The sequence below is a fragment of the Mucilaginibacter kameinonensis genome (assembly GCF_003675385.1).
GTDB lineage: Bacteria > Bacteroidota > Bacteroidia > Sphingobacteriales > Sphingobacteriaceae > Mucilaginibacter > Mucilaginibacter kameinonensis.
Genome location: NZ_RCWZ01000008.1, coordinates 1 through 57,671 on the forward strand (window position 1 = coordinate 1; position 57,671 = coordinate 57,671).

Sequence of the window (57,671 nt, forward strand, 5' to 3'; positions counted from 1 at the left end):
TTCCTCATTCACTTTCAACCTTTAAAGAACAAACCCCGCTTCCTCGTTTGCGGGCTGCAAAGGTAGTCACTTTTTACTCCCCTCCAAATTATTTCTGACTATTCGCCCTGCACTTTCTTTAACTCGCTATTCCTCAAGGAGAAAAAGTTCCATACTGACCATAAAACCCGCGTTAGGGATAGCAGCGGATACCGGCCCGTGGATAAGGCCCGTGCAGTATGAGCGGATAGCCCGGCCGTAGGGAACGCCCTTAATTCAGTTGACAGTTATGAGCAGGCAGTTGGCACTCAGAAAAAAACCGGAAATCATCAACACCGGGTTTAGCATTCGCAACATCTATTATACAATATATAGACAGATAATCGCAGATAACTCACCTAACGCTAAGTTGTGTACCTCTGGCACACTAAAAATCTAATCCCTCTGATTTTCTACAAACTTTTGCACCGCTGGTGCAGCCTGTCAATCTCTTAATTTAATAACATTGACCTCCGGCGCGCCACATTTGAGCCGTTTGATTTTTTACAAACCTTTTGCAACTCTGGCGCATTCTTCCAATCGGTTAACATTAAAGATGCTTTGTATGGCAGCGTTATTTAAAAGAGTTTCTAACTTTTCATTTACAATAACCTAAAACGATTTATAGAAATCTATATTTGTTAAATAACCAGTTTAAACACAATACATCTTTATGGAGGATAAACCGCTACGGAGCCGGCAATGGTTTGGTAAAAAGGGCAAGGATGGCTTTATATATCGTGCGTGGATGAAAAATCAGGGCATTCCGGCACATCAGCTGCAAGGGAAGCCGGTGATAGGGATCTGCAATACATGGTCGGAACTTACACCCTGCAATGCTCATTTCCGGGAATTGGCACAATCTGTAAAAAACGGCATTTACGAAGCAGGTGGTTACCCTGTCGAGTTTCCGGTAATGTCGTTAGGCGAAACGTTGGTTAAACCTACTGCTATGCTATACCGAAACCTGGTAAGTATGGATGTGGAGGAAAGCATTCGCGCCAACCCGCTGGATGGTGTTGTGTTACTTTGCGGCTGTGATAAAACCACTCCTGCATTAGTGATGGGTGCCTGCAGTGTTAATATTCCCACTATTGTTGTTTCGGGCGGGGCCATGCTAACCGGCAAATACCGGGGCAGGGATATTGGCACTTCAGATATCTGGCGCTTTTTTGCCGATCATCAAACCGGGCAAATGAACGACGAGGACCTTTATACCGCCGAAGCCTGCATGGCCCGGAGCCAGGGGCATTGCGCGGTAATGGGTACTGCATCAACCATGGCCTGCATGGTGGAATCGCTGGGGCTTTCACTGGCAGAGAACGCGGCCATCCCCGCTGCCGATTCCAGGCGAAAAGTTTTGGCGCATTTATCCGGCAACCGAATTGTTGACATGGTGCGCGAAGACCTGAAACCTTCAGACATCCTTACAAGGCAGGCTTTTGAAAATGCCATTACCGTTAATGCGGCCATTGGTGGTTCTACCAATTTTATTATTCACCTGCTGGCCATAGCGGGCCGTATTGGTATTGATTTAAATATGGATGATTTCAACACCTCTGCCCGTAAAATACCTTTGCTGGCTAACCTGCAACCATCGGGCAAGTATTTTATGGAGGATTTTTATTATGCCGGAGGTTTACCGGCCCTGATGAAAGAACTTCATGAACGGCTTAACAGCGATGCGATAACCGTAAGCGGACATCCGATATCGCGAAACTATGAAAACAGCGAATGTTTTAATCGTGACCTCATAGCTCCGGTTGATAATCCTTTTAACCCAACAGCAGGTATAACTGTACTTAAAGGCAACCTTTGCCAAAACGGGGCGGTGATTAAACCATCGGCAGCAAGTACCGCTTTAATGCGGCATACCGGCAAGGCGGTTGTATTTGAAAATATTGAGGATTTTAACCATCGGATCAACGATCCGGCACTGGATGTGGATAAAGACAGTATACTGGTATTAAAAAATGCCGGACCAAAAGGCTATCCAGGCATGCCGGAAGTTGGCAATATGCTGATCCCTAAAAAACTGGCTGATCAGGGCGTTACCGATATGGTACGCATTTCGGACGGACGGATGAGCGGCACCGGCTTTGGTACGGTGGTATTACACGTATCGCCCGAGGCTGCCATCGGCGGAACGCTGGCCATAGTACAGGACGGTGACATGATTAAACTTGACGTACCGGCTGGAACTTTGCACCTTGAAGTAAGCGACGAGGAAATTGTCGAAAGAAAATCGAAACTGTTATTAAATAACAATATCAGCAAACGCGGATACACTTATTTATACCAAACCCACGTTGAGCAGGCGCACCTTGGTGCCGATCTGGATTTTTTAAAGGGAAGTTCAGGTAGTGAGGTTTTGAGGGATTCGCATTAATATCAATCTAAAAAATGATAACGAATAAATTTAGCGGGCAGGTAGCCATAGTAACCGGGGCAGGACAAGGGATAGGTTTTGAAATAGCGAAACAATTAAGCACCGCCGGTGCTGCTGTATTACTGAACGATTTGAGCGAAGAACTGGCTACCATCGCCGCAGATACTATAAACAGCCTTGGCGGTAATTGCTATCCGATGCCCGGAGATGCTTCAGATATTGATTTTATACAACAAATGGTTGATGAAGCCGTGCAACGCTATGGCAAACTCACTGTTGCTGTTGCCAACGCAGGCATCACTTTGTTTGGCGATTTTTTGAATTATCCGGCCCAATCGCTGCAAAGTGTCATGAACCTTAACCTACAGGGCAGTTTCTTTTTGGCGCAAAGGGCAGCCAGACAAATTGTAAAACAAAAAAGCGGGGGAAGTATCCTGTTCATGTCGTCGGTTACGGGGCACCAGGCCCACCAGGACCTTGCGGCTTATGGCATGACCAAAGCAGCTTTGGAAATGCTGGCCAAAAGTTTGGTTGTTGAACTTTCGCAGCATCAAATTACCGTAAACACCGTTGCCCCCGGCGCTACGTTAACCGAGCGTACCCTGGAAGATGCCGGGTATCAAAAAACATGGGCCCGCATTACACCAATGGGTCGCGCGGCTACGGTTGAAGATGTGGCAAATGCCGTGTTGTTTTTAGTATCTCCCGATGCAAGGCACATTACCGGGCAAAACCTGGTGGTTGATGGCGGATGGACGGCGGTTAGTACTTCGCCTTATTAGGTGGTGAGCGGTTGATTGGGTTGATCAGGTGAGTGGTTGGGAAACTCCCCAAACCAGATTTACGAAGTTTTAAAAACTTCGTAAATCTCAGTCTACGTTCAGATCATTCAACAGATAATCAAACGTAAACTTCGGCTCATAACCCAAATACCGTTTGGCCTTTTCGCTTACATAAACCCTATCGATACTTTTCGGAAACTCCCAGCCTTTTGCTTTATAAATAGCTTCGGCATGCGGATAGTGTTTTTTTATTACTTCGGCAGGATTTTGCTTGAGCTGAACCAGTTCATCTTTTTTAAAAGGCGAACTGCTGGTGATATTAAAGATCTCAAATTCCGGAAAAGTTTTCTCCAGGGCTAATCGTAATCCTTCGGCACCGTCACGTTCATCGAGCCCGCGGTAAAGGCGATGATTTAGTTTAAGATTATCAGCCTCTGGCAGGAAACGACCAACCCGGTAAACCGATGTTTGCAATCCTTCGCTATAAAAAAAATCTTTACAAAGCTGTTCGGCAGTTTGTTTGGTGATATCATAGATATCGCGGGGTTTAATCATTAACTCTTCATCAACCCAAACAGCCCGACTGTCATCAACCATCGCATCACCATAAATAGATGTTGTACTGGTATACAATAACTTTGACACCCCATTGGCTATACATGCATTGAGCAAATTAAGCGTGCCCTAAATATTTACATCGATAAATGCCTCGCGGGGATAGTTCAATTCATAGTGTTTACCATGGATGGCGGCAGTATGAACAATTGCATCGATGTTTTTGGTGATGGCTAAAACGGCCTCTTTGTTCAGGATATCGATCTGCTCATCAGTAGTTTCGGCCGAGATCTCATCAATACCGGTAACATCATGCCCATGCGAGCATAAATGTTTAACCGTAACAGCCCCCAACCTGCCCGATGAACCAGTAACTAAAACACGCATATTAATGACCCGGAGCTATAGCCAGTATTCGTGACCACTCCGGGTGACGCTTAAGATATGATGCAACGTAAACACAAAGAGGAACAAGCTTCAGGTTATGTTCTTCGATATAGTTGAATGCTTTTTCGACTATAGCCGACGCCACACCTTTACCTTCCAGTTCAACCGGTACTTCGGTATGGATCAGGTAAATTTTATCATCCTTTTGTTTGTAATCGATAAAAGCGCGGTGGCCTTCGACATGCAGTTCAAAATTATGGATGGCCTCATTATTTACCAAGGGAATTTCTTCGTATTTCATAGCTGTATTTATTACGGGGTTAACAAATGTATAAAATGTTAACCCCGTTTAATGTAAATTACTTTTTAATTCCCCACACCGAGACCGTTCCCGCTTTAACTTTAAACTCGGCCCAGCCATCAGCAGTAATAATTACTTCTTCACCATCGTGCTTGTTCAAATAGTCAACAAACACCTTACCCGCATGCCCGGCCCCAATTTCCATTTCTTTGTAGCCATCCTCGCTGTTTGATAGTACAACTGCACATCCCGAGTCTTCATGGTCTGTATCGCCCTCGCGTGTCCAGCCTATACAATTAGGGTGGTCAAAATAATCGCGCTGGGTACCGTAGCCCAGGTTTTTCCTTACATAAAGTAAGGTTTCCAGTTCAGCAACTATTGGCAGCTCAATGCTATATTCCTTTCCATCCCCGCCTTTATCGGTATATTTTGAGCCGTACATATCGGCGTAAAAAACACAGGGATAACCGGCTTCACGCAGCAAAATCAACGCATAGGCAAGCGGCTTAAACCAGGCATCAACCGGCTGCTCTAACGATTGCAGCGGCTGGGTGTCATGATTTTCAACCAGTGTAACGGCACGCTCGGGATTGGCACTTACCAGGGTATTATCAAAAATTGTGGTGAGATCATAATCTTTACCTGCTTTTGAAGCCTGGTGAATATTATCATGCAATGGCGCATCAAAAAGCGACATACGCCCTTCTGTTGCCTCAATATATTTTAATAGTTTGGGCAGATCAAAAGCCCAGTACTCGCCAACGGTAAAAAACTCATGCTTAAACTCATTGCGCATATAGTCAAGCCATTCGTTGTAAAAGCCATGATCCATATGTTTAATAGCATCGAGCCGGAAGCCATTGAACTTAGCGGTTTCAAAATACCACTTGCCCCAGTTTTTGAGCTCCTGCCTCACACTTGGGTTGCGGGTGTCAATATCTGAAAGCATGAGGTAATCGTAGTTACCATTTTCATCGTCAAGCACATCCTCCCAGCCTTCGCCATATTGGTTTTGGATGCTGAAGATGGCGGTTTCCTTTTTATAGGCATCATAGTCGATACCCGAAAAGCATTGCCAGTCCCATATAAATTTGGAGTATTTGCCTTTACGGCCAGGAAATGTGAATTTGGTGTACGCCCCTATCTCGTAAACATCGCTTATAAATTCGTTACGGTTAGCCGGGTCAACCTTTCGGGCGTTCACTTTCTCAATTTCATCGGCACCGCCCATGTGATTTAGCACCACATCAACATAAACCTTTAATTGGGCTTTTTGCGCGGCAGCAATAGCGTCAAGGTATTCCTGTTTAGTGCCGTATTTTGTGGGGATGGTACCTTTTTGATCAAACTCACCAAGGTCATAAATATCATAAACATCGTACCCTGCCGAATAGCCACCGCTTGCTGCTTTGTAAGCCGGTGGCAACCAAACCGAGTCGATCCCTTTTTTCTTCAGATTTTGCGCGTCATTTTTTAACTGATTCCACAATCTGCCTCCGGCGGGGTAATACCATTCAAAAAACTGCAGCATTGTAAAATTTTCCATGCGTTTAAATTAAGTATGCCATTTTATAGTTGATACTTAACTAAATATACGCAGAAAGGTTTTATCGGGCCTTAACCTCAATATTAAATCACTGTAAATCAAAAAGCTCAGGAAGCGTGCATTTGATGGATCTTTTCTTTGGCACTATCCAGCAATGATTCATTGCAACCGCTTTCGTCAACAAGCTCGGCAATCCTGTAGCTGTAATATTCACGCTTTAATACCGTAGGCGCAATACTAAACGCGTTGGCAAGCAGCATCAGTTTTTCGGGATTAAAAGCAAGCTCTCCCAGTTTCATCTGGTTTAAGATCTCTACCTCTGAATCCAGTTTTTCGGCCAATGCCATTTGTGTTATGTTAAGTAAATTTCGTTGTTGGCTAATAAAAAGTCCAAAGTGGTTTAAAATGGGCATAGTGTTGCTGATATTAACCGCCGGGGTAACTTCCGCAACCTCATAATCGGTATTGATATGTTGTACAAACAGATGTCTTGCACTTTTAAACAACATAGAAAAACGGTAAGCCATCTGATCGAACAAGCTTTCGTCGATACTGTAATTGACATTGCCCTTTATCCCGTAAACTTTCAGGATGCCCAGGTTTTTAAGTTCGGCCACATGTTTGTTTATGGTTTCGATGTTGAAGGGGATCTCGTAAAGCATTTCGCGCTTTACCACATTATTATGTTCAATAATGATCCTGATAATGGCTACCCTTACCGGCAGCGCCAGGGCCTTGGCAAAATTTGATAACTCTTTATCGTTATCGTCAAAATTGGTATATGAATAGGAAAGTGGCATTTTAATAAATATGAAAGTTTATCGCACTTAAAACCGCGGATAAACAATGGTGACACGGCCCGGAAGCCGGATAAAATAAACCGATGATCAACTAAAATAGAGTTGCCGCAGATAGGTTATCAATTACTAATAATACACGGCTTTGCCATCCGTTAAACAATAATTTGCCGGTTGACCAGATAAAGCGGGGAGGATAAAGTTTTATTGAGGTTTAAGAACCTGATATGCCGGTAGGTAACCCGCTTCCTGAACCCGAAAAGAAAAGGGTATAACAGCAGTAAAAAGAAGGAGAGCCTTAAACGTAAACTGACAACGGGGTGTGCCAATTTTTTTTGAATGGCCGTCATTATGGACAGGCTACCATAGCGGTATTGAATGATCCGCTTGCTAAATGATTTATCGAGTAGGAAGATGTTGATTTTTACCGGAGGATGTTGCCTGTTAAAAATCATGAAACCAACAAAAGGCTTGGCCACAAACATTAGTGTAGCAAACAATAAGACAAGCTTAAGTTTATATTGCGGTTTCATTAACGTAAAATTATATCTCTAATTTAACCTCAATGTTAAATTTCAGATTACATCAAAGTTATCTGAAGATTATTTTTGAGCACTAATTACAAGTGCACCATAATTGAGCTGCGCTGTTCCACCTGTATTTTGCGATTGGAACAATGCCGCAACCTCTTCCTTTATTTTATTCCTGGTCGGCTCATCGGCCTGCGACATGGCAGCTACTATTGGGGCGCCAACTTCCATCATCATTTGCCAGTAACGGTCAAAGCTTCCGTAGTCTACCTGTCCGGTTAGCTCAATTGGTGTTATATCATTAAAACCCGCCTGCTTTAACAAATTGGCAATAACATCCGGCTTTGCACAGCGAAACATTCCCGGAGAACCCGGAGGCGGGGCTGGTAATATCACGTGCTTTTGGATAACACTCATAATGGTGGTAACCCAGTTATTTTGTTCGGGGCCTGCCCATACAGCAGTGGCAAAGCGGCCACCGGGCTTTAACACCCTGTAAATTTCATTGGCAGCCAATTGCATATCCGGAAAAAACATGAACCCCATGCGGCAACTGACAGCGTCAAATGTTTCTGTGTCGAAAGGTAGTTCGGTTACGTCGGCAATTTGAGCTTTGTAATTTTTTACTCCCTTAGCCGCGGCATTTGCCCTGGCTATCTCCAGCATACCTTCGGCGAGATCGGTTCCGGTTACTGTTCCATTAGGTGTTAAAGCAGCAATGGTTAAGCCGGGTTCGCCGGTTCCGGCGGCAATGTCCAGCACATTGTATCCATCTTTTATTTTAAGGTTATCAATAATAGCATCGCCCATGGGTTTTAAAAAACGCATGTTAAACTCGTCCCACTTCTTCCATCCGGGCGAAAATTTATTCCATGATTGCTTTTGCTGATCGCGGATCTGTTCCAATTGATTTTCCATAGCCAATAATAATACAGTATGATCAGCATAAATTTAATACAATTACTGTCAACATGTTACATCAAAAATTTCCTCATTATTTAAAACGAAAATCCCCTGCCGGTTATGACAGGGGATTTAAAGATCTTAACTACGAATGCTATTTATCTTCCCGTATCGCTTTCATGCCTTTAGTCCAGCGTACCAGTTGATCAAGCATGATCTTGGCGTTTTTATCCAGCCTTTCATCGGCAGTAAAATTATTATCCTCGTCAACAAACTGATTTAATTGAGGAATATTGACCATTTCGGCAAGTGCAACATTCTTTAACGAAAGCAGATCTGTTTTTAAACTCATAACCGCCCTTACACCGGCAAACGGTCCTATAGAATAGCTCACAATGCCGCTTGGCTTATAAGCCCATTCGTGTACCAGGTATTCTATGGCATTTTTAAGTGGTGCAGGATAGCTGTAATCATATTCGGCAGTCACAAAAATAAAAGCGTCGGCTTCTTCAATTTTAGCGCTCCACTGTTTGGTGTGTTCGTGTTCATATTGCTTAAGGGCGGGGTGAACAGGCTCGTTCATCAGGGGTAGATTAAGCTCGCCCAGATCAACCATTTCGGCTTCAAAGCCATGATTGTTAGCCACCTCAGTTATCCATTTGGCAACAGCAGGCCCTTTACGGCCCGGACGTACGGTAGAAGTTATTACTTTGAGTTTATACATGTTTATCAGTTTAGTTGCTGTAAATATTGGCAATTCAAGGCAACTACACCTAAACAAAAAACAAGATTGATAAAAACTTTACAAATGCTATTTAAGTATCAGCACCGGGTTTGTAGCGTTTATTGACAAGGCCTCGGTGATACTGCTATGGGTTAAATTATAGAAAAAGCTATGTTTGCCCGGCAAAGCGATGATCAGTTGTACAGATTGCTCTTTGGCAAAATTGAGTATCCCCCGTACAATATTTTTATCGTCCGAGTAGTGAAGCTTACACTCATAGCAATTTACAAGTTGTTTTACCGAAGCCTCAAACTCCTCTTCGCGCCCGATGTGTTTGTTTTTCGGGTCGACATAAAGCAGCATCAGTTTGGGGTTAAGCCAACTGTGCGAGGTATTAAGTCCTTGTAAAACGCCAAGCCGGGCAACGGCTTCCAGATCACAGGGCACCAACGCCTGCTCTATTTTCTGATAATTACAATTGGGTGGAATGATCAATACTTTTACCGAACTGCTTTTTGCAATTTCGATCACCTGCTCGCCAATCATGCTTAGTTCGTGCCCCATATCGCCCCCAACAATCATCAAATCGGGATGCTGATCTTCAACTACATCATGTATGGCCCTGATAATTGGTTCGGTGCTAACTACTGTTTCGATCTCTATATTTTCATGACAGCGGTTTTTCAGTTTTTTCATGAGCTCCTTAAGCTCAACTTCAATTTTTTGCCGTTCATTTTCAATATCATCCGGGCTTATCAGCAAATAGTCTGGGGAGGGAAGGATTTGTTCATATACCGATGTGTAATAGCTTTTAAGGAGGATAATTTTCTTTACCGGCATATCACAACCAATATCGGCTGCATATTTAATGGCGTTGGTATTGGTGTCGGAAAAATCTACGGGTATTAATATAGTTTTCATAACAAACAATTTAGGTACGTACGAAACCCGTGCGCTTAATGCTAAATTTACGATTTGTTTAACTATTTTAATACATTATTTTGTTGTTAAAACTCCAATAAAACCTTCCCTCCTTTATCATAAGCCAAAGCCTGCCCAAACTCATCAACCGGGTAGGTTGCCGCCGGCGAAAGCTTAAATTCGGCCCGGCCAATAGAGTGTACCAGATGGCTGATCATATGTGTTCTTTCCTCGTGCGATAAGCCTTCAACATAGCCCCTTACACCAAATCCTTTAATCATCAGGTTTTTAAAAACGACCTCGGCATTTAAATAAGATGTTGGTTTAGGATCAAGTAATCCATAAGCAATAAGGCGTCCGCCGGGAGATAATGACGAAATTATTTCGGTAGCCAGGGGACCACCAACCGCATCCACTGCGGCTTTGATCCCCTTGCCTTTAGTAAGCTCATTAATGGTTTGTTTAAGCTCCCCCGGGGCGGGAACAATTACCTGTTCGGCCTTTAGCGCCAGTAACTCTTGTTTTTGCTCTTCGTGCCGTACGGTGGCTATTACGCAAATGCCTTTCTCGGCGGCCAGTTGTATTACTATGCGCGATACTGTAGAGTGGCCTGCGGTGAGCAGTAGCCAATCGCCACTTTTAACTTTTGCTTCCTGTATTAAACCATAAGCGGTATAAGGATTGAGCGTGAGCTGAGCTGCTTTTTGTACTGGGAAAGTATCGGGTAATAATACTACATCCTGCTCATCAACTATCACGTATTGCGCCCATGCCCCTATTTTGCTAAATGCTACAAGGCTCCCTTTGGGGATAATACTATCGTGACCAGCTTCCTCTACATAACCTGCACCTTCCAGGCCAGCTATTTGAGGTAACGCAGGTTTATAGCGATATTTCCCTTCGATGAAAAGCAGATCGGCCGGATGTATAGGGCTGGCCTTTACCCTAACAAGTAACTGGCCGGGGGCCGGTTTGGGGTAAGCCAAATGTTTTAGCTGAATTACATCAGCGGCATTGCCCGCCTGCTCAAAAACCAATGCTTTCATAGTTGAAATACAATTTTCAGCTATGAAAGTTTGAGTTATGCCAATATACGGGGCCTAAAATTTATAGCCCAGCGCTATACCCAGGCTCCTGGTTTTTGTGTTTTCGTACAGATACCTGTCATTTCCCTGGATATTAGTTATCCCTAAGTTATAAACAGCGTTGATCATAAAACCGTTATTCAGGGCAAAGCCGGCAACCGCGTTCGCGCCGTAATCAAACGATTTAAAATTACTAAAGTTATCATTGCCGAATTTTGCATTAAAGGGAGGAAAATTCGGTACTCCGTATGCATAGGGTAAAGCCGGGTTAGGATCTGGTGTAAATCTACCCGATAAAATTTTGGTTATGTATGGGCCAGCGCCCATATAAAAATTGCCCCCCTGTACCGGAATATTATATACCAGGTTAACGGGCACCTGTAAGTAATACAAATGCCATTTACCATACTGGCGGTAAACGATGTCGCCGCTTATTACATTTTCGGTGGTTTTATTTACAGATGAATTGAAAATAACAGCGGGCTGCAAAGAAAACCGATTAAAATTGAGGCTGGCAAAAGCTCCTGCAAAATAACCGAACCCGCTTTTATCGGCCTTATCAAGCTTGATATCTGTACCGGGAGTGCGCGATAACGAAGTTGTTGCAATTCCTGCTTTAATACCAAACTGAATGGCTTTGGTTTGAGCGGATAATTTTAAGCATGCCAATAATAACAGGAATGATAAGGTTAAAGGTAATTTCATATTTGTGTAAGTTTGGTTTGTATACGGATAATACGGGCATACACAAAAGAATGCTACACCTGATTTGAGTTTTTTTGTCTCCCCTGGGCCTCTCGGTGTTTAAGTTAACCTGCAAAATTAATAGTCAAATGTCTATTGCCAGTGGAGTAATCAGTATAAGTTGAACCCCTCTGGGGTTCGGATAAGGGCGAGGAAACATCATTTCTACAAACCTTTTCCCCCTCCGGGGGATTTTTACAATTTAATAAAGATCATGTTAGTTTTAGATGCTTTGAAAGACAGATGCACCAGAGGTGCAAAAGGTTTGTAGCATAAAAAATATAGAAATATCCTTTGCCCCAGAGGGGCAAAACAAGACGCCTTGCTCATCAAACGACAAAGCACTTATGTCTCCTCAGGATCCTTTCCGAGAGACCCTGAGGGTACATAAGCCTTTCCTGTTAATGATTATCGCTTTTAAAACTTGATACTCACGCTCAAAGTTCCGCGGGTTAGATTTTGCGGAGCCAAACGGAACGACCAGTATTTTTCGTTGGTAAGGTTATCCAGTTTAAAGCCTACGCGGTATTTAGGCTGATCGTAAAATACCGTAGCATCAACTGTAGTATATGACGGTATAGTAAACTTGAATGTTTGCGTATTGGTTTGGTACGAATCGCTGCCGTAATTGCCACCCACACCAAAACCTAAACCCTGAACGCTGCCATGCATAATACGGTAACTCATCCATAAATTGGCCAACCTGGCCGGGCCGGAATTAGCCGGGCGTAAACCCTGAACTGAAGCAGCGCCGTTAGTTATTTTGCTATCATTATAAGCAAAACCGGCGACAATGTTAAAGCCACTAAACGGATTGGCTATAACTTCGGCTTCAATACCTTTGCTCAATTGTGTACCTGCTTGTGTTATAAAACCAGGGTGCTCCAAATCGTCCATGATGGTATTGGTTACATTAATATTATAGTAACTTACAGTTGAACTTATTTTATGATCCCAGGCATCAACCTTTACACCGCCTTCCCATTGGTTGGCATACTGAGGCTTGAAAGTTGAATTATCAAAGGCCGTGGCAGTAGGCGTAGCATTATTAAACCCATTCATGTAGTTACCAAATAATGAGATCTGGTCTTTAACTAACTGGTAAACCAAGCCAAATTTTGGCGATAATGCCGTTTGGCTAAAATTGCCTGTAGTTTTACCATTGGCCGGGGTATAAGCGCCTTTGTTTACAAACCTATCTATCCTGAGGCTGGCCATCGCGTTCAATCTTTCGGTAATATTAAACACATCCGAAACATAAGCCGCGTATGAACTTTGGTTATTTTGCACGTACGAATTGGCGTTGGGAGCTAAAGCCGCTACCAGCGACGATATTTTATCAACATTAAAGTTATTGTAAGCAGCGCCAGGGTTTTTATAGCTCATACCAGGCAGGGTAACTGTATAGTTTGTCCAATTGCTTCTTTGGTTATAATATTCCAGACCGGCAACTATACGGTTACGAAAATAACCGATCTTAAAATCGCCGATAAAGTTTTGCTGAACATTGGTGATATAATAAGGATAATCCTGGCTAATGGCCTGCTGCTTAATCAGGGTATCGGCAAGACTTAACTGCGTAACATAACCTTTGGTAGAGGAATAGGTTTTGTTGAACATGGTTTGCGATTTCCAGTGATCCGAAATTTTATAGTTGATCAGCGAGTAAAGATCAATCTGCCTACTCAGATAATCAACACTGTTGTTAGCGAATGAGCGTTTATAATCGATACCGAGATCTTTGATATTATAAATTTTCCCTTTGGCATCCGGAGCAAGCCTGTATGCCGATGTAGCATTTGAATTACCTATTTCAGCATCTACATCAACAGTTAAGCGGTCGTTAACGATGTAAGTGATACTTGGGGCAACAAAAATACTGCGATTAAAACCAGCATCCTGGAAACTATGCTCATTATGCAACGCGGCGTTCACGCGAAACAACACCGTTTTATCTTTATTCAAAGGCATATTAACATCCGCGGTAAGGCGGTTAAGGTCAAAGCTGCCGGTTTGATAGGCAATTTCGGTGCGTGGCGTTTCATTAGGTTGTTTGGTAACACGGTTAAATAAACCGCCAAATGATGCCAGGCTGCTGTTGTACAATGTACCGGTCGGGCCTTTTATAGCTTCAATCTTTTCGATGTCGGCTGGGTCAATGCTGTTAAAATTGTAACCAGCAACACTGTTACGGATAAAGTTACCGGTAACAAAACCGCGTGATAATAAGGTTGTGCGCCCGTTGTTGTAAACCAAAGGAACACCGGTACCCGGGATGTTTTTAAAACCATCTACATAACTGGTTACAACCTGCTCTTTCATCAGCTCGCTGGTCACTACGCTATATACCTGCGGGTTCTCAAGGTTTTTTAACGGCAAACGGGCAACATCTTCAGTCTCCTTTTTCAGGAATTTGTTGTGTTTTGCGCTTTTTACGTAAACCTCCTGCAAGTCTTTTGCGCCCTCGGATAAAACAAAGTTCACGGTGGTGGTTTCGCCCGCGGTAACGGTAATCTGTTTGGTTTGGGTTTGCAGACCGATAAAGCTGGCAACAATGGTGTAGGTGCCTGTCGGAACATTTTTAATGGTGAAATGCCCGGTTTGCCCGGCGGTGGCACCAAACTGCGCATTGGTTAAAACTACATTCACAAACTCGGCAGCTTTACCGTCAGCTGTTTTTACGGTACCTTTTATTGAACCGGTAGTTGTTTGAGCTTTTACATTGTTACCCAACAGCAAAATCATCAGCAGACAGGTAAAAGCTTTAAAGAAATTATTTTTAACGTTTATTACGGCAGACTTGCCAAACGCGCAAATAGGGGTAATTGTAAAACGCATATTTTACTTAAATAATAAATTGATTAAAGGATCAGCATTAATTGAATCCCGGCCATGAAGTTTTGGCGACCAGCAAGCCCGGATTCGGGCGCAAAGGTATGTTTATTTAGATTAATTACAAATAAGGTTTTAAAATAGTAGTTATTTAACTGATAAAGAGAACCTAACAATTAAACAGAATGGTAACCGTAAATCATTAAAATACTGTAAAATTAACCTGTTATTTAAAATTGAGTAAAAGCGAGGCTTTTATTTGCTTTACCCTCCCGGATGGGAAAGTTTAAGAAGAGAGTGGCTGTTTGCCGGTAAGGCTATTAGAGGCTGGGAGCTCCAACTATCAATCTATACCAACCCGCTTATTCAAAGCGTCATTGGTTGTTTTGTAAAACCGTTCAAGGGGTATTTCCAGTTCATGAAGTCTGCCGGTATCCAGCGATTGTTTTTGTTGCTTTACAAAACCGGTAATATCCTCAATGCGGGAAATTTGCTTTTTGCCGAAGTTTTCAAGCATCTCCCCTTTTAATCCTAATTGTATTGCCCGGCGTTCCTGTTTACGTCCGTAAGGGTCATGATCCGGATCCCATTGCAGGCGTACTTCTTTATCAGCTAAATCGGCCCGCCATTGCTCGTGGCTGTCATGATATTTGGGATTAAAGGACGAGATCGCGGCCTCATTTAATATAGCCTCGAAATCTTTTTTCTGGATCCACAAAGCCAGTACACTTTCCTGGTTTTCTTTTTCGGCCCAGCCGCAGCGGTACATCATCCATAAAAAATTGGGCTTAATCCACGACATGCGGTTGTAGCTGTATTCGCTTCCACCCAAAAATTGATTTTCGACGGCGAACCTCGAGATGCTCTTTTTGTAGGCCTGGTAAACTACAATCTCCTGATCTGTTTGATGGGCAAGGATGTGTTGCCCTGTTTTGGGCCAATGTTCAAGGCCCTGATTGTAAAATTCTGTTATAATATTCATACTATAATATAACGAATTTTCAGGACAATATCAAGAGGCTCTTTTAGATACGTTTAGAATTGATGAATATCGTTTACAAATAGATAAATTTCATTGCCGTTGGTTTTAACCAACGGAGTAATAGATAGCGATGAGAGAGCTTCAGCCCAAATCCACTTGCACAATTGGGCTAAAGCCAGGATTTTTCATTATTCTTCACCGTTGGTTAAAACCAACGGTGAAGAATATTTTGTAAGAATAAACAGTTCTTACAGATGGGGAAATTATACCTTACCTGGAAAGCTTTCGCTGCCCCGCATATAGCTTCCCAAACGTTTAAGCAAGTAGGTAGCCTTTATCAGCAGGGTTTTATCGGCAACAAAATCGCTGATATCATCGGCTTTATTCATTAGCTCCTGTTTGTACACATCTTTAAAATCAAAATAATTGAGTGAAAACTTCCATTTATCAGTTAAAAATGAAAAAACCTCGCTGTCATTTTCAAGCAGTTGGGAATAGTTTATCACCAGGTAATCATCTGGCTGAAGTTTTTTGAGCGAGTTCAGGATGGCTTCATTATAACTGATCCATACTTTTAAATAGTTTTCGGCATGGTCATGGTAAAATGCCTTAAGTCGCCTGGCCCGCCTGACATGAACCCAAACCAATCGTTGAATATATTTACGGGCCATGTATTTTTTATCAACGTAAACAAAATCGCGCCTGAGCAGTGAGGTAACCACCGACTGATAGTTACGCAAAATCACCAGGTACCTGGCGCCGGGCAGCAACTTGGCGTAGGTATCCAGAAACAAACAGGTACGCGGGTCTTTCCAGGCCCATTGTTCATAAAGCTGTTGTTTAATACCGATAACCGCTTTCAGCTTTTCCAACTGGTAAAGCGGGATCTCAATATCTTTCTTGTCAATCAGCCCCGATGTTTCCAGGCTGTTACGATCAAGGATCTCTTCATGCAGCTTCAAAAACTCCATATCCTCAAAGTGCCCGTCAACATTGCCTGTACCGCTACCGCAAAGGCGCTCGCCAATTTGCAGCCCGCAACGGCTAAGCCAATTTGTTACAAGCGATGTCCCTGAACGGTGCATGCCGGCAATAATTAATGTTTGCCTCGGTGTGAACTTGACTGTAGTATTGATCATGGTTTAGTTAATAGCGACCGGTTTGGTATAGTTGTTTGATTTGCGCCTGCTGATAGTTTTCAAGAATAAAACCAGCCAATATTTCTGTAGCATCTCCCTGTTTTGTAATATGAGTGTTGATATACAAATCGGGCGACGACGGGATTTGGAAAGGATCATTAACGCCGCTCAAATTAGTTACCTTATCAGGATGCCCTTCGGGTAACAGCGCGCGTTTATAAAGGCCTTTGGTATCTCTTTGCATCAGCGTTTTAACAGGGCAATCAATATGTATAAGCTTGACATCAGGGTATGTGGCTATCAGTTCCCGGCGGATAACATCATAGGGATTTATAGCACTGATAATAGTTACTACGCCATGTCCGGATAATTTACCGGCGATGAAGCCAAGCCTGCGGATGTTTTCGAAACGATCTTCCTTAGTATAACCTAAATTAGGAAACAGCTTTTGGCGATATACGTCGGCATCAATAATTTCAACCGGAACATCAGTATCAGATAGTCGTATTTTGACATTTTGAGCAAGGGTAGTTTTACCCGATCCGGATAAACCGCAAAGCAGAATAATCATAAGGTGGTGTGTTAAGCGTTAAATAATAATCGTTGTTTAACCCGTTATTGTAGGCTTAACGCAAATATTTCAAGCGAAATTGCCGTTAACACTTTGTGTATCGATACACAGGTATATTGTATCGATGAACCGGTAAATGACGTAGACGGAGAGAAAGGAAAAAGCCTGGCAGCAATTATGCGTTTAGTTTTTGCATACACCAGGTTGTCATACAGCGCAGGTTTTGCACATTGGTGGTTTTGATAGGTTCATAAAGTTGCGCAGCCAGTTCGCGGGTATACTCCAGCAAGATATCTTCATTTACCAAAAAACGTTCGGAGCCATCGGGCAGCAGATAGCGGTAATTACCAAGGGGTTGCACCAGGGTTTCGATCCCGATGTCGGATGCCAGCCTTGCAAAAAAGTAACCGCCGGGTTTCAGCACGCGCCATAACGAACGCAGCATATTGTCAAAATGCTCGGCATCATTGGCAAAGTGCAACACCGCGCTGCAAATTACCAGGTCGAACTGAGCATCGTCGAAAGGAAGATTTTCAACAGCCGACAGTTTAAAATTATCGGGAGAATTATCGGGACACAAATCGGCCGATAGGCGTTTGGACAATTCAACAGCATGCTCGCTTTGGTCAACGCCGTACACCTTATACCCGTTCTGCAAAAAATAGGTAATGTTACGCCCGCTGCCACAACCGGCGTCAAGTACGGTGTGGCAATTATCAAAACGACCTTTCAATAACTGATCGAACAAATAGATATCGATATTACCGTATAAATTGCGGAGGGTGCTGCTATTCATGGCCACGCTGTTTTCAACCCGAAATTACTGTTTTATTAAATGCTGTGGGGAAAACTTATTAACTTTAACTATGGCTACCGATATGCACATCTTTTTGCAGTTTTTGAAAAGCACCTTATTGCCACTGCCAGGTGTTACTACCAAAATGCATTTTGAGTACCCGGCGTTTTACGTTAACGGCAAGATCTTCGCCAACATACATGAAAAAGATGAGCTACTGGCAATTTATACCACCGAGCGTGAAAAGTGGATAGCACACGATCCGCATACTTTTTTTATTACGCCGCATTACCAAAACTACAAATACATGCTGGTACGCCTTGAAACCGTATCGCCCGATGACCTGAAGCTATTGCTGATAACAGCCTACCTTGTCAGGGCCACCAAAAAGCTGATTAAAGAATATGAAGAATTGAAGGCAAATAATTAAAGGTTAACGTAGAGACGCATCACATGAGTCTTAATTGTAAATTATTGCAGTTAACCATTTGCAAGCCGGCCTATCATACGGGAGACGCATGTGAGGCACCTCTACCTAAAATCTCTTCAAATAAAATTTAACTATGGCTACCGATATGCACATCTTTTTACAGTACTTGAAAAGCACGCTGTTGCCACTACCGGGTGTTACGCATAAGATGTGCTTTGAAGACCCGGCTTTCTATGTTAATAACAAGATTTTCTGCAATATAAAAGAGAAGGATGAGTTACTGGCCATCCATACCGTTGAGCGGGAAAAATGGATAGCGCTTGATCCGCATACTTTTTTCATTACACCGCATTATCAAAACTACAAATACATGCTGGTACGCCTCGAAACCGTATCGCCCGATGACCTGAAGCAGTTGCTGACAACGGCCTATCTTGCCAGGGCTACCAAAAAGCTGATCAAAGAATATGAAGAAATGAAAGCAAATAATTAATGTTTAATGTAGAGACGCATCACATGCGTCTTACACCTGTAAATTATTGCAGCTAAAGATTTGCAAGCCGGCTTATTATACGGGAGACGCATGTGATGCGCCTCTACCTAAAACCTCTTCAAATAAAATTTAACGGCTTTTTCTTATGGTTTTATGCCGTTCAGTGCCTCACGGTTAAGGTAAACGTAGATCAAAACTCCAACTACCAGTGCAGCCAGCACAATAAGCCCAATCTTTCCCTTTTTTTTATCCTGGCGTATAAGCCAAACCATAGCGGCTATTAATGGGATAACAAAAACAATGTAAAAAATATATCCTGATGCGTTCATATCGTTGTTTTGTGATCATAGTTCATGGATCATAGTTCATCGCTATTTACTATGATCCATGAACTATGGTCTATTATCTAAAAGGCCATCCTTGCCATTGGGGCAACGTCCTGCCCTATAAATTCGCCTTTTAGGTATTTGTGATAACCGGCTATGGCAATCATGGCGGCGTTATCTGTACAATATTCCATTTTAGGGATAAAGCTGTTCCAACCGTTCTGTTCGGCCATGGCCTGCAAGCCTAACCTCAAACCGGTATTGGCCGATACACCACCCGCCAAAGCTATATCTTTTATACCATAAGCCTGCGCTGCTTTTTGCAGTTTATTAAGCAAAATGGTAGCAATGCGTTTCTCTACAGAAGCACAAATATCGGCCATGTTCTCGCTGATAAAATCCGGATTTGCAGCTACGTTATCGCGGATAAAATACAGGATAGAAGTTTTTAAACCGCTAAAGCTGAAATCATACCCAGGTATCTGCGGCTCGGGGAACTTATAAGCATCCGGGTTTCCCTGGCGTGCGTACTTGTCAATGAGCGGTCCACCGGGATACGGCAGGCCTAAAATTTTACTGGTTTTATCCATGGCTTCGCCGGCGGCATCGTCAAGCGTCTGGCCTATGATCTCCATATCAAAATAATCTTTCACCAGCACAATTTGTGTGTGCCCGCCCGATACCGTAAGGCAAAGGAAGGGGAACGATGGATTTTTATCGCCTATAAAATGGGCCAGGATATGGGCCTGCATATGGTTAATATCAATAAGCGGGATCTGTTTAGCCAGGGCAAAAGCCTTAGCAAATGAAACTCCCACTAAAAGAGAACCTAAAAGTCCGGGACCGCGTGTAAAAGCTACCGCATCAATATCATTTTTGCTTACTTTTGCGTTAAATAATGCCTGCTGAACAGCCGGAACAATATTTTGCTGATGAACCCTTGAGGCTAACTCCGGGACAACGCCTCCATAGGCCTCGTGTATGGTTTGATTGGCAATAACATTGCTCATGATCACACCATCAACACAAACCGAAGCTGAGGTCTCATCACATGATGATTCGATTCCTAAAATTACGGGCACGTTTGTTTAATTATTGAGTTATTGAATTAGCGAATCAGTGATTTATTATTTAGCGGCAAACCATCTTTCTGCAAAATTGTAGAGGGATAGTAAAGAACTTGCTAAATCAATAATTCACCAAATCATTAAATAGTTTAAAAGGCAAAGTTATTAAAAAAGTACTCAAAATATTCCTGGGCCTGGTATTGTTCATTTTATTGACATTGAGCATACTTTTACTCACGTTTCAGTTTAAGCCGGTACAAACCTGGGCGGCAAAAAAAGCGGCGGCATACCTTGCCGGCGAATTGAAAACCAAAGTAAGTATCCAAAGCCTTTACCTCAGGCCGTTTCGTTCGGTAGTGATTGAGGGCCTTTACATTTTAGATAAAAAACAGGATACTCTTTTAAGTACTCCAAAACTGGCTGTTGATATTGATGATTTTTACCTTTTCAGCAGTATCAAGCGCCGCACCATCAACTTTGCCAATATCGAATTGGATAACGGTTCCTTCTACCTCAAAAAACAAAAGGACAGTACAACAAATCTCCAGTTTGTTATAGATTATTTTAACTCGGGCGATACCACCAAAACGCCTGCGGGCAAACCCTGGACGCTCAATTTTGGCACCATCGCTATCAAGAATTTTCATTTCAGATATAAAAACAGCCTCAGGGACACCGTAATTGCAGGTGTTAACTTTAATGACCTTGATGTTCAGCATTTCAGCACCGAGATACAGGGTATGGACTTAAAAAACCACCTGTTTAAAGGCAACATTAAAAGTCTGAGCCTGCATGAAAAAAGCGGTTTTACGGTAAAACACTTTGCTTCAGACGCTACCATTGATACTAACCAGATCATGCTGAAGCACCTGGCCATTCAAACGCCACGCTCAGATCTGAAAGATTATTTCCGGATGAAGTTTAAAACATTTGATGATTTTGATGATTTTGAGAACAAGGTGCACATGGACGCCAACTTTAAATCGTCGCGCATTTCATCATCTGATATCGCCTACTTTACCAGCGCGCTTAAAAAAGTAAGTTTTGATCTGGGTATCGATGGGCAGGCTAAAGGCTATGTAAATAACCTCAACGCTAAAAAAGTAACCATTACCGGCGGACAAGCAACCTTTGTTAAGGGAGATTTTAACCTGCATAACCTTACCGATTGGGATAACGCTTTCCTAGAATTGAAATTTGAACAGGTTGCGTCAAACAAAAAAGACCTTGATTACCTGATCAGTCATTTTTCGGGAACTCCTACTGAAAAAGCCCCTGCTATCCTATCCAAATTTGGCAATTTTAATTTCACAGGCAGGTTCACAGGTTCACAAAATGACTTTGTGGCTTATGGTGTTTTTAAAACAGCGCTTGGTCGTTTTGATTCAGATATCAACCTTAAAATTGATAAAAACGACCGCCCAAGCTATAGCGGAAGGATCAATACCTATGCTTTTGATATGGGTACTTTGATTGATGAAAAAGACCTGGGCCGTACCACATTTTCGTCAACCATTGAAGGCAGCGGCGATCAGCTTAAAAGCCTTACCGAAAAAGTGGACGCGAGGATAGCTTCGGTCACCTATTCTGGCTACACCTATAATAAACTCACCCTTAAGGGTACTTTTATCAATAAACTGGCCAACGCCCACATTACCATTAACGACAGAAATGTAAAGCTTGACCTGAAAGGCAAGGTTGATCTTAAGCCCGCCTTGCCTACTTATGATCTTACTGCCGATATCAAAGATGCCAACCTGAACAAACTTGGCTTTACTAAAGATACTTTAACCATAACCACACTGCTTAAAACCCAGTTTAAAGGTGATGACCTGGCCAACCTGCAGGGCAATATCCTGTTTTCGCCTGCAAGAGTTGTTGATCCGCGGAATAACTATGTGGTTGATTCCTTATACCTGTCTGCCGAAGGTTTTGGTAACAACCGTACTATCGCGCTAAAATCTGACTTTGCCGATGGCAGTATTAAAGGAAAATACGATTTGGCTACCCTGCCGTCATACTTTAAAACCATCGTTAAAAAGTACATCCCTTCTATCAAAACAACCATAGTACCGCCCAAGCCGGAGGAGTTTGATTTTAACCTTAACCTCAAAAACCTCGACCCGCTTACGGCAATATTCCTGCCTGATCTGAAAATCCCTGATCAGGGCACCTTTGTCGGGCAGTTTAATTCGGAAAAGAAAACGGCTACCTTATCAGGCTATATCAAAACGCTCAAATATGGCAAAACGGTTTTCCATGATTTCATTATCGACGAAAACACAACCGAGAGTATGCTCGGCCTCAACTTATCCCTGAAGCGGGTTGACCTTACCGATAGTCTTTTTATTAAGGATATCAACATTACCAACTTCCTGAAAAACGACAGCCTTAACTTTAACGTTAAACTCTCCGATAAAAACGCGGTTAACCAGCTGGACCTTTACGGCCTGGTTGAATTTGGGCGGGATACTACGGCCAAGTTAAAACTGCTTCCATCAGATGTGATACTGGAAAAAGAGAAATGGAAGATCCAGGAGCAGGTACGGATCCGCTTACTTGATGGTAAAACCCAGGTATCGGGCTTTGAGCTGTCAAACGGTTCGCAAAAAGTATTTATCGACGGTTTTATTTCCGACAACCCGGCCGATCAGTTAAAGCTTAAGTTCCAAAAATTTAATATGCGTACGTTTAACCAGTTAACACGTACCTCCGGGGTAAACTTAAAGGGATATCTTAACGGAGATATCAACATGAGCTCGGTACTTAAATCGCCGGGGGTAGATTCGCACTTAACTGTCGACTCACTTACCATGAACAAAACACTGGTGGGTGATGTAAAACTGGTTGCAGCACTCGGAAACGACCGCAAACAGGCCGATGTTAATATGAATATTATTAACCGCGGGCTGGAAACCATGAATATTGGCGGTACCTACTCGTTTGGTAAAGAAACCGATGATAACCTTGATTTTGATATCAAGATGAACCAAACCGAAGCCATCATATTTGAACCATTTATCAAAGACCTGGTTTCGGATGTGAAAGGCCATGTTTCAACGGACCTAAAGCTTACGGGCAAACCGTCAAATCCTCAGCTTAATGGAACAGTGACACTTGTTAATACCGGCCTTACTGTTAACTATTTAAAAACCGCGTATACCGTTAATAACAAACTTGATGTTAATAACAGTATTATCACCATTAAGGATATGGTGCTTAAGGATATTCATAAAGGTACCGGAACCGCCAATGGTACCGTGAACCTCAACAACCTGAATAACCCGGATATTAATGTAACGCTCAAGGCTGATAACCTGATGGCCCTGAACACCACGTTTAAGGATAACCACCTTTATTTTGGTACAGCTTATGGTACCGGCACGTTCAGCTTTAACGGCCCGGTTGATAACATGAAAATTGATATCACAGCCAGCACCAACGCCGGTACCGTTTTCAATATCCCGCTTAACACCTCATCAACCGCCAGCGATTACGACTTTATTAAATTTGTAAGCCACAGCGATACTGCCAAAGTTGTACCTAAAACACGCGCGTTTAATGGTGTTACCCTAAACTTTGATTTAAGTGCCGACGAAAAAACTATCGTAAAAATTGCTACAGATTACGGCCAGTTGGAAGGCAGCGGTGTTGCCCGAAATTTAAAGCTGAATATTAACAGTCTTGGCGATTTTGAGATGTATGGCGACTTCCTGATATCATCGGGTAAGTTTGAGTTTACTGCCAAAAACTTTATCAGTAAAAACTTTACCGTAAGCCAGGGCGGTACCATCAGGTGGACAGGTAACCCGTCAAACGCGGAGATCAACCTTAAGGCCTTGTATGAAGTACGTACCAGCAAAGCGCCGCTTTACACAGCAGCAGGCCTGCAAACACCAACTTCAGGACAGCAAACTTTGGTACAGGCCGAACTTATCCTAACCAAATCGCTGTTACAACCCAATATTGATTTTGACTTTAACTTCCCTACCGATCCATCAGTTAAGGACGATCTGTCAACCTATCTTGCTGATGCCAATAACAGAAGCCAGCAGGCTATCAGTATTATTGTACGCCGTAACTTTACATCAAACAGTAACAACTTAACCAACCAGGTGCTGGGCACCGCGGGCGAGGCCGTGAGCGAGTTTGCATTTAACAAGCTGAACAGCCTGATATCGCAATCAAACATCAAAAACTTCGATTTAAATATCCGTTCATTTAACGAGGCCAGCGCTTCGCTGCGTTTCTTTGATAGCAGGTTATCATTTAACGGAAGCTTATTTAGCAATAATGGCTCAAACGATATCTTCAATAACAATAACAATAATCTGTTTAATCAACGCTTTAACAGTCTTACCAAAGACTTTGAAGCATTGTACAAAATACGCCGTGACGGCAATTTGACGGCAAGGTATTCATACAGGGCCCTAAATAACGTAACGTTAAGCAGCCTTACAGACGTACTGGCACCGCAGTATGTAAACGGTTTTGGTTTGGTTTACCAACGTGACTTTGACACCTTTGGTGAGTTTATCCGGAACATATTCAGACAGAGCCGCCGCAAAACTGCACCGGTTACCCCCGCGCCTATTCCTAATTCAACTACAACAACACCGGCCACAAAACCGGATGAAGATGAAGACCAGTAAAGCTAAAAAGCAAGGGATTGCTTCGTTCCTACCCATGACATAATTAAATGTTTTTCGCAGCAGATCAGCTTCGGGTGAAAACGGGCAGAACAATGCGGGGAATGTGCGGCTGCAGGGGTATAGCAAGTTTTTGCAGAAGCTGGAGATAGGGCGAATCGGGGCAAAATAATTGCAGCCCGTGGTTCTGTTCGTTTTGCAGGGCAAAGGCCGGGCGGTGGACTTAGGGTAGGATGTGCGCAAAGAAGCCTTTCTGCTGCAAGCCTTTTTGGGTACTTTTGTGGCGACAAAAGTACCTGGCCCCGCGCGGCCAGGAGCGCGACGATGTAAGTTCATTACAACAATAGTCGTTACCTGTCTCTGTGCGATTGCTTCGTGCCCCGCAATGACGTTGGGGTATCGATTTTGTTAAATCGTTTTAAACAGCTTTCCAGAAAATGCTTAAAACCAAAAGGCTTAAAGCGGAGTGCTTTAAGCCTTTGTTCTATTATCTGTTTTAGCCTTGAGCTTTAAGCTTCAAAAATTAATGATCGCGCATAATAGCGTGATCCATCCTGTCGCGTTTGGTGCGCAGGTAAGCTTCGTTATGTGGGTTTGATGCAATTTCGATAGGTACGTTTTCAACAACTTCCAAACCGTAACCGATAAGGCCGGCACGTTTTTTAGGGTTGTTGCTCATCAAACGCATTTTGGTAATACCCAGGCTACGCAGGATCTGTGCGCCGATACCATAATCGCGCTGATCCATTTTAAAGCCAAGCTTCAGGTTTGCATCAACAGTATCATAACCGTTTTCCTGCAAATGATAGGCTCTCAATTTATTGATAAGGCCAATACCGCGGCCTTCCTGGTTCATATATACTATGGCGCCCTTACCTTCTTTGCTGATCATCTCCATAGCCTTATGCAGCTGCGGACCGCAATCGCAACGGCATGAACCGAAAATATCACCGGTCATGCATGAGCTATGCACGCGTACCAAAATAGGTTCGCCCGGTTCCCATGTACCTTTTACCAAAGCAAGGTGATTTTCGCCGGTATCAACCTGGGTGTAGGCTATCATATCAAAATCTCCCCACTCGGTGGGCATTTTAACAGCCACTTCCCTCCTTACCATCGATTCATGCTCCAAACGGTAAGCGATAAGGTCTTTAATGGATACTATTTTGAGATTAAATTCTTTCGCTATCTCCAACAGATCGGGCAGGCGGGCCATTTCGCCATCTTCCTTCATAATTTCGCAGATAACGCCTGCTGGTTCAAAACCCGCTAAAACGGCCAGGTCAACAGCTGCTTCAGTGTGCCCTGTACGACGCAGTACGCCGCCATCTTTAGCTATCAGCGGAAAAATATGCCCCGGGCGACCCAAATCTTCAGGTTTAGTAGCCGGATCGATAAGTGCCAAAGTAGTTTTTGACCTGTCGCTTGCAGAGATACCGGTAGTACAACCATGACCAAGCAAATCTACCGAAACCGTAAAGTTAGTTTCGTGCGATGTGGTATTATGGCTTACCATAGGCATCAGATCCAGCTCACGTGCCCGCTGCGCTGTAATAGGAGCACAAACCAGGCCGCGACCGTGACGAACCATGAAATTAATTGTTTCGGGGGTGGCATTACGGGCGGCCGTTAAAAAGTCGCCTTCGTTTTCGCGATCTTCGTCATCAACTACGATAATTGTTTTACCGGCTTTGATCTCTTCGATCGCTTCTTGTATGGTGTTTAACATTATATACTTGCTTATTGGGGTGCGTTTAAACGCTTGTTTAATCTAAATCAAATTTAACGCATATTACCAAGACTTGGGTCGGCGTTGTGTAAAATGATATTGCTTCTATAATATGGCGTTTATTAATAATACCGCTAATGACTGCGGTGGGTTGCCTTGTGCTTAAATTTTGCCGCTATGCGGTTTACAAAGCGTTTGTATATCTCCATATCAAATATGGCCGAATCTGTAGCCGCCTTATATGAAAGGAACAACCCTATAGGCAACAGCGTGATAATGGAGATCCACATACCCAGGTACTTATTGATGTCCCCACCTTTAACTGATTTTTCGCCAATGGTGGTAATAATATAGTAGATGAGGAAAAACACAACCGAAACTACCACTGGCAAACCCAGGCCCCCTTTGCGGATGATGGAACCCAACGGCGCGCCAATTAAAAACAGTACCAAACAAGCAACCGAAAGGTTATACTTTTTCTGGTACTCCACAAAATACCTGCGGATATTTTCAGAATCGCCTTTATACCTGTCGCTCCGGTTTTTGATCACATCTTTAATTGATCTTATCTCAGACGCGGCACTGCTGAGGCTCATCTGTTGCTCAGATAAGGTAAGCCCCTGAAAAACATCCTTTTTAGGATCAAACTCCTTATACTTTTTAATAACCTTTGATTGGGTTGGTATCGAATAGTATTTGATATAGGGTGTTACCAGCTTATAATTCACCATCACATTACTATCAACAGAATGCTGCGACGAATCCAGGTAATGTGTCAGCTGTTTAACGTTCATCATTTGTGATGCCTGCTTAAACTCGCTTTCATTTGTCCGGGTAATCTTAAAAGTAGAAAGATCAAATTTAGTTTCTGTTTCCTTAAAACGCTGACGCAGGAGGCGCTGCCGGGTATTATAAGTTGCATTTTCCGGAGCCGATTCTTCGTACCTTACCCCATCCTTCAACCGTAATACCAGGTATTTATCGCCCATGGTACGGAACATGGAGCCCTCGCGGGCCAGCATCACGATATTATTATTTTCGCCGTTCGGGCTTTTTTGATAGATCATGATATCGTACAAACGCTGTCCATCGGGATCTTTACGTTTTACACGAATGGTATAGCCCGGGAAACTGTTGCTGAATACACCCTCCGGCAGTAAATCTGCCGATTTCTGTTTCCGGGCATCATACAGCAGCGAGAAATATTTTAGGTTGGCCACCGGCAGCATATAATCCGAAAACAGGAACGCGGCAATACTGAGTATGGTAACCACAGTGATCATGGGATACATGGCACGTTTTAACGAAATACCGGCAGCCTTGATAGCTACCAGCTCATAGTTTTCGCCAAGCGAGCCGTAGGTCATGATGGTTGAAAGCAGGATGGATAAGGGCAGCGCCATCTGAACATTGGTGGCCGAGTTATACATCATGAGCTCCAGTATAGTATACCAGGCAAAACCCTTGCCAATGAGGTCGTCAATGTATTTAAACAAAAACAACATCAGCAGCACAAACATCACTATGAAAAGTGTAACCAAAAAAGGCCTTATAAACGATTTAAGGAGTAAAAGGTGGATTTTCTTCATTAGTGCTATTTGCAATTAACAGGGGCAAAACCAGTTAGCCGCACAGTTAAACCCATTAACGTGCAAAACATAGTTAAGCGTACAAAATTAGCTAAAATAAAGTTTTTATCAGGCGCCTAATACACTTATAAGGTAATCGATAGAGTTATCCCAGATCAGCTTTCTTTCCGCAATGGCATCTTCGGCGGCAAAATCGGTAATGGCGAGCGCTACATCATTTGTAAGCTCATCCTGCAGTATTTCCATTTCAAAATAATACTGCGCATCATCATCAATCCATTTAAAACGTACAGATTTGTTTTCCTTAACGGAGCAAAGTTTGGCTTTTTGCGATTCATCATCCCATGTAAAAGTATAAACATGGTCACGAATATTAACCTCGTCGGCAAACCACTGAGACAAGCCGTTAGGCTCGCTTAAGAAGCTGAACAGGATACGCGGAGATGACTTTATCTCGTACTCAATGGTAAATTTTTTCTTTTCGGACATTCGGTTTACACTTAAAAAAGAGGAACAAAATTAAAATGTTTAACATTTTTTCTAAAGAAAACGAATTTCTGCTATATTTGCAAACCTTTTTAGGGACGGCCACTTGTTTTAAAGCAAAGCCACTCTTTTTACTAACCACAAAAAGAGTTACATACATAAAAACGGCGGGGTAGCTCAGATGGTTAGAGCGTAGGATTCATAACCCTAAGGTCGGCAGTTCGATCCTGCTCCCCGCTACTGGAACCGGCAAAAGCCTTGAAGTTCGAACTTCTCTATTGAGAATGAAGTACCTTCAAGGCTTTTTCGTTTTCTTATAATTGTTCACGACTTCCTATATAACATATAAATTACTGATAATTAATATGTTATATGTTCGATCCCGCTCCGGTTACCCGATCCGCCTAAGATTGTATAATTTACTATAAAACAGGCAGTTAAAGTTCGAACTTAATATTATTACAGAGAGATCAAGAACTCCTGAATAAAAAATGCTGTGTCTTACTCCAACTAATCATTGGTGTTATTTTGATTCAAGTGAATGCTGAAGGCTATCTTCGTTAGTTTTTTGATGGTTGCTATAATCTCTATTAGTTGGCCATCAGTAAAATTAGCAAATAGGCAATATGCTCTTAACTCTTCAATTGTGAGATCGTGCTTTCTGGTAATGTCTATTTCTTTTAATTCTTCCATTGTTATCTTTTAATGGAAATCATGGTACATTAGTTCTTTGATGTCTGCTTCCAGTATAGTTAATACAGTTAAGTTAACATATTAATTAATGTATAGGGATGGGACCAACTTGCGATGGATTTAGATACATCTAGTGATGAATAGGAATTCAATCGTAGTGATTTACAGTAACATTAACAATTGTCTTCGCCGGGAACAAAGATTTTCTCTATTAGTTAAATATATTTGTAGCTTAGTAAATAATCCCATTCTATAATGAATCAAGATTTGTTAGTCAGGCTTTTCCGTTCGATAGACGGCGATTACAATGACGATATTGTCAAGGTTGCTGAAACTATCATAGCTGATGAACGAAAAAAAGGCCATGAGAAACTAGCAGAAAGATTAAAGACAATTCTTCAGAAAAATGTTCACACCAATCAAAGTTTTCGCGGGGAGTTAAAAAATATTTTTGGCTCTGTTTCTATTCCAACTGACAAGAGGTATAATATTCCACTTGCGCTGGAAATATCGCGCGAACAGCTCCGGCATCATATGATTCTAACGGATGAGATAGAATCAAAGATCAAGAGGATCGAGCAGGAATATGTCGCTCGAGAACGGTTAGCCCAATATGGCCTTAAACCTCGTCGAAGAATACTTTTTCATGGTGCACCCGGCTGTGGTAAAAGTATGAGTGCAGAGCGGATTGCCTGGAATATTGGTTTGCCGTTTTTAAAAGTAAGATTTGAAGCCATCATATCCTCTTATCTCGGTGAATCTGCCTCTAATTTGAAAAAGCTTTTCGAGGCCATAGTTACTTTCCCATGTGTGTTATTGTTAGACGAATTTGATTTTATTGCACAATCAAGAGGTAATAAACAAGATGTAGGCGAAATGCACCGAGTAGTTAATATCCTTCTTAATGTATTGGAAGACTACGATGGTCCCGGTCTTATCGTCGCTACTACAAACCTTGAAGGTTCCATAGATAAAGCACTTTTTCGTCGTTTCGATGATATTATCGAAATCCCTAAACCAGGTCAGGAAGAAGTTTTGAGAATATTAAAAGGTACTTTGTCGAGCATAAAAACTGAAAAAACAATTGATTGGGTAAAGTTATCATCTGACATGGTAGGATTTTCGGCAGCATTAGTCGTTAAAATCGCAAATGACGCAGCCAAGAACTCCGTAATACACGGAAATGGTGTAGTTGGAAACGAACATTTTGTTATATCTTTGGCTGAGAACCAATTATATAACAAATCCTGATACCTTATTATGGCCGAGTTTCCTCATTTACCGCTTAGTCGCAGACTATTTGGGGCTTACAATTTTCCTAGGGGAGGAAGTAATAAAAAAGCCGATCAAACAACACAAAATTTAACTAACCGTGCTGGTCATGGCGCGGCTCTGCAATCTCAGGTCACCAACCTAAAAGCTGCCTGGGAACAGCACCTTGAAGATCGTGAACGAGAGGGTTTGCCGGAACTCTTTAACTCCAATCTAAAACCGATCTATCTTCGCGTAGATTTGGATTCCTTTACCCTGGAGTCTTTACGCCATTGGGGTATCGAAATATTATCCGAAGAAGAAAACGGGTATATTATCGGTGTTTCAATGGATGATTTCACTTCGTTATCAGATAAAATTAATCAGTTTCTACAACACCAGGGGCGGTATAAAGATACCGCCGCGAAGCTATGGGAAATCAATGATGGATTACACTGGCGTATTGAACATATTTTAACTCCAGAACTCAACCAAAAATGGGATCAGATACGTGATGATGAGGAATATACCGTTTATGCGGGTATCGCCTGTTATGCTTTTGTTGATAATTATCCGGAGAAAAAAGAGCTATCCGATGAAGTTTATAATTTAAAAATTACGGAATGGGAAACAGAGCGAAACCGTGTCTTGATCAGTCGGGAAGATGAGGGCTTTAGAAGACAAGACGAATTAGACAGGCTAATAGAGTTATACAGTGGAGAACGGATAAGTGATTTTGTCGATTTTAATGATAGCTTTTATGCTTCTTTTCGGATTGTAGGTAAAGGTTTAAAAGATATTGCCCTTTCATTTCAGTATCTCTATGAGCTTGGCGAGATCAACTCTTATAAAATACCTACCGACACGGATGAAGGTTTTGAAGAGATCAACCCTGAACTAATACCGCCTAAGGCCGATGATCCTAAAATATGCGTGATCGACAGCGGTATTCAGGAAAGACACCGGCTTTTAGAAGCCGCAATAGATTTTGCCAGTTCACATTCGTTTATCGCTCAGGATCCCGATGTGACTGATAAAGTTGAAGGCGGGGGCCACGGCACCAAAGTTGCAGGAGCCGTTCTCTATTCCAACGTAATTCCAAGAACAGGTGCCCATCAACTCCCTTTTTGGATACAAAATGCCAGAGTATTAGACCATGAAAACAAACTAGTAACAGGGACCGATCCGGCTCAATTAATGCTTGATGTTGCCGCAAGGTATAATACTACTAGAGTCTTTAATCTCTCAGTTGCTGAAGATAGAGCTTATATTGGCTCACACATGCCACCTTGGGCAGCCACCCTTGATAAGATCAGTTATGAGCAGGATAAATTATTCATCGTTGCTACCGGGAATATTTTCAGATCCTCATTGCTTTCTGGACACCCCGGCCTCACTGAAATGTTAGCAGATGGCTTAAATTATCCTGATTTTTTACATTCACTACTTTCCAATAAGGTTTCAAATCCCGGTATTTCTGCATTCAGTTTGACTGTTGGATCGGTGTGTGTTGATGAATATGATGATGCTGATAAAAAATCCTTTGGGAAATTTAATCAACCGTCATCATTTACAAGAACAGGTTTAGGCATGTGGGAAATGGTAAAACCAGATGTAGTAGAATACGGCGGCGATTTTGTACACGAAAAATTAGGACAAAGATTAATCACCAACGATCCATCCGTAAGCCCCGAATTAGTATATTCCACAAGGAATGGACATGCAGCGGTCGCCAAGCATACAGTAGGCACTTCATTCGCCGCTCCAAAAGTTGCACATATCGCAGGTTGGCTAAATAAAAGTTTCCCGCAACTATCCACTATTTCTTATAAAGCGTTAATCGTCCAGTCTGCAAGATTGCCGGAAGACAAATGGAGAAACCCCAGTTTAACGGATATAAAATGTATGGGTTATGGCATCCCTTCTTTAGAAAGGGCTACCCAAAATACGACAAACCGCATCACATTTTTATCTGAGGGTTTCGTTACACCAAAATCTGCCGACACATTTATGGTCAAAGTGCCGTCTGAAATTAACCGTCCCGGTTTCGATAATGAAATATTGATCGAGGTCACTCTAAATTTTCAGGCACCTGTCAGAAGAACAAGAAAGCTTACCAAATCTTACTTATCTACCTGGTTGACATGGGAAATATCCACTCCGGACGAATCTTATAGTGAATTTTGTAATAGGGTAATCAAGTCTATTGACAATCCGCAAAGTAATGGAGGTGGGAGAAACGGCATGCAATGGACTATTTTTGATCGTGGCAATAATGGTATTGTGCGAAACATGAAACGTCAAGACAGTACCACACAAAAGGATTGGACTGTCATTAGCTCAAATCAACTACCCGACGAATTTTCATTAGCAGTAGTTGGGCATTTAAGCTGGGAAAAAGACATGAAAACTAAGGTGCCGTATTCGATCATAGTAAGTTTTGAATCATTAAATCCAGATATTCCAGTTTATCAGTTGTTTGAAGTCGAAAATCGTATAGGTATTGAACAAGAAGTTACGATTTAGGGAACTTTACGCCTGTTTTACTAAATCGTAAAATCTAATTTTTTTCAATAATAACATTTGCATCCATCACCGCTTGTAAATCATCATAAAGGGTCGAACTATTGCGTGTCGACTCTAAAAAGCCACTCTTTCGAGTGGCTTTTTTTGTTTATCTTTATTTATGTTCACCGTTTATGTACTTTACTCGCAAAAGCATAATCAAATTTATACAAGTTATACATCTGATTTAGATAACATCGTGTACTCGCTATCGAGAATATAGAACGATACCTATAATACTCCAACAATAATAAAAAAAACCCGGCGCTATCGCGCCGGGTTTTTTTATGCCTATTTATAACCGGGATTCTGATCCTCCGGGGTGATCTGATCGTTTAGCTTCATCTCTACGTCAGGGATCGGGTAACGCATTTGAAAGGCCTGTAATGAGCCGGATTCTTTTGCCCACTTATTACGTGTCTTTACGTATTCGATAAACTTACCGGTACGGATAAGGTCAATACGGCGCCAGTTTTCTGCAAATAGCTCGCGGATCCGCTCATCCATGATCGCGGTTCTGAAAGCATCTTGTGATAGGGCTGTCCACCGTTTATCTGCCGGCAAGGTTCCGCCCCAGGCGCGGGTACGTACTTCGTTCACCACGTTAACTGCATCATTGGTTTTTCCAAGTTCGTTCAAACATTCCGCGTAGCAAAGTTTGATATCGCCGAGACGCAGCACAGGAATGTTCTTTCCTGAGTTCCACTCGTTGTTGATCTTTTGATCGGAATGTTTATCCGTACGGAAATCCTCATATTTTTTTACGTGAGGTTTCAGCTCGTCGTAATTTGTTCCGAGGTCTTCCCAAAGGATCGGGTCTAAAGTAGGTGTGGTTCCATAATAGGTGAAATCATAACGGATACTTTCGTCCTTGCGTAAGTCACCATCTTCCCAAATACCGCCATTGGCAACAGTTTCATAAGCATGAACGGTTGGCACAATCTTATCATAACCCGAATAGTAACAGCCATCGCCAAAGGCTGCCTGTACTGCACGTGAGCCAATCTGGAACTGCAGTTTATTGTTGTTAGGATAAACCGGGCTAAACTGAAACTCGAATATAGATTCGGCGGTATTACTTTTAGTATAGTCCCACAGATCCTTGTAAGCCACCAGCGAGTATTTGCCCATCATCTGCTCAAAGGCCAGCCTTGCACTGTCAAAATTCCTTAAACCGGTACTCTCCGGGGCCGACATATATGCCTTTCCAAGCATGGCAAAAGCAGCACCAATGGTAGCCCTTCCGGCGGCGTTGGTTTGCGGACACAATTGAGAGGCTTTAGTAAAGTCATTAATGATAAATGTCCACACATCTTTAAGCGGTTGGCGTTTGAAGCCCAACGTAGATTCTCTGCTGATATCGCGGATTGGTATCTCACCCCAGTACATCGCCAGTTCAAAGTCAACAAAACCACGAACAAAATAGGCTTCACCCAGCAAGTTGCCTTCACGGGTGCCGGCTTTTGCATTCAGTTTCTCCAAACCATTAATGATCTTGGCCGATTCATTAACCACCGGCCAGCGGATATTCCATTGATTGGCCAGGTGAGGCAATAAAGAGTTCAGGTTAAGGTCGTACCTGTCGAGGCCTCCCTTTTGCGGATCGCTTTTCATCTGAAAAGCGCCCTGCTGGGTTTCATCGGTACCCATCATCGTGATCAGGCCCTGCTCATCGGTACGAAAGTTTTTAAAGTTCGAGTACACCCCTTTCAGGCTGGTCTCGATGAGGTTAACGTCAGAATACACCTTCGACTCATCCAGTTTGGTCAGGCTATCCTCGGTCAGGAATTTTTTGCAGGAAACAGTACCTAATAACGCGCCTGCAAGGCATATGGTAAATAATGTCTTTTTCATAATCATTCAGGTTTAAAATCCAAAGTTGACGCCTAAAACAAAGCTTCTAACCGGCGGATAGCCATAATCCCCGGTTTCCGGATCTATGCCTTTATACTTGGTTACCAGGAACAGGTTTGAACCGGTTGCATAAACACGCAGACGGTTTACCTTCCACTGGCTTAACAGCTTATCCGAAAAATTATAAGATAAGGTCAAGGTTGAAAGGCGCAGGTACGATGCGTTCTGTATGCTGTAATCCAAATCCGATGGGTTATACCTGTTATAGCTGGTATTAGCAATCACTTTCGGGATATTAGTGTTCGTGTTCTGAGGTGTCCAGCGGTTAAGCAGGTCTGTTGAAGCCATGCTTTCGCCATAACTGTTAATCAAACCTTCATAGTAGCTGCTCACCTTTTTTGCTCCTACCGAGTAAACAAATACCGCGTTTAAAGCAAAGTTCTTATAAGAAAAATCTGTTGAGAAACCACCAAAAAATTTAGGATCTGACTTACCCACCACCTGGCGGTCATACTGGTCAACAACACCGTCTTTTACGCCGTTGGGGCCAGATACGTCTTTGGCAAACAGGTCGCCAAGGCCAACTGTTTTTCCGTTGTAATTAAGCCCCTGCCATTCGGCACGGTTTGATTCTTGCGCAATACCACCCGAAACATAGGTATAAATGGTGTGCAGCGATTGACCAAGGAAGATGTTTCCTTCACGCTGGATAACGTTTTCGTACAGATTATAGATCTCAGTAGCGCCGCCATACAGTTTTTCAACCTTGTTCCTGGTGAAGGATATATTACCGCCGAGGTTCCAGTTCCAGTCTTTACTTTGAACAATTTGACCGTTAATGGATAACTCTACACCCTTGTTGTTGATACGACCGATATTTTCCCACTCCTGCGTATAGCCGGTTGTGGTGGCTAAAGAACGGTTAAGCAGCAAGTTGTCGTTGTTGATGTAAAACGCGTCGGCGGTTACGTTTAAGCGCGATTTAAAGAACGCCATATCCAAACCTACATTGGCTTGCTTCTGCTTTTCCCAGGTGATATTCGGGTTGCCTCTCCGGCCGTCATTTACGATCAATGCGTTGCCGTTATCAATCCTTGAACCATAAAGCGTTTGGTAAGCGTAGTTACCAATATCCTGGTTACCAACCACACCGTAACCAACACGAAGTTTCAACAGATCAAAAACCTTCTGACCTTTAAAAAAGCTTTCATTGGTAACAGCCCAGGCAGCAGAAACTGAAGGGAATGTACCCCAGCGTTTATCAGCCGCAAACCTTGATGAACCATCACGACGGGCGGTTGCTGTTAAATAATACCTGTTGTCGTAATCATAGTTAGCCCTGGCAATTACCGAAAACAATGAATAGGCATAGAAATCCGATCCAAGTACCGATTTTTCTACCGCTGCCGCGCCACCAAGGTCATAGTATAAAAGATCATTGCTGGCAAAACGATCGCCCTGGGCAAGGGTATAATTGGAGCTGCGTTTGCTGGTACTTGTACCTAACAAGCCGGTAAAATGATGCTTTCCGGCAAACGTAGTGTTATAGGTAGCCGTGTTATCCCACTGCCAGTAAAGATCGCTCCAGCGCTCGTGTTTTGCACGCGCATCGCCGTTATAATTACGGATAGCCTCCTGGATATTGTTAGGGGTAAACGTAAAGAAGGTTTGCTGCGCATAATCAACTGCAAAAGTTGAACGGATATCCAGGCCTTTGATCGGGTTAATGTTCAGATAATTTGATGTTACCAACCTGTTCCTGTTTTGCTGACGGGTGATGTCAAGCGAGTTGAAAGGGTTGAAATCGTTATTATTCTGTTCTCCGTGCGACCGGTAATATACCGTAAGATAATCGCTGTTATAACGGGTTGCCGGATCTTTGTAAGGATTATAATTTAAAAGCGGGTTGCCGTTAAGCGCCTTATTATACACATCATCGGTAGGTATGTTATCATCAGTACGGGTAAAACCGGTATTGGTGCCAACTTTTAACCAGCGTTTAACATCATATTCGGCATTAAAGCGGCCGGTATATTTATTCTGTTTGGTTTCATCGATAATACCTTTTGTGCCCGCGTAACCCATACTTAAATAAAAAGTACCACGTTCTGAACCACCCGAAAACGCAACCGAATGATTTTGCTGATATCCTGTTTGTTTTACCTGATCAAGCCAGTTAAAACTCTGACCACTGTTATGGGTATCAAATTCCTGCTGCGAAAACGCTATATTGGTTTTTAAAAGTGTGTTGTTGATATAGTCCTGGCGGTTGGCGGTCGGATTATCTTTTAGGTAACCATTGGCGTAGGCATCGGTACGCAGGTCAAATAACTGATTGGCATTCATGGTTGAAGGCATGCGCATGATGTTTGTAAAACCACCCCAGCCTTCATAAGTAACCGTGCCGTCGCCTGCTTTTCTTTTACCTTTTTTAGTAGTGATGATCACAACGCCGTTGGCACCTCTTGAACCGTATAAAGCGGTAGCAGATGCATCCTTCAGCACCTGAACCGATGAAACATCATTCAGGTTAATAGATTTAAAGCCGCCCAGGTTGTTTTCCATAACCAAACCATCAACCACATATATCGGGCTTGAGCCTGAGTTAATGGTATTGATACCACGGATACGGATGCTGGCATCATCGCTCGGCTTTGAACCTCCGCTTACAAAAACACCGGAAACACGGCCCTGCAACGCTTCACCCACGTTGGTAACCGGCCTTTCTTCAAGCGTTTTTGATTCGATACTGGCTACCGCGCCGGTTAAATCTGATTTTTTAAACGTAGCACCTACAACTACAACCTCGTTAAGGCTGCTGCTGCTGGATACCAGTTTAACTTTCACCGGTTCGGCACCTGCAGTAACTTCCTGGGTTTCAAAACCGATATAACTTACTATTAACACCGTACCCGGAGCCACATTTAAAGAAAAGTCGCCATTTACGTCGGTCACTGTTCCGGTTTGGGTGCCTTTGATTTTGACAGATACACCCGGAAGCGGCAGGCCTTTTTCATCAACCACATTACCTTTTACAGGTGCCCGTGATAAATCTATTTCCGGGCGGATAATAGTCATAACGTTTTGCTGAATATCCTTGTTGCTGATCACAATGACATTACCCGAAGCTTCATAACTGAGATTAATTGGCGATAAAAGCAAATCAAGCACTTCGCTTAATTTAAGGTCGCTTACCGATAAATTAACCTTTTGATCGGCATTGATCAGTTCTGAAACAAAGGTGAAGGAAACATGACTTTTGCTTTCCAGCGTCCGCAAAACACTTTTAAGCGATTTATTTGATTCTGATATCGAAACACGGGTTTCAAGAGCCGCCTGGGCCCTTGAAGTTTTGGCAAAAGCACTTCCGAATAATGTAAGAATTATAGTTAACTGTACAAGCGTAATTCTCATTATTTTTAGGAGTATAGGTTTATATTTCATACTTTAGTTTTGGTTAGTTATTGATTTGGTAACTGGCAAAAAAAGCCCCACCTCGGCCCTGGGCCAAGAAACATTTGAACGTGTGAAAAATGGGGCAAACAACTTAACCGGCAGTACCGCAAATATTGCCGGTTTTTGTTTATTGAGGGTTGATGTCAGGTGATCTGCTTTTCTTCATAATTTGATTTAAATTGTACTAATTGATTATCTGCCGGAACTAAGTTTGTTATCCGGCGAACCTATGATGATCCGTCCGTCCTTAAAACTGCATTCCATATTTAATGCTTTACAAATGATCCTTACCTTCTCATCCAATGGCTTTTCTGAAATGGAAGTTGTCAGGGTAAGTTTTTCCAGTTTCTCGCGGTCGTACTCAATGTTTACGCCGTAGGCTTTATTGATCTTCTCTATAACTGAAATAACAGGGGCATTATCAAACGTAAATTCTTTAGGGGCCCGTACCTGCGACAAGATGAGCGGACGGGGGAGCAATTGTTTTTCATTATTCTGCTTGCCTGCCGAGTAAACCACCTGTTGATTTTGGGTAAGAATAACTTCTTTAGGGCGATCCGGGTCTTTATCATCCGCGGCGCCATCGTATACAGAAACACGTCCTGTGTTAACTACTACCTTAACATCCTGTTTTCCGGCTATACTTTTAACCGTAAAGCTGGTACCAAGCACTTTAACAACTATATTTCCATTGTGGACAAGAAATGGTTTATGGGGATTTTTGTGTACTTCAAAAAAAGCTTCGCCGGTTAACACAACATCCCTTGTATCACCAAATGTAGCAGGGTATCGTAATGACGATCCGGGTTTTATAACCGCAAGGCTCCCATCACTCATACGGATCAGTTTGGCCACATGACTTTGGTTAGAGACATTCAGCATATTGACAATCTCAATTACCGGGCCCTGATTAATCTTTTTATAGTATGACAGGTAAAACCAGGTACCAACCGTAGCAAATACGCAAATGGCCGCGGCAATCCTCACCCACATTGTCCGGTAAATAGCGGTTTTCTTTTTTTCCGGCACGCTGATCCTTTGCTGCAAACCGGAAATCATTGCGTTTACCTTCTCGTCAGACAGGCTAACTTTCAGGGGCTTGATCCTGAACGATCCGGCTATCGCCGCCGCTTCATCAATAGTCTTTTGTTTTTCCGGGTATTGGTTCAGCCATTTTGCCCAAAAAGCATCATGATCCGGTTCTTTTTTCAAAACCCAGTCAATAAAAAAATCATCATGCAGAAAGTCTTCAACTTCGAAGTTCGAATAATCGGTCATCTGAGCGTCGGTGTACAGTTGGTTACACCCTATATATCAGAAAACCGCCCGGGAATACTCACTTGCTGGCAAAAAAAATGAAGAAATTTTAATTTATTCTATAAAACACTAAATATCAGTGAATTAATTTAGAAGTTTTTATAAGCATCAATACAAAAACAAACACCGCCCAGTTGGCTTTGAAGCTTTTATAGGCGCGTTGCAACAGGTTATGCACCGATTGGCGGTTAATACCCATGATCTGTTCGATCTCGTTAAAATCCAGTTCTTCAAAAAAGCGAAGATAAAGTACCTCCCTGTGGCGCGGCGGTAATTCGTTGAGCACCTGTTGTACCCGTGTGCTAAGTAATGTGACATCAACCTCGGCAATCAGCCGGGTTTCAATACTGAAATCAACCAGGAAATCATAGGATTCGTCAAGCGCCTGGTTTCGTTGCCAGTTTGCCTGTTCGCGAAAAACACGATGACGCATAGCTTTAAAAAGATAGCCTTTTACCGCCGGCGTGGCGTTAATACGCTCCCGCCCCTCCCAAAGATCAAAAAACAGGTCCTGTATACAATCTTCAATAAAAGCTTCATCCTGGTTAAAACGGTAACCATAGTTAAAAAGGGCTTTGGCATACCTGCTCACCAGTTCGGTATAGGCATCCCGGTTACCCGCTCTGAAAAGATCCCAAAGATCTGTTTCTTTAACGGCGGCCGTGAAATCCTTTATTGCACCCATTGATCTCGTCACTTTCTGCGTCCCGGGAAGATAAATAGCTAAATTAATTGGTTGATCTCCGGTTTACCGGAAAACGGATTCAACAAAATAAAACGAAAGTTAGATAAAAATCAATTAAAATACCTGAACATCTTACAACTGAGACAAAAGTTACAATTTACGGGGTCAATTGAACGCACTATCAATTGCTTCGTGATGTAAACACCATCCAATAAAATTTGTCATCGCTTTAATAAATCATGAACGTTATTCATGACTTACCCCGGTAAAACCACCCGATTTTATTCAGAATTGCTGTTTATCTTAGGCGCGATGATCAGAAGGATTATAGCTTTCTTAATGGCCGGGCTCTTACTCTTTGGCAGCGTAGCTTTGCCACTGGGCGATTTTTCCCTGCTGAAAGAGCTGCCCCGCATGTATCATGCGTATGAAAAAGTGGTTTCGCCCGACGAAAAAGGTGTACTCGATTTCATCGGCGATTATTTGCTGAACGGCAAAGATCTGTTGGGTCATAATCAGCATGACCAGCCATCCAAAGCAGGCGATCTCCAGTTTCAGCGTTCGGCCGCTTTCGCTACCATTATCCAGCCCGGTGTGCCTTTGATCAGGTTATTACCAGCCCCGGCAGAACCCGACCATCATGCTGTTTATCTGCCTGCTGCCTTAAGTGATTATCACCCATCCTTATTCCGCCCTCCGTTAGCGTAAGCCACCCCGCATTTCTATCTATTTATTTTTTTAAACGCTACACGCTAATTTTTCATGCGCAAACTACTTTTATGGGTTGTGCTGCTGCTTTCATTTTCGGCACACGCACAACATACTTTACGCCTGGTTGTAAAAGACGACCAGAGCAAATTGCCCCTGGCCGGCGCCACGGCCTATATCGCCGATCTTAAAAAAGGTGGTGTTTCCGACACCAGCGGTCATATTATTATCAAGAATATTCCCTCCGGCAAATACGAGATAAAGCTGAGCATGGTGGGATACTTGCCGGCAGATAAGACTTTGGCATTTCCGTTAAAGTCACCTGATGAAACGGTAGAAGTTTATCTGGAACCGATGGCCGGCGAGCTGGCCGAGGTGGTTATACAAACCAACCGCACCGGGCGAAACCGCAGTGACATACCTACGCGCATTGAAGCCTTACCTCCCGAAGAGCTTGACGAAAAAGGCACCATGCGCCCCGGCGATATTAAAATGCTGCTGGGGGAAATCACAGGTGTGCATATACAAGCCACTTCGGCGGTGAGCGGCCTTGCCAGTTTCCGTATCGAAGGCCTTGACAGCCGGTACACACAATTACTGCAGGACGGTCTGCCAACCTATGATGGCTTTTCGGGCGGACTGGGCCTGGTACAGGTATCGCCACTAAACTTGAAACAGGTAGAGATCATCAAAGGCTCCGCTTCTATCCTATATGGCGGCGGCGCTATAGCCGGCCTGGTAAACCTGATCAGCAAAACTCCGGGCAAAAAGCCGGAGCTCAACTTCCTGCTTAACCAAAACACGGCTAAAGGAACTGATGCAAGCGGGTTTTATAGCCGGCAATGGCATAAAGTAGGTACAACCATTTTCGGTGCCTATAATTATAACGGAGTTTATGATCCTGGCAGCACCGGTTTTTCGGCAATCCCTAAAACCAACCGTTTTTTGCTTAACCCCAGGATTTTCTGGAAGCCGGGCAGTAAAGATTCCCTGTGGTTTGGTGTAAATATATTGCACGAGGACCGCAAAGGTGGCGATATGCGGGTTCTTCGTGGCCACCCTGATAACCTGCATCAGTATTTTGAACATAACATCAGCGACCGTTTGTCTTCGCAATTTTCTTATACCCATAAGCTCGATAGCAACAGTCAGTTCAACTTCAAAAATGCTGCTGGCTATTTTAACCGTAAGCTCAGTCAGCCTCAATTCAATTTCAGGGGCGTTCAGGTTTCATCTTACACAGAGGCAAACTATGTGCGTAATGGCAAAGTTGCCAGTTGGGTAGCCGGAACGGATGTTTGGACAGATCATTTAACCCCAAAAGAAGGTAGCGCCAATCTGGGTTATAGCCGCGATACCTACGGGTTGTTTGCACAAAATACTTTTAAACCGGCAAAATGGTTCGCGGTTGAAAGCGGTTTGCGGCTTGATGGGAACTCTCCCTCACCTGCTACGCCATCAAACGGTTTGTTTTTATTGCCCCGCGTAAATGCCCTTTTCACCTTGAACGAACATTGGACCAGCCGCCTTGGCGGTGGCCTTGGTTATAAGATGCCCGACATATTTAATGACGATGCCGAAGAACAAGGCTATCGTTATTTACAGCCCCTGAACACAGGAGCAACCAAAGCCGAGCGCTCGGCGGACGCGAATTGGGACGTTAATTATAAGGGCGTTTTAGGTGATGCCTTTCTGCAGGTTAATCAATTATTTTTCCTGACCCGGGTAAACGACCCGCTGATCTTGCAGCATAATGCTTTCATCAACGCGCCGGGCTACCTATTAAGCAAAGGCGCCGAAACCAATATGAAACTACTCATGGACGAACTGGGTATCTACCTGGGTTATACCTATACCGATGTTCAGCGCCACTTTAACGGCTTGGCAACAGCGCAAACATTAACGCCTAAACACCAGCTGAATACGGATATGACTTATGAAATTGAGAATAGTTTCCGCGCAGGTATAGAAGGCTTTTACACCGGCTCTCAATTATTGGGCGATGGTACCACCGGCCGTTCGTACTGGACATTCGGGCTGCTGGTACAAAAAATGTGGAAGCACTTCGATATATTCATTAACGGCGAAAACCTGACCGATCAGCGGCAGAGCAGATGGGGCACAATCTATACCGGCTCTATGTCGAGCCCGATCTTTAAAGACATTTACGCGCCGCTGGATGGCGCTGTGATAAATGCAGGGATAAGGATCAAACTCCTGAATTGATAGGTTAGATCAAAGCCTCAGATCGTACGATCTGAGGCTTTTTATTTTTTTACTCTTCCGTGGCCACTTCTGCTCCCGCCGGTATACCAGCCATCGACGACGGGGTTATACCAAAGCGTTGTTTAAACGCCCTGCTAAAATGGGCCAATGTTTCAAACCCGCTTTCAAAAGCTACATCGCTTACCGCTTTTTTACTATTAATGCTTAACAGGCTTTTGGCATAAAATAAACGCCTTTCCAGCAGCCATCTGCCTGGCGTAGTATTGAATATGGCTTGAAAGTCGCGTTTAAATGCAGAGAGGCTGCGATTACTGAGCTGGGCAAATTCTTCTATCTTCAGATTATAACGAAAATTATCAGTCATGATCCGTTCCAGGGCCGCCGTGCCTGGCTCGTTTACCAGCGTACAGAAATAAGATAACAACTCGGCGTTAACGGGGTTATCGGCTATGGTTAAAATCAGTTCTTTAAATTTTAATTCCAGTAATGATTGCGCGGGCTCCCTTGCTTCGCTGAAATAGGAAGCCATAGAATGAAAGAACCCGGCCAGCGTATCGGAGGAGTTTAGCCTGATCACCTGCCGGTGGCTGGATTGCTTAACAGGCGGATTAAATTTTTTACCGAGTGTTTGGCAAATAAAATCATCCGGAATAAAAAACAGCACCAGGCAAAAGCCGATATCAAAAAACTGCTCCAGTACAAAAGCTCCTTTCCTCACAAATACACAATTGCCGGCCTCAATACTGTAAGAACCTTCAGATGTATGCCAGATCTTTTTACCTTCCACCACATAAAAAAGGTAATTGAATTGCGTCCAAAGCGTCGAAAACTTGTTCTTCATCAAACGCGCTTCTGCAGGGCAGCTGAATATGGTGATTAGTGAATCATTACAGCTAAACTGCCGGTGATAATTCGGATGCTGCAGCACACTTTCATACAGATTTTTCATAAAACTCCTAAAACCTAAATTTTATCACATTTGGACTTCAAAGTCATTTATCTGGACTTTTCAGACAAACGCCCTTTTGCTTTCAAAGCTACCTTTGACATTACTAAATGCAAATAAACAATTTGAAAATCAAATATTTAAATCACCAACATTATGAACCCCAACAAAGCACTATGGGAAAAAGGCGACTTCACACAAATTGCGGCAACTATGCGCGAAAGTGGCGAAGAGCTGGTTAGTAAATTAGGAATCACCAAAAACCTTAGGGTACTTGACCTCGGGTGCGGCGATGGCACAACCGCCATCCCGGAGGCAAGGCTCGGCGCAGATGTTTCGGGCGTTGATATAGCCGCGAACCTTGTGGCAGCAGGAAACGCACGTGCCAAGGCAGAAGGGCTAACCCAATGTACATTCAGCGAAGGCGATGCAAGTGACCTGAACCAATTAAAAGATAATTCATTTGACCTTGTGGTTAGCATATTTGGCGCCATGTTCGCGCCAAAACCTTTGGATGTTGCAAAAGAAATGGTGCGCGTGGTACGTCCCGGCGGTAAAATTGTTATGGGCAACTGGATTCCCGGCGACCCTACCCTGGTAGCGCAGATACTCAAAATCAGTTCGGCTTATATGCCGCCGCCACCCGAGGGCTTTATCAGTCCGATGCTGTGGGGAGTTGAAGAAAGTGTGATAGAGCGCTTCGTTAACGCGGGCATCAGGAAGGAAAATATTTCCTTTGCTAAAGAGACTTTTACTTTCAAGGCTCCTTATAGCCCAATAAAGTTTGTTGAGGCTTTCAAAAACTATTACGGCCCTACCATGAATGCTTTTGAAGCCGCCGAAAAAAATAACAAAAGCGCAGAACTGCAGCAGGAACTGGAGGCATTGTTCAACAGTCAAAACAAAAGCGATACCGCAAACAGTACGTCCATAAACGCCACATACTTAAAGGTTACCGTGATTAAGTAAATCAGGCAGAAGCCTTGGGTCGAGAGATCTGAGGCTTTTGTTTGATGATATTTTGTAGCTCAGGATCCGGCTATCAACACCTACTGCAAACAAAATACCCTATCTTTAAAAATGCAGCACCAGGAATTTGAACCTCCCGAAGAGCTTAAGGATATTATAAAATGCTTTTGGTACAATACCGGCGATTTTGGCGAACAACAATCAGCCTTTGAAGTACAACCTGATGGCTATGTGGAAATCATCTTTTATTTCGACAGCATTTTTAGTGCCTCATACAAAGGCGGCTTGCAACCTTTGCCTTCCCCGTTTATGATGGGACTGCTCAATCAACCGGCTATTTTTTACACAAAAAACCGGTTGGAGATCATCGGCGTGCGTTTTTTTCCCTGGACGGTATTTGATCTGCTTGACCTGCCATCCGGCAAAGGTGGTATGCACGTGTTTGAACATCCTGTCGCCCGGCTTCAACCCTCTTTGAATGAGTTGGTTAATACCGATAAGGTAGATGAAGCGATAACTGTAGTAAAGCAGTACTTCCTTGATACACGTCTACAACTTGCTACAAACAATATGCTATCCAAAGCCGGCTCTGCCATGCGGAAGGCAAATGGCACCATGCCCGTGAGCCAAGTAGCAGAGGCGGCCCATGCCACTGTCCGTACATTGGAACGGAATTTTAAGCAGTCGTCCGGCCATACAGTTAAGGATGTATCCGCGCTGATTCGTTTTGAACAAGTGCGAAACCAATTATGGCATAATCCGGATATCAACCTCGCGGGTTTAGCCCATGAGTTAGGTTATACCGATCAATCGCACCTGAGTCGCGAATTTAAGCGCTACAGCGGCACCACGCCTGCTGCCTTTGCCCGCAAAGCCAATAAAAGGAAACAGGCAGTAAGCAGCAATGATTTTGTCGCGTTTATACAATCCTGATCCAGCGGCATTTCACAATTTTGTGCATCAATTTATTTAAAATGAAAGCACAAGATCAATCTACATATGATGTAATCATCTCCGGAGCAGGGCCTGTAGGACTGTTCCTTGCCTGCGAACTCGCTTTGGCCAAATGCTCAGTCCTGATACTGGAAAAAGCCGAAGCCCCCAATACTCCTTTAAAGCAATTGCCTTTCGGCATTCGTGGCCTCTCGGCACCTACCATTGAGGCGCTTTATCACCGGGGCTTGCTTGAACAGCTTGAGGTGCATAAACGCATTAAAAACCCTCACTTGCATGCCAAAGAGGGAGCCCAACGCCAGGTAGGGCATTTTGCCGGCATTCCCTTTCTGGAAGGCAATGTTGACACTTCACAATGGCAATACCGCCTGCCAGGCTCTCCCGCAACAAGTTTAATTTCTGAAATGCAGGAACTTGAAACGATATTCGCCCGCCGGGCAGAATCACTGGGTGTGGAGATCAAGCGCGGGCTCGCCATTACCGGCTTTCAGCAAAATGCCGATGAAGTTACTGTTGAGGCGGGCCATCAATCTTTTAAAGCTAAATGGCTTGTAGGATGCGACGGTAGCCGGAGCGTTGTGCGCAAACTGGCCGGCTTTGAATTTGCCGGTACCGAACCCGAATTTACCGGCTATACCACCCGGATTGATATAGCTGACCCCGAAAAGCTCAAACCGGGACGGAACGTGACAGAACGAGGCATGTACATGCAGTCGCAACCGGGTTACGTGGTGATCCAGGATTTTGATGGCGGGGCATTTCATGGTTCGGATAAGCCAATTACGCTTGAACATGTTCAGGAGGTTTTGCGCCGCGTATCAAACACCGATGTTACCATCAACACGCTTCACACCGCAACCACCTGGACCGACCGCGCGCGCCAGGCCACAACTTACCGTAACGGCAGGATACTTTTAGCCGGCGATGCCGCGCATATCCACTCGCCGCTGGGCGGGCAGGGATTAAACCTTGGCCTGGGCGATGCCATGAACCTGGGCTGGAAACTTGCGGCAACTATCCGGAAAGAGGCTACGGAGGGCTTGCTGGATAGTTATTATACCGAGCGATATCCGATTGGCGCACAGGTTTTGGATTGGTCGCGTGCCCAGGTAGCTATTATGAAACCTGATCCAGGTGCCCGTGCGCTGAATGCCGTTATCCGTGATTTGATCAATACGCGCGACGGCGCTACCTATTTTGCAGGCCGGGTATGGGGTATCCATACACATTACCAGCTTAACGGCAATCATCCGCTAACAGGGCACAGCGTTCCCAATTTTGAGTTTGAAGATGGTTCAACCATTGGCGGATTAATGCATGATGGTAAAGGCATCCTGCTTGATTTTGATGGCAATGATTCGCTTAAAACCTTTGCAGCCGAACACAGCATCCAGATCAGCTATGTTTCAGGCAAGGCGAAAAACCAATTGGGTTTAAACGCTTTGTTGATCCGTCCCGACGGCATCATCGCCTGGGCTTCCGGTCAAACATCAGATTTGAATGGACTTCATGAGGCCGCCGCCCAATGGTTTGTTATTAATTCAAAATCAATTTAAGCACGTTCGACAACACGGGATTATGGTCTTCGGCACGCCAGTTAAGATACAGATCGGTTTTAAAAGGCAGTTTAATAAACCGTAATCCCGGGCTTTCATGATACATATAGGAATCGGGCAGTATCGCCACGCCAAGGCCTTTCCGCACCAGCGCTATAATCGTCGACCCAAATTCTGAATGCAGGTAAACATCAGGCACAACCTCCAGCGCCTTAAACATTTGATGAATAATATCACTATAGCTGCTGCCCTCATCTTTTATTGGCAGTATAAATTTTTGTTGACTGAGTGTTTCTTTAGAAAGATCGTCTATAGTGCGATATGGGTGATTTTCCGGAACAACGATCGACAGGTTATCGGTATAAATCTTCTCCGACCGGATACCGGGCGCACTATTCATATCCCGGGTAATGATCAGATCAATTTTATAGTTCAGTAAAAATTCCTGCTGATTTTCATACAGTACCTGTACCAGTTCTATTTGCAGTTTGGGGAACGCGTTCGAGATATTCGCCATAATATCAGGAATAATCGACGCGGAAATAGAATCAGGATGGGCTATCCTTATCGTTCCCCTTTCGCCCAAATGTATTTGACGGGCAAACTGATGAATAAATTCCAGTTCGTTCAGCTCCACCTCCCACTTATCCTTTAAAAACTTACCTGCCGGGGTTAGTTTAACATTTCGTTTATTACGCTCAAATAACAGTACCCCCAACTCACTTTCAAGCGACTGGATCTGCCTGCTAAGTGCCGATTGGGTAATATTCATTTTACCGGCCGTGTTCCAAAAGTGAAGCTCCTGTGCTAAGGCTAAAAAATATCTGATCTGCTGAAAATCCATTAATGCAATTTACGCATTAATGGATCAAAAAATAGCATTTTATAGCATATAACGATACAGTAAATTTGTGCTATGGAAAATTTAACGATTGATAAGGTTGAACAAGCCGATGTCATTCAACTTCAGCAAATAAGTATCCAGACATTCTTTGAAACTTTTTCGGCCGTTAACTCCGAAGAGGATATGAATGCTTATCTCAACGAGAGTTTTTCTGTAGAAAGATTGACTTTCGAACTAAGTAATGAGCTATCTCAATTTTACTTTGCAGTGCTAAACGGCGAAGTAATTGGCTACCTGAAGTTAAACCTGGGGCAGGCGCAAACAGAAATTAAAGATACCCACGCGCTTGAAATCGAACGGATCTATGTATTGCAGGGTTTTCATGGTAAAAAAGTGGGCCAGCTGCTTTACAACAAGGCTATCCAGATAGCAAACGAGATCAACGCGAAATATATATGGCTTGGGGTATGGGAAAAAAATCAGAGGGCCATCAGCTTTTATAAAAAGAATGGTTTCGTGGAATTTGATCAGCATATCTTCCGGTTAGGTGCTGATGAGCAGATTGATTTAATGATGAAAAAGATATTAAAAGACTGATAAGAGATGGATAAAAAAAATATACTGCTTGTTTTATTGATATTGGGTACCGCGTTTTGGGGCATCTCATTTTCGGTGACTAAACTGGCCATTGGGCAGGCATCATCATCCGCGTTTTTGTTTTATCGTTTCTTAGCTGCTACAACGATCCTTTCCATCATCTTTTGGAAACGTTTAAAAGCAATCAAGTGGATTTCTGTAAAAATAGGGGTTGCTTTAGCTGTTCCGCTCACTGCCGGCATCTATTTTCAAACACTGGGTATTAAGTACAGTACCGCCTCGCAATGCTCATTTGTGGCGGGTATGTGTGTGGTGATTATTCCCTTACTCAAAATTATTTTGTACAAAACCGTCGCCCCGGCCAAAATCTGGATTGCGGCAACTATTGCTCTAATCGGCTTATCCATCATTTCAATCAATAAAGATTTTTCGGTTAACATTGGCGATTTATATACCATTGCCGGGGCCGTTGCCTTTGCTGTTTACCTCATCAAGGTAGAAACGCATTCCCGGTCAAAAGATATAGTAAACACCATTGTGCCGATGTTTGCCGCTTGTGCATTATTTACCGGTTGTATTGCTGTAAGCGATGTTAATACAAACTGGTCGCCGGCAAGTAATACTTTCTGGATAGGGATTGCCTACTGTTCTCTGTTCTCTACCGCATATATGTACACGGTATCAAACATTGCGCAGCGGCATATCAGCGCCGAAAGGGTATCCATCATTTATCTTTTTGAACCGGTATTTGGAGCCATAGCCGCCTTTTTCATTTTGGGCGAAGGGTTTACCTGGCGTTTGCTTTTAGGCGGTAGCCTAATTTTTATGGCAACACTTATATCCGAAGTGAAATTTCTACGAAGAGCACGACAGTCTTAAAACTGTTTAGATCCGATCCAATAATTTACTTCATTGCCGTTGCCTTTAGTCAAAGGAATAATAGGAAAAACAAAGGGCTTTAGCCAAATGCAACCTGATTAATTGGGCTAAAGCCCGGCTGAGGCGCATTTTCGCACCGTTGACTAAAGTCAACGGCAATGGATATAATATTTCCTATCAGCTTTAGTATCAATATTAACTCGAGTAGTATACGCATCACATAACTGAGCCATACAGGTAAGTAATTTGAGCCGTAGAAGAAATCGGCCCAAGGCGAACAAGCTGCATCTTTGTATTGTTAATTTATAAAACAAAACAACGATGACAACAATATCAAAAATAGCCCTCGGCAAAAACGGACCCTTAGTTTCAAAACTTGGATTAGGCTGCATGCGTATGTCCTCTGTTTGGGGAAGCCGTGCCGGCGACGAAAATGAAAGTATTGCCACCATTCAGGAGGCATTGGATAATGGCATTAATTTTCTGAACACAGGCGATTTTTATGGCGCAGGCCATAACGAGCTGCTGGTAGGTAAAGCCATTAAAGGCCGAAGGGATGATGCCTTTATCAGCGTAAAATTTGGCGCGATATTTTATGGCGGCCAATGGCTTGGGCTGGATCTGCGCCCGGTAGCTATCAAAAACTTCATAAACTACTCTTTAGTACGCCTGGGTATAGATACCATTGATCTTTATCAGCCATGCCGCTTAGATAACAGCGTTCCAGTAGAAGATGTAATTGGCACCATTGCCGACCTCATTAAAGAAGGAAAAGTACGTCACCTCGGCGTTTCTGAAATTACATCAGAGCAATTGCGCAAAGCCAATAGCGTATACCCTGTATCTGCGTTGGAAATAGGTTATTCTTTAGCCGACAGGCAAATTGAAAGCGACCTGCTCCCAACCGCGAAAGAGCTGGGTATTGGCGTTGTGGCATTTGCCAATACAGCCGAAGGTCTGCTAACCGGCGACATGAAAGCCCCACTTCCGGCCGATAGTTATCACAACCATTTTTCACGTTTTCAGGGCGAAAACCTGGTTAAAAACCTGGAAAAGGTTGAGGTATTAAAACATATAGCAAAAGATAAAGGATTTACGCCTACGCAGGTAGCCATAGCCTGGGTTAACGCGCAGGGCGATCATATGATGCCACTGGTAAGCATGAGCCGCCGTTCGCGCCTGCCCGAAAACATAGCAGCTATGGGCATTGAGTTTACTGCTGCTGAAATAGACACGCTTAATACAACCTTTGCGCCCGGCGCAATATTGGGCAGCACCTATTTGCAGCGATAATAGGTTGTTACCATAAGCCCTCCTCATTTTATATCTTTACGTAATGGTTAACCCAACTGAAATTATTCCGGGCGTGCTCTTTTACTCTTACCTCTCGGCAATGAGAAAAGATAAAGTAGCATTCCTGGAACATACTACCCTGGTATTGCAGGTTTCTGGTCGTTTTACGATGGAGACAGCGAGCGAGAAAATTTCGATGGAAAAAGGCGAGATGCTGCTGATCCATAGAAATCAGTTGGGCGAACTCACTAAAACACCACTTGATGGTGAGGAGTATCAAACTATTGTTATTTGTTTAAAAGAAGACCTGCTCAGGAAAATCGCGCTTGACGAACAAATAGAAATAGGGAATAAGTATGCTGGCCCGCCTAACATACTTATTCCTAAAAATGATTTCCTTCATGCTTTTTTTCAATCGGTGATCCCCTACGTCCATCACCCGAACGAGCAGATCACCAATACCATGGGCATATTAAAAGTAAAAGAGGCGGTGTACCTCCTTATCAATACGATGCCCGAACTAAAGAATTTCCTGTTTGATTTTTCGGAGCCTTATAAAATGGACCTGGAAAAGTTTATGCACAGCAATTTCCATTTCAATATCCCTGTCGAAAAATTCGCGAGGTTAACAGGCAGAAGCCTTGCCGGGTTTAAGCGCGATTTTCAAAAAATATTCGGTATGGCGCCCCGGCACTGGCTGCAGGAAAAACGGTTAACAGAAGCCCGGCATTTAATAGAAAAAAGAAGCAAAAAGCCATCAGCTATATACCTCGACCTTGGCTTCGAAAGCCTCGCTCATTTTTCCTACTCCTTCAAGAAAAAGTTTGGTAAGGCCCCTACCGAATGGGTATTGGAGCCAGGAAGCTCTTTAATTTGATAAGCTTTGCCGCTTATTTTTTACGCTAATGACACTCCCATTACCAATTATAAGCGCCTGCGTAAAAATGTATCAGTGTTCCCTACTTCTGTATAAATCGCGCGGCCCCAATCGATCTAATTTTGTCTTATCATTTAAAAACAACAAAAATGGCAAAGACAATTTTCATTACCGGCGCATCACGTGGCTTCGGTAAATTATGGGCCGAGGCACTATTGCAAAGAGGCGATAAAGTAGTAGCAACCGCCCGCGACTTAAGCTCGCTGGACGATCTGGTTAACAAATATGGCAACAATATTTTACCGCTACAGTTAGACGTTAACGACCGCGCTGCTGATTTTGCAGCTATCAACAAAGCTAAAGAACATTTCGGCAGTATTGACGTGCTGATCAATAATGCCGGTTACGGTTTATTTGGCAGCATAGAAGAAACCACCGAGCAGGAAGCCCGCGAGCAGATGGAAACCAACTTCTTTGGTTTGCTATGGTTATCGCAAGCCGTATTACCGGTTATGCGTGAGCAAGGTCACGGCCATATCATTCAGCTTTCAAGCGTGCTGGGGCTTATTACCCTGCCTGTATTGGGCATATACAATGCCTCTAAATTTGCAGTGGAAGGTTTAAGCGAAACATTGGCCGCCGAAGTAAAAGGCTTTGGGATAAAAGTATCATTAATTGAACCAAATGGCTTTGCAACCGACTGGGCAGGAGCCTCTGCCGCGCAAACTGTGGCAATGCCGGAGTATGATGCTGTACGCGCTGCGTTCCAGGCTGGTTTAACCGACGAAATTTTCGGTGTACCAGAAGCAACTACCGATGCTGTACTTAAATTGATTGACAGCGATAATCCTCCATTGCGTTTATTCCTTGGTAAATACGCTTACCCTTGGGTTAAACAAACTTATGAAGGCCGTACTGCAGAATGGGACAGCTGGAATGAAGTTGCCTCGGCAGCACACGGTAAATAATATAAATGGTATTATCCTGACATAATCTACGCCGTATTCCGGCGTAGATTTGTTTAACTTTATTCATCATGCAGCATTTTAAAAATTTGACCGACATGCACCGGTCTAACGGTTTTCCGATGCCGGAGAACCCGCTTTTCAGTTTGTACAGGTGTACCCATACCTGCGGGTTTGGCGAGAGGGAATTTACATCCGATTTTTATATGATCGGGTTTAAAAAGCTTAAAGCAGGGCAGATCATGTATGGCCGCACCAAATATGATCATGATAACGGCAGCATGATGTTTATCAAACCCCGGCAAGTAATTCAGTTTAACAGTGTTGAATATGATGAAGACGCGTTTATCATGTTCATCCACGAGGATTTCCTGAACGGGCACTTTCTGCATACTGAAATAAGCAAATATGCTTTTTTCGATTACGAAGCAAACGAAGCACTGCACCTTTCGCCCTCAGAAGAGCAGATCATGTGGGACCTTTATTACAAGATAGAAGCCGAATACCGCAACAATACCGATGAGTACAGCCGTGATATTATGCTTACTCATATAGATTCGATCCTGAAATATTCGCAACGGTTTTACAAACGCCAGTTTATTAACCGCACCGAACTTTCGGGCAAAACTGTATCGAAATTTAATGAAGTGTTAGCCGCCTATTTTAAAAATGGATTGCTGCTAACCCAGGGACTGCCATCTGTTAACGCGTTAGCCTCGCAACTCAACCTGTCGCCGCGTTACCTGAGCGATTTGCTTAAGCAGGAAACAGGAAAGACGGCTATTGAACTGATACATATTTACCTGGTAAACGAAGCCAAAAACCGCCTTAAAAGTGATTACCAAAGCGTTTCGGAAATAGCGTACGAGCTCGGCTTTGAGAACTTGCCATATTTTTCGCGGTTGTTTAAAAAGGAAACAGGTATCAGTCCTAACCAGTTTAAAAAGCAGTTGGTTAATTAACGGCTTTTACTCTGCTGTTTCACAATTTTTTTTCTGTTTGGCCTTTGCTAAAAGCGGATCCGCTGAGTTTTGGGTAATTTCCTGGCAGGTTATTTTGTTTACATATCCGGCTTCGGTACTAACAACACTTACATAATTCACTTTTCCTTCTTCAACAGTTATTGTTAATGGTGCCGATTTTTTTCCATTTGACAGGCCGCCGCTAACTACGCTAACCGTATGCAGACCGGGAGTTATATCATGTATGGAAAAAGATTTATTTTTCATTTTGCAGACAAGTTTATCATCAACATAAAACCTGTAATTAACCGCCGATCCTGCATACCCCGTTACCCGGATCAGGTAAACCTGCCCTGTTTTAGTTTGTGAAAAACCTTTAAAGGACATGACCAGCATAAACGCAAAAAAGGCGAAGATTTTGATAGTTTTCATAGATATAAAGTTTAAGTAGTAAGTATGTTCAATATAGCATTTTTAAACTTTAAAACCTTGTTAACTATGTTAATCGTGCATTTAGCAACGATGTTCGGATCAGCTTAAGCGTTTCATTTTCTGATGATGAATCCTTCTCAGCAGATAAAACAGTATAGGTAATAACCGCCATCGTTCTTTCAGGCTTTATCAATCGCCAGGTAATAAGCGTAATCATCGTACCATTATCGTCCGACTCTTTATAAGCAGGCCCTGCCAAAAGGTTTCCATGTACTGTGGTTGCATAAGACAGATCAGCGATCAGAAATTTCAAATTTTCTTCTTCAGTTATTCCCGGTGGAGGGATTACCTCAATAATATTAAAACGCAGGGTACTTTTCGATTTCGGATCAAAACAAGCCTCCTGATTTTCTCCTTCAAATTCATATTGCCAATGCGCAGGAAGGTTAATGATCAAGTTTTTATATTGATGTATTATGAGTGGTATTTGCTTCTTTCTGAATAAATTAAACATGGCAGGGACTTTTGTTCAACATTTCAAGTTTACTAAAATAACCATTTTAAATTCTGTAGGAAATCTGTAGTTCAAAAGTCATGTTAAGTTTCCGTTAATAAGCCTTTCAGAATAAAACGAATTTGTAATTTTGGCTACAATCGTTTTCTTATGAAACTAAAATTCATTGCCGGCATTACCCTTTTAAGTGCGGCGTTACAATCGTTCGCCCAAACTCCGGGTAAAATCGAGCAAACAGGACAGGTATTATTACCTAACGGATGGAAGCTTAGTCCCGCCGGGCGTTCACTGCCTCTTGGCGATCTGCCTCTTAATATGCAGTTGTCGTCATCAGGCAAATTACTGGCAGTTACCAATAACGGCCAAAGCACCCAATCGGTACAACTGATCGACCCTAAAAATGAAAAACTGCTTGACGAAGTGGTAGTAAAAAAATCATGGTATGGCCTTGCTTTCAGCCGCGACGAGAAAAAATTGTATGCATCGGGCGGAAACGATAACTGGATCCTGGTATTCAACATCGCCAATAACAAACTGGGAACACCTGATACCATTAAGTTAGCGCCAAATGCCTGGCCTAAAAACAAGGTATGCCCTACAGGCCTGGTAACCAACAAAAGCAACAGCCGCCTGTATTCAGTTACCAAAGAAGATAGTACCCTTTATATTATCGATCCTGATAAAAAAAATATCCTTAAACAGGTAAAACTTCCGGCCGAAGCTTATAGCTGCGTTTTATCTCCGGATGAAAAAACGCTTTATATTTCTTTATGGGGCGGCGATATGCTTGGCTTTTATAACATTACAACCCAAACCCTAAGTACTATCAAAACCAGCAGCCACCCCAACGAACTGCTTTTAGATAAAAAAGGGAAATTTCTGTATGTTGCCGACGCCAATGACAACGCGGTGTCTGTAGTAAATACAACTACACATAAAATAGTCGAAACTATTTCTACAGCCCTTTATCCTACCCGCCTCACCGGTTCAACCAGTAACGGGCTCGCGCTATCATCTAACGGAAAAACATTGTACATAGCCAATGCCGATAACAATTGCCTTGCCGTATTTGACGTTACTGTCCCCGGCAGCAGCAAAAGCAAGGGCTTTATCCCGGTTGGCTGGTACCCTACCAACGTAAAAATGTTAGGTGATAAAATCCTGGTGTCAAACGGTAAGGGCTTTTCATCAATGGCTAATCCGAGAGGACCTCAGCCGGTTAAAAAAACTGACAACAGCGGTTACAAACAAGGCGCAATCAATAGTCGCGAGCAGTATATCGGTGGCTTATTTAAAGGTACGTTATCCTTTATCAATACCCCAACCGATGCCGAGCTGAAAACTTACACCAAGCAGGTTTACGCCAATACGCCCTTTACTGCCAAAGTTGAAAAAACAGCCAAGGGCGAAGAAGGTAACCCGATCCCGCGTCGGGTAGGTGATAAATCGCCGATTAAATATGTGTTCTACATCATTAAAGAAAACCGCACTTACGACCAGGTTTTAGGCGATATGCCGCAGGGCAACGGTGATACATCGCTATGTATCTTCGGCAATAAAGTAACGCCTAATCACCACGCCATAGCAAACGAGTTTGTGCTGCTGGATAATTTTTACGTTGATGCCGAGGTAAGTGCCGACGGCCACAACTGGAGCATGGCAGCTTATGCTACGGATTTTGTGGAAAAAACCTGGCCAACCAGCTATGGTGGTCGCGGTGGTAACTATGATTTTGAAGGTACCCGCAAAGCGGCCTATCCGCGCGATGGCTTTATATGGGATTACTGTAAGCGTGCTGGCGTAAGCTACCGTACTTACGGCGAGTTTGTGAGCGATGGCAACCCGGGCAAGGCAAACTTAAAATCGCTTGAAGGACATTTTTGCCCAAAATCGCCGGGATTTGATTTAAATGTTAAAGATGTAAAACGTACTGAGATCTGGGCGCATGATTTTGATTCGTTATTGACCATAAACGCTGTACCGCATTTCAATACAGTACGTATTTCGAACGACCATACCAGCGGGCAGCGTAAAGGTGCCATATCTCCTATTGCAGCAGTAGCTGATAATGACCTTGCCATAGGCCAGTTTATTGAGCATTTATCGCACAGCCCTATCTGGAAAGAATCGGTAGTTTTTATTTTGGAAGATGACGCCCAAAACGGCCCCGACCATATCGACGCTCACCGTTCGCCTGTATTTGTTGCCGGCCCGTATGTAAAGCGTAACGCGGTGATTCACGGCATGTATTCAACCTCGGGCGTTTTGCGTACCATGGAGCTTATTTTAGGCCTTCCTCCAATGAGCCAGTATGATGCCGCAGCTATGCCCTTATATGATTGCTTTACCAGCAAGCC

47 protein-coding genes, 1 tRNA gene and 1 pseudogene (1 of these 49 running past the window's edge) are annotated in these 57,671 nt (G+C 43.3%); 20 read left to right on the plus strand and 29 right to left on the minus strand.

Translation table 11 applies throughout. The features are described 5' to 3' along the window. Positions 1 to 691: 691 nt before the first annotated feature. Positions 692 to 2,407: an IlvD/Edd family dehydratase gene (locus EAH55_RS29395; protein WP_121812840.1), complete on the plus strand. Its 1,716-nt coding sequence runs from the start codon at positions 692 to 694 to the stop codon at positions 2,405 to 2,407. A gap of 14 nt (positions 2,408 to 2,421) precedes the next feature. Next, entirely contained in the window at positions 2,422 to 3,189 is a 768-nt protein-coding gene (locus EAH55_RS29400; protein WP_121812841.1) for an SDR family NAD(P)-dependent oxidoreductase, read from the plus strand. A gap of 87 nt (positions 3,190 to 3,276) precedes the next feature. Here EAH55_RS29400 and EAH55_RS29405 read toward each other — a convergent pair. The 15 genes and pseudogenes from EAH55_RS29405 to EAH55_RS29480 all read right to left on the minus strand — a co-directional run bounded on the left by EAH55_RS29405 (position 3,277) and on the right by EAH55_RS29480 (position 18,002). Next, a pseudogene (locus tag EAH55_RS29405) lies at positions 3,277 to 4,131 on the minus strand (NAD-dependent epimerase/dehydratase family protein). A 1-nt stretch (position 4,132) separates the two neighbouring features. Continuing rightward, positions 4,133 to 4,432, minus strand: coding sequence for a GNAT family N-acetyltransferase (locus tag EAH55_RS29415; RefSeq protein ID WP_121812844.1), 300 nt, complete (start codon positions 4,430 to 4,432; stop codon positions 4,133 to 4,135). A gap of 58 nt (positions 4,433 to 4,490) precedes the next feature. Continuing rightward, positions 4,491 to 5,978: an alpha-amylase gene (locus tag EAH55_RS29420; protein ID WP_121812845.1), complete on the minus strand. Its 1,488-nt coding sequence runs from the start codon at positions 5,976 to 5,978 to the stop codon at positions 4,491 to 4,493. 107 nt (positions 5,979 to 6,085) lie between these two features. Continuing rightward, complete coding sequence (locus EAH55_RS29425) at positions 6,086 to 6,778, minus strand: hypothetical protein (protein ID WP_121812846.1); 693 nt, start codon at positions 6,776 to 6,778, stop codon at positions 6,086 to 6,088. Between the two features lie 152 nt (positions 6,779 to 6,930). Beyond that, positions 6,931 to 7,308, minus strand: coding sequence for a hypothetical protein (locus EAH55_RS29430; RefSeq protein ID WP_121812847.1), 378 nt, complete (start codon positions 7,306 to 7,308; stop codon positions 6,931 to 6,933). 69 nt (positions 7,309 to 7,377) lie between these two features. After that, positions 7,378 to 8,223 (minus strand): class I SAM-dependent methyltransferase, encoded by an 846-nt coding sequence (locus EAH55_RS29435; RefSeq protein ID WP_121812848.1) that lies wholly within the window; start codon positions 8,221 to 8,223, stop codon positions 7,378 to 7,380. 139 nt (positions 8,224 to 8,362) lie between these two features. After that, positions 8,363 to 8,932 carry an NADPH-dependent FMN reductase gene (locus EAH55_RS29440; protein ID WP_121812849.1) on the minus strand — a complete coding sequence of 190 codons (570 nt, stop codon included), beginning with the start codon at positions 8,930 to 8,932 and terminating at the stop codon, positions 8,363 to 8,365. Between the two features lie 87 nt (positions 8,933 to 9,019). Next, positions 9,020 to 9,853 carry a universal stress protein gene (locus EAH55_RS29445; protein ID WP_121812850.1) on the minus strand — a complete coding sequence of 278 codons (834 nt, stop codon included), beginning with the start codon at positions 9,851 to 9,853 and terminating at the stop codon, positions 9,020 to 9,022. 86 nt (positions 9,854 to 9,939) lie between these two features. Further along, the gene (locus EAH55_RS29450; protein ID WP_121812851.1) at positions 9,940 to 10,899 is read right to left on the minus strand and encodes a zinc-dependent alcohol dehydrogenase family protein; all 960 of its coding nucleotides are present in this window, start codon (positions 10,897 to 10,899) and stop codon (positions 9,940 to 9,942) included. Between the two features lie 54 nt (positions 10,900 to 10,953). Continuing rightward, entirely contained in the window at positions 10,954 to 11,643 is a 690-nt protein-coding gene (locus EAH55_RS29455) for a porin family protein (protein ID WP_121812852.1), read from the minus strand. Between the two features lie 456 nt (positions 11,644 to 12,099). Continuing rightward, positions 12,100 to 14,520 (minus strand): TonB-dependent receptor, encoded by a 2,421-nt coding sequence (locus EAH55_RS29460; RefSeq protein ID WP_121812853.1) that lies wholly within the window; start codon positions 14,518 to 14,520, stop codon positions 12,100 to 12,102. Positions 14,521 to 14,857: 337 nt separating this feature from the next. Continuing rightward, the gene (locus tag EAH55_RS29465; protein ID WP_121812854.1) at positions 14,858 to 15,496 is read right to left on the minus strand and encodes a DUF4291 domain-containing protein; all 639 of its coding nucleotides are present in this window, start codon (positions 15,494 to 15,496) and stop codon (positions 14,858 to 14,860) included. Positions 15,497 to 15,759: 263 nt separating this feature from the next. Further along, positions 15,760 to 16,635 (minus strand): sulfotransferase, encoded by an 876-nt coding sequence (locus EAH55_RS29470; protein ID WP_121812855.1) that lies wholly within the window; start codon positions 16,633 to 16,635, stop codon positions 15,760 to 15,762. A 7-nt stretch (positions 16,636 to 16,642) separates the two neighbouring features. Next, complete coding sequence (locus EAH55_RS29475; protein ID WP_121812856.1) at positions 16,643 to 17,206, minus strand: adenylyl-sulfate kinase; 564 nt, start codon at positions 17,204 to 17,206, stop codon at positions 16,643 to 16,645. 175 nt (positions 17,207 to 17,381) lie between these two features. Then, positions 17,382 to 18,002, minus strand: coding sequence for a class I SAM-dependent methyltransferase (locus EAH55_RS29480; protein WP_121812857.1), 621 nt, complete (start codon positions 18,000 to 18,002; stop codon positions 17,382 to 17,384). Between the two features lie 70 nt (positions 18,003 to 18,072). On the opposite strand from EAH55_RS29480, the gene EAH55_RS29485 reads away from it, so the two are divergent. Both EAH55_RS29485 and EAH55_RS29490 read left to right on the plus strand, forming a co-directional pair. Then, positions 18,073 to 18,432 (plus strand): MmcQ/YjbR family DNA-binding protein, encoded by a 360-nt coding sequence (locus EAH55_RS29485; RefSeq protein WP_162997102.1) that lies wholly within the window; start codon positions 18,073 to 18,075, stop codon positions 18,430 to 18,432. Positions 18,433 to 18,565: 133 nt separating this feature from the next. Beyond that, positions 18,566 to 18,925 (plus strand): MmcQ/YjbR family DNA-binding protein, encoded by a 360-nt coding sequence (locus EAH55_RS29490; RefSeq protein WP_121812859.1) that lies wholly within the window; start codon positions 18,566 to 18,568, stop codon positions 18,923 to 18,925. Between the two features lie 143 nt (positions 18,926 to 19,068). On the opposite strand, the gene EAH55_RS29495 is transcribed toward EAH55_RS29490, so the two are convergent. Together EAH55_RS29495 and tsaD are read right to left on the minus strand one after the other, a co-directional pair. Further along, entirely contained in the window at positions 19,069 to 19,254 is a 186-nt protein-coding gene (locus EAH55_RS29495) for a hypothetical protein (RefSeq protein ID WP_112574793.1), read from the minus strand. A gap of 77 nt (positions 19,255 to 19,331) precedes the next feature. Then, positions 19,332 to 20,333 carry a tRNA (adenosine(37)-N6)-threonylcarbamoyltransferase complex transferase subunit TsaD gene (gene tsaD, locus EAH55_RS29500; RefSeq protein ID WP_121812860.1) on the minus strand — a complete coding sequence of 334 codons (1,002 nt, stop codon included), beginning with the start codon at positions 20,331 to 20,333 and terminating at the stop codon, positions 19,332 to 19,334. A gap of 203 nt (positions 20,334 to 20,536) precedes the next feature. On the opposite strand from tsaD, the gene EAH55_RS29505 reads away from it, so the two are divergent. Beyond that, entirely contained in the window at positions 20,537 to 24,970 is a 4,434-nt protein-coding gene (locus EAH55_RS29505; RefSeq protein WP_121812861.1) for a translocation/assembly module TamB domain-containing protein, read from the plus strand. A gap of 520 nt (positions 24,971 to 25,490) precedes the next feature. Here EAH55_RS29505 and EAH55_RS29510 read toward each other — a convergent pair. The 3 genes from EAH55_RS29510 to EAH55_RS29520 form a co-directional block, all read right to left on the minus strand. Then, complete coding sequence (locus EAH55_RS29510; protein WP_112575587.1) at positions 25,491 to 26,696, minus strand: bifunctional 3,4-dihydroxy-2-butanone-4-phosphate synthase/GTP cyclohydrolase II; 1,206 nt, start codon at positions 26,694 to 26,696, stop codon at positions 25,491 to 25,493. Positions 26,697 to 26,830: 134 nt separating this feature from the next. Next, positions 26,831 to 28,285, minus strand: a complete 1,455-nt coding sequence (locus EAH55_RS29515) for an LptF/LptG family permease (RefSeq protein WP_121812862.1) — start codon at positions 28,283 to 28,285, stop codon at positions 26,831 to 26,833. A gap of 108 nt (positions 28,286 to 28,393) precedes the next feature. After that, the gene (locus tag EAH55_RS29520; RefSeq protein WP_112575589.1) at positions 28,394 to 28,774 is read right to left on the minus strand and encodes an START-like domain-containing protein; all 381 of its coding nucleotides are present in this window, start codon (positions 28,772 to 28,774) and stop codon (positions 28,394 to 28,396) included. 163 nt (positions 28,775 to 28,937) lie between these two features. Here EAH55_RS29520 and EAH55_RS29525 point away from each other — a divergent pair. After that, positions 28,938 to 29,011: transfer RNA gene (locus EAH55_RS29525), tRNA-Met, on the plus strand. Between the two features lie 270 nt (positions 29,012 to 29,281). On the opposite strand, the gene EAH55_RS29530 is transcribed toward EAH55_RS29525, so the two are convergent. Beyond that, positions 29,282 to 29,464, minus strand: coding sequence for a hypothetical protein (locus EAH55_RS29530; RefSeq protein ID WP_121812863.1), 183 nt, complete (start codon positions 29,462 to 29,464; stop codon positions 29,282 to 29,284). Between the two features lie 255 nt (positions 29,465 to 29,719). Between EAH55_RS29530 and EAH55_RS29535 the strand changes: the two genes are divergently transcribed. Together EAH55_RS29535 and EAH55_RS29540 are read left to right on the plus strand one after the other, a co-directional pair. Then, complete coding sequence (locus tag EAH55_RS29535; RefSeq protein ID WP_121812864.1) at positions 29,720 to 30,715, plus strand: AAA family ATPase; 996 nt, start codon at positions 29,720 to 29,722, stop codon at positions 30,713 to 30,715. A gap of 9 nt (positions 30,716 to 30,724) precedes the next feature. Then, positions 30,725 to 33,241 carry a S8 family peptidase gene (locus tag EAH55_RS29540; RefSeq protein ID WP_121812865.1) on the plus strand — a complete coding sequence of 839 codons (2,517 nt, stop codon included), beginning with the start codon at positions 30,725 to 30,727 and terminating at the stop codon, positions 33,239 to 33,241. Positions 33,242 to 33,571: 330 nt separating this feature from the next. On the opposite strand, the gene EAH55_RS29545 is transcribed toward EAH55_RS29540, so the two are convergent. From EAH55_RS29545 to EAH55_RS29560, 4 genes are all read right to left on the minus strand, one after another. Beyond that, positions 33,572 to 35,134, minus strand: a complete 1,563-nt coding sequence (locus EAH55_RS29545; RefSeq protein WP_121812949.1) for a RagB/SusD family nutrient uptake outer membrane protein — start codon at positions 35,132 to 35,134, stop codon at positions 33,572 to 33,574. Positions 35,135 to 35,146: 12 nt separating this feature from the next. Then, positions 35,147 to 38,548 carry a TonB-dependent receptor gene (locus tag EAH55_RS29550; protein WP_162997103.1) on the minus strand — a complete coding sequence of 1,134 codons (3,402 nt, stop codon included), beginning with the start codon at positions 38,546 to 38,548 and terminating at the stop codon, positions 35,147 to 35,149. A gap of 234 nt (positions 38,549 to 38,782) precedes the next feature. Then, entirely contained in the window at positions 38,783 to 39,868 is a 1,086-nt protein-coding gene (locus EAH55_RS29555; protein WP_121812867.1) for a FecR family protein, read from the minus strand. Between the two features lie 115 nt (positions 39,869 to 39,983). Further along, positions 39,984 to 40,592, minus strand: a complete 609-nt coding sequence (locus EAH55_RS29560) for an RNA polymerase sigma factor (RefSeq protein ID WP_121812868.1) — start codon at positions 40,590 to 40,592, stop codon at positions 39,984 to 39,986. Between the two features lie 312 nt (positions 40,593 to 40,904). Between EAH55_RS29560 and EAH55_RS29565 the strand changes: the two genes are divergently transcribed. Both EAH55_RS29565 and EAH55_RS29570 read left to right on the plus strand, forming a co-directional pair. Next, positions 40,905 to 41,300, plus strand: a complete 396-nt coding sequence (locus tag EAH55_RS29565; protein WP_162997104.1) for a hypothetical protein — start codon at positions 40,905 to 40,907, stop codon at positions 41,298 to 41,300. A gap of 54 nt (positions 41,301 to 41,354) precedes the next feature. After that, positions 41,355 to 43,526, plus strand: a complete 2,172-nt coding sequence (locus tag EAH55_RS29570; RefSeq protein ID WP_121812870.1) for a TonB-dependent receptor — start codon at positions 41,355 to 41,357, stop codon at positions 43,524 to 43,526. A 49-nt stretch (positions 43,527 to 43,575) separates the two neighbouring features. Here EAH55_RS29570 and EAH55_RS29575 read toward each other — a convergent pair whose 3' ends face one another. Next, positions 43,576 to 44,475 (minus strand): helix-turn-helix domain-containing protein, encoded by a 900-nt coding sequence (locus tag EAH55_RS29575; RefSeq protein WP_121812871.1) that lies wholly within the window; start codon positions 44,473 to 44,475, stop codon positions 43,576 to 43,578. Positions 44,476 to 44,628: 153 nt separating this feature from the next. Between EAH55_RS29575 and EAH55_RS29580 the strand changes: the two genes are divergently transcribed. From EAH55_RS29580 to EAH55_RS29590, 3 genes are all read left to right on the plus strand, one after another. After that, positions 44,629 to 45,441, plus strand: coding sequence for a class I SAM-dependent methyltransferase (locus tag EAH55_RS29580; protein ID WP_208644983.1), 813 nt, complete (start codon positions 44,629 to 44,631; stop codon positions 45,439 to 45,441). A 111-nt stretch (positions 45,442 to 45,552) separates the two neighbouring features. Next, the gene (locus EAH55_RS29585; RefSeq protein ID WP_121812873.1) at positions 45,553 to 46,374 is read left to right on the plus strand and encodes an AraC family transcriptional regulator; all 822 of its coding nucleotides are present in this window, start codon (positions 45,553 to 45,555) and stop codon (positions 46,372 to 46,374) included. A 41-nt stretch (positions 46,375 to 46,415) separates the two neighbouring features. After that, complete coding sequence (locus tag EAH55_RS29590) at positions 46,416 to 47,951, plus strand: FAD-dependent monooxygenase (RefSeq protein WP_121812874.1); 1,536 nt, start codon at positions 46,416 to 46,418, stop codon at positions 47,949 to 47,951. On the opposite strand, the gene EAH55_RS29595 is transcribed toward EAH55_RS29590, so the two are convergent. After that, positions 47,932 to 48,795 carry a LysR family transcriptional regulator gene (locus EAH55_RS29595; RefSeq protein WP_121812875.1) on the minus strand — a complete coding sequence of 288 codons (864 nt, stop codon included), beginning with the start codon at positions 48,793 to 48,795 and terminating at the stop codon, positions 47,932 to 47,934. The two genes, EAH55_RS29590 and EAH55_RS29595, sit on opposite strands and share 20 nt — an antisense overlap. A gap of 72 nt (positions 48,796 to 48,867) precedes the next feature. On the opposite strand from EAH55_RS29595, the gene EAH55_RS29600 reads away from it, so the two are divergent. The 6 genes from EAH55_RS29600 (at position 48,868) to EAH55_RS29625 (ending at position 54,368) form a co-directional block, all read left to right on the plus strand. Continuing rightward, entirely contained in the window at positions 48,868 to 49,392 is a 525-nt protein-coding gene (locus EAH55_RS29600; protein ID WP_121812876.1) for a GNAT family N-acetyltransferase, read from the plus strand. 6 nt (positions 49,393 to 49,398) lie between these two features. Beyond that, positions 49,399 to 50,271, plus strand: a complete 873-nt coding sequence (locus tag EAH55_RS29605; protein WP_121812877.1) for a DMT family transporter — start codon at positions 49,399 to 49,401, stop codon at positions 50,269 to 50,271. A 321-nt stretch (positions 50,272 to 50,592) separates the two neighbouring features. Beyond that, the gene (locus EAH55_RS29610; RefSeq protein WP_121812878.1) at positions 50,593 to 51,564 is read left to right on the plus strand and encodes an aldo/keto reductase; all 972 of its coding nucleotides are present in this window, start codon (positions 50,593 to 50,595) and stop codon (positions 51,562 to 51,564) included. A 43-nt stretch (positions 51,565 to 51,607) separates the two neighbouring features. Continuing rightward, complete coding sequence (locus EAH55_RS29615; protein ID WP_121812879.1) at positions 51,608 to 52,441, plus strand: AraC family transcriptional regulator; 834 nt, start codon at positions 51,608 to 51,610, stop codon at positions 52,439 to 52,441. A gap of 149 nt (positions 52,442 to 52,590) precedes the next feature. Then, positions 52,591 to 53,409 (plus strand): SDR family NAD(P)-dependent oxidoreductase, encoded by an 819-nt coding sequence (locus tag EAH55_RS29620; protein ID WP_121812880.1) that lies wholly within the window; start codon positions 52,591 to 52,593, stop codon positions 53,407 to 53,409. 68 nt (positions 53,410 to 53,477) lie between these two features. Continuing rightward, a complete protein-coding gene (locus EAH55_RS29625) occupies positions 53,478 to 54,368 on the plus strand; it encodes a helix-turn-helix domain-containing protein (protein WP_121812881.1) in 891 nt (296 codons plus the stop codon). 6 nt (positions 54,369 to 54,374) lie between these two features. Here EAH55_RS29625 and EAH55_RS29630 read toward each other — a convergent pair whose 3' ends face one another. Both EAH55_RS29630 and EAH55_RS29635 read right to left on the minus strand, forming a co-directional pair. Then, the gene (locus EAH55_RS29630) at positions 54,375 to 54,800 is read right to left on the minus strand and encodes a DUF2846 domain-containing protein (protein ID WP_121812882.1); all 426 of its coding nucleotides are present in this window, start codon (positions 54,798 to 54,800) and stop codon (positions 54,375 to 54,377) included. A 64-nt stretch (positions 54,801 to 54,864) separates the two neighbouring features. Beyond that, a complete protein-coding gene (locus tag EAH55_RS29635; protein WP_162997105.1) occupies positions 54,865 to 55,257 on the minus strand; it encodes a hypothetical protein in 393 nt (130 codons plus the stop codon). A gap of 207 nt (positions 55,258 to 55,464) precedes the next feature. On the opposite strand from EAH55_RS29635, the gene EAH55_RS29640 reads away from it, so the two are divergent. Further along, positions 55,465 to 57,671, plus strand: the 5' portion of a protein-coding gene (locus tag EAH55_RS29640; RefSeq protein ID WP_121812884.1) for a bifunctional YncE family protein/alkaline phosphatase family protein. The gene runs 241 nt beyond the window's last position; the window shows 2,207 of its 2,448 coding nt (coding positions 1-2,207); the start codon lies at positions 55,465 to 55,467; the stop codon falls past the right edge of the window.

Bases quoted from the DNA above. Each gene is read 5' to 3' on its own strand.
- EAH55_RS29595 (WP_121812875.1), bottom strand. From the start codon at position 48,795: ATGGATTTTCAGCAGATCAGATATTTTTTAGCCTTAGCACAGGAGCTT.
- EAH55_RS29425 (WP_121812846.1), bottom strand. From the start codon at position 6,778: ATGCCACTTTCCTATTCATATACCAATTTTGACGATAACGATAAAGAG.
- EAH55_RS29490 (WP_121812859.1), top strand. From the start codon at position 18,566: ATGGCTACCGATATGCACATCTTTTTACAGTACTTGAAAAGCACGCTG.
- EAH55_RS29620 (WP_121812880.1), top strand. From the start codon at position 52,591: ATGGCAAAGACAATTTTCATTACCGGCGCATCACGTGGCTTCGGTAAA.
- EAH55_RS29630 (WP_121812882.1), bottom strand. From the start codon at position 54,800: ATGAAAACTATCAAAATCTTCGCCTTTTTTGCGTTTATGCTGGTCATG.
- EAH55_RS29465 (WP_121812854.1), bottom strand. From the start codon at position 15,496: ATGAATATTATAACAGAATTTTACAATCAGGGCCTTGAACATTGGCCC.
- EAH55_RS29455 (WP_121812852.1), bottom strand. From the start codon at position 11,643: ATGAAATTACCTTTAACCTTATCATTCCTGTTATTATTGGCATGCTTA.
- EAH55_RS29440 (WP_121812849.1), bottom strand. From the start codon at position 8,932: ATGTATAAACTCAAAGTAATAACTTCTACCGTACGTCCGGGCCGTAAA.
- EAH55_RS29555 (WP_121812867.1), bottom strand. From the start codon at position 39,868: ATGACCGATTATTCGAACTTCGAAGTTGAAGACTTTCTGCATGATGAT.
- EAH55_RS29520 (WP_112575589.1), bottom strand. From the start codon at position 28,774: ATGTCCGAAAAGAAAAAATTTACCATTGAGTACGAGATAAAGTCATCT.
- EAH55_RS29475 (WP_121812856.1), bottom strand. From the start codon at position 17,206: ATGATTATTCTGCTTTGCGGTTTATCCGGATCGGGTAAAACTACCCTT.
- EAH55_RS29430 (WP_121812847.1), bottom strand. From the start codon at position 7,308: ATGAAACCGCAATATAAACTTAAGCTTGTCTTATTGTTTGCTACACTA.
- EAH55_RS29590 (WP_121812874.1), top strand. From the start codon at position 46,416: ATGAAAGCACAAGATCAATCTACATATGATGTAATCATCTCCGGAGCA.
- EAH55_RS29470 (WP_121812855.1), bottom strand. From the start codon at position 16,635: ATGATCAATACTACAGTCAAGTTCACACCGAGGCAAACATTAATTATT.
- EAH55_RS29560 (WP_121812868.1), bottom strand. From the start codon at position 40,592: ATGGGTGCAATAAAGGATTTCACGGCCGCCGTTAAAGAAACAGATCTT.
- EAH55_RS29530 (WP_121812863.1), bottom strand. From the start codon at position 29,464: ATGGAAGAATTAAAAGAAATAGACATTACCAGAAAGCACGATCTCACA.
- EAH55_RS29580 (WP_208644983.1), top strand. From the start codon at position 44,629: ATGAACCCCAACAAAGCACTATGGGAAAAAGGCGACTTCACACAAATT.
- EAH55_RS29540 (WP_121812865.1), top strand. From the start codon at position 30,725: ATGGCCGAGTTTCCTCATTTACCGCTTAGTCGCAGACTATTTGGGGCT.
- EAH55_RS29420 (WP_121812845.1), bottom strand. From the start codon at position 5,978: ATGGAAAATTTTACAATGCTGCAGTTTTTTGAATGGTATTACCCCGCC.
- EAH55_RS29570 (WP_121812870.1), top strand. From the start codon at position 41,355: ATGCGCAAACTACTTTTATGGGTTGTGCTGCTGCTTTCATTTTCGGCA.
- EAH55_RS29395 (WP_121812840.1), top strand. From the start codon at position 692: ATGGAGGATAAACCGCTACGGAGCCGGCAATGGTTTGGTAAAAAGGGC.
- EAH55_RS29585 (WP_121812873.1), top strand. From the start codon at position 45,553: ATGCAGCACCAGGAATTTGAACCTCCCGAAGAGCTTAAGGATATTATA.
- EAH55_RS29480 (WP_121812857.1), bottom strand. From the start codon at position 18,002: ATGAATAGCAGCACCCTCCGCAATTTATACGGTAATATCGATATCTAT.
- EAH55_RS29610 (WP_121812878.1), top strand. From the start codon at position 50,593: ATGACAACAATATCAAAAATAGCCCTCGGCAAAAACGGACCCTTAGTT.
- EAH55_RS29495 (WP_112574793.1), bottom strand. From the start codon at position 19,254: ATGAACGCATCAGGATATATTTTTTACATTGTTTTTGTTATCCCATTA.
- EAH55_RS29485 (WP_162997102.1), top strand. From the start codon at position 18,073: ATGGCTACCGATATGCACATCTTTTTGCAGTTTTTGAAAAGCACCTTA.
- EAH55_RS29515 (WP_121812862.1), bottom strand. From the start codon at position 28,285: ATGAAGAAAATCCACCTTTTACTCCTTAAATCGTTTATAAGGCCTTTT.
- EAH55_RS29600 (WP_121812876.1), top strand. From the start codon at position 48,868: ATGGAAAATTTAACGATTGATAAGGTTGAACAAGCCGATGTCATTCAA.
- EAH55_RS29435 (WP_121812848.1), bottom strand. From the start codon at position 8,223: ATGGAAAATCAATTGGAACAGATCCGCGATCAGCAAAAGCAATCATGG.
- EAH55_RS29575 (WP_121812871.1), bottom strand. From the start codon at position 44,475: ATGAAAAATCTGTATGAAAGTGTGCTGCAGCATCCGAATTATCACCGG.
- EAH55_RS29535 (WP_121812864.1), top strand. From the start codon at position 29,720: ATGAATCAAGATTTGTTAGTCAGGCTTTTCCGTTCGATAGACGGCGAT.
- EAH55_RS29550 (WP_162997103.1), bottom strand. From the start codon at position 38,548: ATGAGAATTACGCTTGTACAGTTAACTATAATTCTTACATTATTCGGA.
- EAH55_RS29565 (WP_162997104.1), top strand. From the start codon at position 40,905: ATGATCAGAAGGATTATAGCTTTCTTAATGGCCGGGCTCTTACTCTTT.
- EAH55_RS29400 (WP_121812841.1), top strand. From the start codon at position 2,422: ATGATAACGAATAAATTTAGCGGGCAGGTAGCCATAGTAACCGGGGCA.
- EAH55_RS29545 (WP_121812949.1), bottom strand. From the start codon at position 35,134: ATGAAAAAGACATTATTTACCATATGCCTTGCAGGCGCGTTATTAGGT.
- EAH55_RS29625 (WP_121812881.1), top strand. From the start codon at position 53,478: ATGCAGCATTTTAAAAATTTGACCGACATGCACCGGTCTAACGGTTTT.
- EAH55_RS29415 (WP_121812844.1), bottom strand. From the start codon at position 4,432: ATGAAATACGAAGAAATTCCCTTGGTAAATAATGAGGCCATCCATAAT.
- EAH55_RS29605 (WP_121812877.1), top strand. From the start codon at position 49,399: ATGGATAAAAAAAATATACTGCTTGTTTTATTGATATTGGGTACCGCG.
- EAH55_RS29510 (WP_112575587.1), bottom strand. From the start codon at position 26,696: ATGTTAAACACCATACAAGAAGCGATCGAAGAGATCAAAGCCGGTAAA.
- EAH55_RS29445 (WP_121812850.1), bottom strand. From the start codon at position 9,853: ATGAAAACTATATTAATACCCGTAGATTTTTCCGACACCAATACCAAC.
- EAH55_RS29460 (WP_121812853.1), bottom strand. From the start codon at position 14,520: ATGCGTTTTACAATTACCCCTATTTGCGCGTTTGGCAAGTCTGCCGTA.
- EAH55_RS29615 (WP_121812879.1), top strand. From the start codon at position 51,608: ATGGTTAACCCAACTGAAATTATTCCGGGCGTGCTCTTTTACTCTTAC.
- EAH55_RS29450 (WP_121812851.1), bottom strand. From the start codon at position 10,899: ATGAAAGCATTGGTTTTTGAGCAGGCGGGCAATGCCGCTGATGTAATT.